Genomic DNA, 56160 nt, shown 5'->3' on the forward strand with positions numbered 1-56160 from the left:
ATATTTCTCGAGCTTAAGCGCAGTCTCGTTGCCGGCCAGCCGCTTCAGCCAACGCCGCAACGTGTTCTCGGTCAGACATTGTTGCTGGCAGCATTTGCGGATCCCGAGACCGCTTCGACGCCACGCTTCGATGTGCAGCGACCACCATTCGCGGCGCGCCTTGTTCTCGAAATGTTTGGATCCCACCGGAGATTCTCCACAGCAGCAGAGAACCCGAAATGGAACGACAACACACGGGGGGGAAGGGGTGCAGAGACCGGACGGTTACAAGCGACCGATTAAAGCTGCAAGATAAAAGCGGCTCGCCGGTTGAACAGCAAGCCATTGACGTGGCTTGCGTTCAACCGTGCCGGTCGGTCGGTCAGCGTGCCGCTATTGAGATATCTGCTAGCTAAGTCAAAGGCCAATTCAGCACCGATCGTAGTTTGGCGAACTCCAGCGAAAGGCTCGGATCAGTTCGGCGGCAAGCGCAAGAACGCAGATAAATCCCATTGCGGCCATCGTGGCTCAGAGCCTGCGCCGATGCCTGGCGCCGACGCCGGAGAGCATATCTTGGCCGGTTCCTCGGATCGCTCCTCAGGCAGTGTCGCCGCTGCCGCCCTCGGCCTGCTGTGCGGCCGCATTGACCTCGGATCCTTGTCGCTCCAGCCAGAAGCCGGGTGCTTGATACCAGACCCGTTCGGTCTCGGCGAATGACGGAATGCTACGGTGGAGTGCCTGGATCGGAACATTTAATGTGGTCGAGCTCTCGAGGGCGTTCTTCAGCCTGCGACTGGCGTCCTCGTCGCGGCCGTTTGTGCAGGGAAAGATGCTGACCCCACCGATCGACGAGGCCTCGAAGGAAGCACCGCGACGGATCACGCGCAGCAGGAAGCCGGACCAATCCTCGCTGGTCAGCGGGAGCAGCAGCCGGCCGTTTTCGGCGAGGCTATCGAGCCATTGCGGAGCGGGATGCGTGCAGCCTGCGAACACAATCACGACGTCATGTTCGCTCGCGTCGGCATGGAGATTTCGGCCATCGCCCGAGATCATCTGGACCTGCGGCCAGCTGTTGAGGTTGGTGTGGGCTCGAGCGGCGAGAGCCGGGTCGACTTCGACCGCCGTCACCCGCCCGGCGGGCCCGACGATTTCGGCGAGCACGGCTGAATAGTAACCGCTGCCCGCTCCGATCTGCAGCACCCGCTCACCCCGTGCGATATCGAGGTGCTCGAAGTTGCGGGCCCAAAAGCTCGGCATCCCATTGTTGAGCTTCCGGCTCGGGTCGATCGAGACCAGGACGTCGTGATAGAGCCAACTCGGATGCTCGTCCGGGGTAATGAACGGCTCCTGGTAGGGGTAGGGTATGATCCACCAGGGACCTGGCCCGACGAACGCCTCTCGCGGGACCGCGCCGAAGGCCTCGACAATGTGTGGGTTGCGCAGAACTGGCGTCTTGCAGCGTAGGTCCTCGGCATACCAGCGGCGTGCTTGGGCGATGTGATCCACGGTTCTCTCCTCTCAGCATGGAGAGGATGCGGATCTCGGATCGGTCGCGCGGACACAGCCGAAAATTCTTCCCGAGGCTGTCCGCAATGTATTTGCTCGGCCGCATAATAGGGGTCATGGAACGATCGATTGGCACCTCTGGAGTCGGTTCGAACACCGGTCGCACCGCCGCCGATGCAGCGGCGGCGATCGAGGCCTTGTCGGAGACCGATCTGGTACGGCTGAAGGCTCTGGCGCAATTGTGGGGCCGCGGGCTGCCCGGAGGGATCGGCTGGACCGACGTGCTGCATGAGGCCATTCTCCGCGTTCTCGACGGATCGCGGGTCTGGCCGCTGGGCGTGCCGATCCTGGCTTTCTTGTCCGGCGTCATGCGCAGCATCTGCGACGACTATTGGCGGCGTGTTCGGAGCGAGCAACGATTACTGGTCAGTCGCGATGATCCCGGCCAATACGGCGTTCCGAGCGATCCCGTTGACGAATTGTCCGATCCCGAACGCGTGGCTGTCGCGGTCGCAGGGCTCGCCGAGGTGTTTCGGCTGTTTGCAGGAGATCCGGTCGTGTTGCAGATCATCGACGGGCTGGCCAACGGCCTCACGGCCAGGGACATCTGCCGGGCGTATGGCATCTCGGATATCGATTACGATACTGCGCGGCGGCGAATGCGGCGCGCGCTGCTCCGCCACCAACGGAATTGGAGCACGCCATGACACGCTGGCACCCCCGCCTTGAACTCGCGCGCCTGCTCGAGGCGCTCAGTGATGATATCATCGCAGCGACTGACGAAGAGCTGCGGGAGATCCAGGGACGTGCCCTGGCTGGCACCGCACGGCAGGTCAGGCGTCTCATCAAGGCCGCGCAAGCCGCCGATGGAGCGGGAACCGCAATCGGGAACTCCAGTGACCTACGGCCTGGTCCGCAGCCTGCTCCGTCACATCACAACCGGCACTGATCGGGTAGGAGAAGGCCCCTAAAGGTGGGGAAGAGGGCGGTCTCTGCGAGGCTCGATCGGCTACGGATGCGGCGGCTGGTTGGGGCCTCCTCGCCATCTATGGCCAACCTCGCACCGGCAACGGTCAGCGCGGTGATGCTGTTCGTGTCCCTCGACCCCACGCGAACGGGTCTGATTGTATAGCGGCGTAGCACGGCGAAGACTCGGCGATATGCGAGCCCGGAGTTGCTATAGCACAATCGACCTATGCCGCCGTGCGGCCATTGCCAGAGTGAGTTGCGCACACCGACGAATGCGAGGTCCGGCAAGCTCCTGAACGAGGCGAATACTCGTGTGAGCCTCGCGCGCCATCCCAAAGGTAGGGTTGGATGCCGTCGGCCGGCTGAAGTTGGCAATCATGTGGATGGGGACGCTTGGACGGTTAGTCGCCAGTGACCATCGTCCGTCGCGAGCACAGGGCGCAGTTCACCATCGTCCCAAACGCTGTCTTCGCGGATCCCGCCTCTCTGTCGAGGCCAAGGGCGTCCTTGGCCATCTCTTGTCGCGTCCGCACAAGTGGCACGTCCGCCTCGATCATGTCGGCCGCACCCTCCTGGTCGGCCGCAAGAAGCTCCAGCGCATCTTCCGAGAGTTGATCGCCGCTGGCTACGTCACTCGCGAAGCGCAACGAATTGTCGACGGACATCGGTTCGGTGAGATTGATTACGTCGTCCGCGACGTGCCGGTGTCTGTGGATAAGTCGGCGCGTCCGCGGGGTCGAAAGGGACCCGCGGCTCCGCGGGTCCAAAAAGGACCTGCGTATAAAGACTCACCGCAGGGCCCTGAGGGACCTGCCTATAAAGAACTAGATAAAAACAGATCCTTTCTGCCAGGAGACCGCGCTCTTGATGGTCGGCCGGACGCCATTGGCGGGACGCACGATCAGATGGCCGAGCTCCAGGATGATGCTCGCCTTGATCCGGGAATTGTCGAGCTTTTCGGCGACGTCGCTGAAGGTTGGGAATTGGTTGCCGCGCTCCCGGACCAAGCACGGACTGAGTTGCGCCAACGCTACAAACGAGGTGAACTCGATCGGGTAGCGATCATAGAGCTACGGAATCGATATCGGCATTTGCTGGGTGCCAGTCGCCACAAAGGGAAGTGATCGGTACTGTTGGGGGAGCCCCCAGCTCGTGCTCGGAGCAGTGGCGGGAGGAAGCTCCGGGCGGATACAGAGCCGGCGACGCCGTGAAGGCGACGGAAGCCGAAGCTCTTCCGTGATGTCTCGTCCCAGCTCCCGATCCTGCGGAATGGCTGCAAGGCACAGAGCGGGCCCAGGAGGCAGAAGGGACCGGGGCGGCCCCATGCTCACCAGTTTCCTTTTAAGCACAGGGCGGCCCGTAAGGGCTGGAGAGAGATGGAACCGAGGATACGGCCAAGGCAGTATACCGAGGATAGAAAACTGGCAAACGCCTTGATCCGCTAGCATTTTCCCTCTTACCTAGCGAGAGCCGTTCCCGGCGCTCAACCGTTTAATCTCGAGCCTGTAAGCGCGGCTCCGTAGCCTCGCGGTCCGCGTGCGCGCTCCTTCGGCGCAAATTTAAAGGAAGGGCGCAGGAGGGCCGCGTGCAGGCGGCACCCATAGCCCGCCTGCAGTAAGATAAGGCGGCAGTAGTCACCACAGGATTGGCCGAGACATCCTGCCTTCCCTGAGAGATGGACTTAAGAGCAGCTCCGCGCTCCCTAGGGACCGGACTTGCTTGCTGCCCCGTCGTCGTCACCGACCATGACAACAGCGTCGGGACATCGGGACCACACGGCTTGATCGTCCGCAATGGCGTCGTAATTTCGCACGCGAAACGCGCACTGCGACCCGACGCTGCCCTGGCATCCCACGCTCCACGGTTCGTGACGATCGAGAAACGCCTTCAGAGAGCGCGAGGCGGCGAGGAGATTGGCCCGACAGTGCAAGCCGAAATCGTGCGGCAAACTGGCACGACGGGCGGTCTTGCCATGAGTGGGATACGGCGAGCGCCACTCTATGTGAGAAAAGTACTACAAAGTTTTCAGATATTCGATGATATCCCAGCGTTCCTCCTCGGGGAAGGCGCCGCCGATGATGCCGTTCGGGTAGTCCTTATTGGGCTTGGTCGGCCCCTCGAAGGAATGGCCGAGCGTGCTGTTGCCCTTGATCGGCTTGCCGTTCGTATCCTTGGCGGCGAACAGCGACTGGCCGACCTTGCACGACGTCTCGCCACCCTTCGGCACGTCGAAGCCGACATGCTTCGGATCATAGTCGCGGGCGCCCTGGCAGAACGATGTCGGCCGCTCCGCAGCTGGCGTCAGCATCCAGTACAGCGACGGCACTGAGCCGTTGTGCAGATAGGGCGCGGTGGCCCAGACGCCGTTCAGTGGGCGGGCACGATAGGATTTGCCGGCCGGGTTCGGGCAGTTCCTGCGATCGCCCCACAGCGTAGCCTGCTCAACTGGAGAGAGCTTGCGGTCCTCCATCCATTTGTCGCTTGCCTTCTGCACGACGGCCATCAGCGCTAGCGCGTAGGGCATCTCGGTAGTCGAGCCCTGCGGCAGGTTGCAGCCCTTTAAGTCCTTGGCCGGATCGAGCCCGAGAAAGCCTGGTACCTTGACCTTGCGGACCGCGAAAATGTTGGCCTGTCCGGGATCGGTCTGCATTGCCTCTACCGGCTTCTGTACCAAGTCAAGGATCGGCCCCGTCGCGTTCCAGCCCTTGCTCTCCCAGTCGTCGGCCGACTTTATCTTCCAGAAGCTCTTGTCCGGATAGGTCTTGTCGAACACGGGATCGGCGACCGGGCCGAGATGGCACTCGACGCAAACGGCCGCGTAGAGCTTGCGGCCGCGCTCGACGCGGGCCGGGTCTATCTTCCAGGCGTCGTCACCGGCGAACAGCTTCTCCGGCCATTTCGGCGAAGCCAGGCCGCCGAATGCCGGCGTCGTGGTCGCGAACGGGTCGGGGCCGCGCAGCATGTCCTCGATATGGACGAGGTTCTCGATCGCCATCGACGACCGCCACAGCTTGTCGCTCGCCGTCTCCGGCGAGAAAATGATCTGGGTCGAGACGCCGAGCACCTCGCCCGCGTCGCGGATCAATGGCTGCGAAATCGAGCCGTCATACTGCGCCCATGAGAACCACGGCACGGTCCAGATCGGCGGATAGGATACCGGCGCATCGATCGCTTCCTGATTGCCTAGCATGTTCGTCATGCCGCTGGCGGCCATGTCGAGATAGAACACCTGGTTGCCGATGCGGTTGAGCGCATCAAGTCGGCCGAAACCTTCCTCGGTCTCGGTCTGGCCCTTCGCCTCGATCGCAGTCTGGTAGTTCTTGGCCTGCATGTTGAGCGCAAAGTCGGTCGCCGCCTTCAGCCCCTTCTTCAGGGCATCACGGTCGGCATCCGTGGCGTTCGGCCCCAGCACCCGATCGGCAAAGCGCGAGAAGCGGCCGGGCACGTATTGCGTGAAGATCATCGCAAAGCCCATGGCCTCTTCCAGCTTGCGCAGGTCGACCATGCCGGGACCGCCGTCGAAGCGCACGCTGACGCCCTTGTAGTGGATGCTGCCGGTGTGACAGGCCGCGCAGGTCAGGCCGATCTTGTCGGACTGGGCGGCGCCCGTCGCTGGATCGGTAACGCCGCTGAGCCGGGCGAAGCCGACCGGCAGGCCGCCTTCATTGCCGGCCGGGGTTGGCTTCAGGCCGGCGGGTAGCATCGGCGCAATGTCGATCTTGGCAACGGTCGTCGCGGCATAGCCGAACGACCTGAGAGCGCGCGGGTCTCCGTCGACGCTCCTCGGACTTGGGATAAAGCCGAAGCGTTCGAGATAGGTGCTGTCAGAGATCAGGCCTGGCGTACCAAACAGCGAGAAGTTGGGTTGCTCCATCGCCATGAACCAGCTGTACGCAATGGGGAAGGTGGCAGCACCTAGCTGAGCGTGATGGAACCAGTGGCGTTCTTCATTCGACCAGTTTTGGTCCAGCCAGTAAGCTTCGCTAGTTGGCAGCGCCTCCGGCAACTGAGGAGTTAGAAGCGCTTCTGCCGTTTTTGGTAGAAGCGGACGGATTGATCCGACGAACGGCGTTACGATGACTATAAACGCAAGGATCAACAGTAGTGTGAAGGCCACGCCGGTCAATCGACGCGCGTTCGCTGCCACCTTTCTGGCCAATTGCTCATTTTTTCTGGCGTCATTAGCTCGTCGCCTTTCGACTTCTAGCTCGGCGTCCTTCAAGCGATTGAGTGTTGACAATTTGTCAGCATCTTCTCTCTCCTGCCGTTCGATGCTAGTGTCGACATATGACAACAATTCAGAGCCGAGATCGTCCCTTCGCGAGCTCAGCCATTGCTGCGCAGTAGTCAGGCGCAATCCCATCAGCAGCTGGGCCGGCTTCTGCTCGTCGGGTAGCTCGGCATAGATCTTCGCCTCCTGCTCGACCTCAGTGCGCCAGATTAGGAACTTGCGCTGCTCGTCGAGCCACTCCTTCAGGCGCGGCCAGCGCTGCAGCAGTTGCTCATGCGCGACCTCGACGACCGGCTCGCCACCGAGCGTTGGCGTCGAAATCGTCAGCAGGCGCTGATCTGGGCCCGAGAGTCTCTCGGCCAAAGACCACTCTTCCGGGCTGCATTCCGACTTACGGGCGCGCCGGCGTACGGCTTCGCCTGCCGGAAACACCTGCGCGAGGCGTAGAGTGAACAACCGCTGGATGGCGGTCTCATTGGTCCTTGCAACTGCGACAAAGGCATCGGCGCGGCGCTTGAGCGGCAGGCTGATGTCGATTATCCCAGGCTGATCGGACCAGCGCAGCACGCCATCGCCGCGGTCGAGCATGTTGAGCCACATTTCCTGCAGTAGGTCCGAAAGTAGCGGCAGCGTGCCAGCCTCGCGTTGCGTCGCTCCCGCGATGAGTGCAGGGATCTTTTGGTCCTCGAAACGCGCGCCCAGCGTCTCGGCCGGCTTGCGAATGACGTCGACCAGGACGTCGCGGCCAAGCGGCCGCACGTCGAACCTCTCCGACACATCGAACAGTGCGTCATTCTGGAAATCGCTGTAAAAATCGGAGCGCAGGCTCAGAAGCACCGTGAAGGAGTCGTCCTCCGCTGCGTCGATCAGCAGTTTTGAGAACAAGCGCGCCTCGTCAGCCGGGGCGCGGGTGTAGTTCTCTTCGCCCTGATCAACGTAGAGAACGAAGCGCTTCGGCTGGACGCCGCCATGCTCCTCCGCAATCCTGTCCCGTGTTAGTCGCAGCATGTCGCGGAGTTGCGAGCCGGTCTGGAACTGCTTGACCCATTCCTTGGCTTCCTTCTCGATTGCCGGCGCGCTGGTGCCGTAGAGCTTGACGAAGCTGGCGGCCAGTTCCTTGACCGGCTCTCGGCCAGGACGCATCGAGACGTGAAGGTAGGACCGGCTGTCCCTCAATGCTTCCGGCCAGCTTTTTTCCCCGAGCGGCGGCAGCTGCGATTTCAGCCGCGACAGCACGCCAGCCAAAACCAGCGATGATTTTCCGACGCCGGATTGTCCGATAAGAACTACGGCTCGCCTGCTCGCGCTCGACAGCAGGTCGAGGATGTCGGCCGTCTCCTTTTCTCGTCCGAAGAAGAAGTCTGCGTCCGTCTCAGTTAGGGCAGGTAGCCCCTTGTAAGGCTGGAACCGACGCCATGGCTCCCAATCGTCGGATGACGGCGCGGCATCGAGTGCGCTCTCGATCGCAGCGAATGCGGCGTCATCCGGCAGGTGCGGCGCGAAGATTTGATGCAGCGTCGATAGGAAGGCAAGGCCTGGCGCGGGTCGATCGGCGATGACGACGGGAATAATGCGCGGGCGTCCCTCTCGCTCCGTCTGCCGCGATAGCTGCAACGCCTCGTAATATTCGAGCTCTTGCCATTGCCCTATGCTTTGGCCCAACATAAGCAGCACGACGTCCGCCTCAGCCAGCTCCTTGGCGAGACTCGGCATCCAGTAGACACCGCCGGTCAAGCCACGCTCATCAAGAAAACATGAGATATCCGGCCTATGCAGTCGAAGTCGCGTGTCGAGCTGCCTGACGAGTTCTCGATCGCGCGACGCGAAGCTGATGAAGATGCGCACGTTCAGCCCCAGGATGAATCCGATTCCAAGGGGCATAGTTTCCTAGTGGTACCCACCCCTTTCACCCATCGATGTTAGGCGTACAGCCAAAGAATATCTATAAATCTATGTTGTTGGAAACCGCCACTCAACGGGATATGGTCAGTCCTGCCAGAGTTGGCGATGAGCTTCGAGCTGATGATGCTGGTTCGCGCGATAGTTTCGGGAGCAATTCAGCTCGTGTTGTGGCCTAGGCGGTCACTGTGTCAGGATGGGCGAGAATGTCGCGACGAGACGCCGCCGCTGGACGCTCTGCCGAACTTCTGCAACTATTAATTTCGAACGGTAACGCGCTGTTGCGCCCGGTAGGCCCTTGATCTCGCACTCGATCGTGAACAGCTGATCGACCGTCTCGGTCGCTTTGCTCGCGATCTCAGCTGAAAGTCTCTAATAACATACAACGTGGATGAGTGCAGCAGTCGATCTCGATGGTCCGGAACTACTTGCATGGTTATTCATAGTAGCGTTGTAGCCGACACACGCGCTAATTTGAAATATGGGAAAAGATGCGTCTCAGCAAGGGCGCCGGCGCGGTCGGGCGAGTAGAAGAGCATAGTTGCCGCCAGCGCGTGCTCGGTACGTGAACGATCGTCGAGTACATAGGTCCATACACACATGCCGTTGAGCGCGCTGCCGTTGCGAGGAGCGGGATAGTGCTGTCGTCGGTGTGGATGCAATCTCCGGCGAGCAAGTGCGCCTTTGATCGGCTCGACTTGCAGGATAGATGTCGCGGCCGCCGAGCGTCGAAACAGCCCGATCGAGATGGAGCTAAAAGCAGCTTAACCCTGTCTACTTTTTTGGGAGAAGACCACCTTCACAATATTGCCGTTTCTCCCCAAACGGATTGCTAGTCCGTTGAATTAGTTTTCTTTCCCTACTTCCCTAGCGACGGCGACCGACGAGCATCGCATCAGTTAATGCTAGAGAATAGCTCGCGAGCTCAATGATCGGTTTACGCTTGCTCGATTCAGTATTGGACCGGCGCGGCAACGACGATTGGGGCGCAATCTTCTGTCGTTGATCTCAAGTGCGCAACGGTACCCTTGCCACCTCACAGATTGCCTCAACGAGCAAGCGAACTGCTCGTCCTTCCCAGCTTATCTGGTCGATCGGATCTTCCCAGTACTCGGAAAGAACGTGGGCCAAGTGACGCGCTTTCACACTCAAGCCGGTAATAGTCTGTGCGGGGCTCTCCATAATCGCTCGTTCTATCGGATCTAGACGCGCGAGCAGCGCCTCCTCCTTCGTCGTTACGAAATCCTGGGAGGGAGCGGGCTCACCGACTTGGCCATCCAGCTCCGCCATCAGCGCAATAAATTGGCCCTCAAGTTTCAACAGATCAGCGTCCGGGCTTTGAGATCGGTCCGATCTGCAATCGTTTGCAAAATCCGCGCCCATATAAATCGAGCTCCGGTCATCGGAAATCGTTTTTTGTAAACGATTACCGTTAATAATCGCGGATGTCAACGCTTTTCGTGGCTGGTAGACGAAAAACAGTGTCCCATGAAATGGCGGTTGGATGACCCCCGATCAATCTCGGGCAGCTAGAGGGCTGCTGGACTGGTCTCAAGCTGAATTGGCGGCTCGCTCGAATCTGAGCGAGAGTACTATTCGCGATTTTGAGAAGGGGCGCAGGCTTCCTGCGATTAACAACTTGGCGGCGATCAGACGGGCCCTAGAGGCAGCCGGGGTCGAATTTATTGACGGCGATAAACCTGGAGTCCGCTTGAACCGCTAAGGAATGATTCCGGCATGGCGTCAGTTCCGGGGCCATCAACAATATCCGGCATTCCGACAAGAGAAACTTCAATCGAGGATTCAATGCAGGTCTGAAGACATAAGTGTCGGAATGGCGGTTGATCCTACTACAAAATCATAGGCCTCTTAATCAGCGGGTCCTAGGTTCGAGCCCTAGTGCGCCCACCAAGCCTTTCAAAGACTTATGCAGAAACACCGTCTGAGGTTGAAAAACTAACGGTTTTTCAGACGGTGTTTTTCGACAGTCTGCTCTCAATAGTTTGAAAGGCGAACCAGGGGACGTACGGCTAGCCAGCCGCGATCTTCGGTGGCGTCCAGCCTCAATGTCTTTGAACGTTGATTGGTGCCGTCGGGGTGCACCTCAGGCACCATGGCCGCGAGCGTTCGCTCCGACGTCCCAACTCTTGTCCTCTGGATCGGCGCCGACCAGCCGGTATGGGCGACACGGATCAGACGCCTGGGTGTCGGCACCTCGCGTCGTTTTCCGCAACGACGCAAGCGACCCTTCGCCGTGACCTGCGGACCGTTCTGGAGCCAGGATGCGCCACTCGCGCGCGCGAGGTGGCCAATCAGATGACGCCGCCGAGCCGAAGCCTGACAGCTACCGTAGCGCTTCTCGAAGAGCTGGCCGCCACGCGCGCGTGATTCGCCGCCGGCCTGCTGATTGGCCCCAATTGCCACATCCCAATCTGCTCCCAATTCCTCTAAAAACCATGGACGAGCCGCCCACGAACTCACGGCGCGGAAAACCTCGCCTGGAAGCCGCCCTGCGCTCCAGGCAAAGGGGATGTCAGGACAAGCTCGGCCCCGACTCCGGAGGCGATGGCTTTTGCAATGGCGAGGCCCAATCCCGAGCCGTCGGCATCGGTGCTGCCACGCTCGAACGGGCGAGACAAGCGTTCCAGCAACTCCGGCGGAACGGCTGTTCCCTCATTTGTAACGGTCAGCACGCCAGTGTTGGAAAGAGCTACAACGACGGGCGCGTGGGGCGCTCCGTGCTTGAGGCCGTTCTCGATGAGATTGCGCGCTAGAATGGCAAAGGCATCTGTATCGATATCGAAAAGGACCGGCGTAGCAGGAATGTTGACGGCGAGCCGACCGGCCGCAGCCGGATCGCGCATCATCTCCCCGACGACCAGTTTCAGAACCGATGCGATGTCGGTCGTCTCCTTGCCCTGAAGCCGTCCACCTTCCGCCTTCGCGAGTTGCATCAACTTTTCAGACAATTGCGAAAGCCGCCGCAGCGCCACCTCGATCTGCTGGGCCCGGGTTCGGGCCGCGGTGTCCCTGGTCTCGGCGATGAGCCGTTGCGTCTGCGCGAGCGCGGCAGCCACCGGTGTCCGTAGTTCGTGCGCGGAATTGGCCGTGAAACTTCGCTCAGCTTCCAGCGCGCGTCGAAGCTTCTCCAGGAGGCCGTTCACGGCACCGGCGATCGGTCCGATCTCGGAGGGCAGTCCCGCGGCTGGAACCGAGGACAGATCGCCGGTGCCGCGCGCTTCAATGTCGCTTCGTAGGCGCCTGACCGGGGTCATCGAAACGCGCACGACGCCCCATACGGCGAGAAGGCTGAGGGGAATGAGCAATCCCAACGGCCAGGCAAGCCCGAGGAGCGCCTGGTTCGCGACCTCGCGGCGATGTGTCAGCAGCTCCGCCACCGCGATCGTCATCGTGCCTCGCACTGCAGTGTCGAAGTAGATTCGATGGGTTGGGGTGTCGACAAACCCCATTTTGGAGAAAGGAGGAAAGATCGCGTCGTCGGCGCCGTGCGAGCGCAGCAGTACGGTGCCGCGCTCGTCGCGGACCACATAAGTGAAGTACTCGTCGTGCTGCCTCAGCGTAGCGATACGCTGAGACGTGCCGTCTGCCTCACGGCCGAGGATGTCGAGCACCGCAAGTGGAAGAATCCGCTGAGCCGTTTCCTCGAGCGCGCTATCGAATACTTCGTTCATTTCGTGACGCAGCCTTTGGCCGGTCACGACGGCTGCAACAATCCAAAGGAGTGCGACGCCGAGCCCGAGCCACAGCGAGATCTGCCACTGCAGACTACGCGGGCCTTTCATGAGGCGGTTCCCAGCCGATAGCCGAGACCTCGCACGGTCTCAATGACGGCGTGTCCGAGCTTCTTGCGAAGCCGGCTGACATGGACCTCGATGGTGTTGCTCTCGATCTCTTCGCCGAAGGAATAGAGCCGTTCCTCGAGCAGCGATTTGGACAAGACCTGCCGTGGACGCTGCAAGAAAGCCTCGAGCAGCACCCATTCCCGCGCTGTCAGGGCGATGCTCTTTCCTGCACGCGTCATCGACCGAGCGGCCAGGTCGATCTGAAGATCGCCAATTCGGATGAGCGGGTTCGGATTGCCGGCATAGCGGCGAGCGACGGCGTTCAGCCGCGCCGTAAGCTCCGAGAGATCGAAGGGCTTGATCATGTAATCGTCTGCGCCGGCGTTGAGCCCTTCGATCCGGTCGGACAATTGATCAAGCGCCGTTAGGATGATGACCGGCGTCACGTCTCCCTTGGCGCGTCGATCGCGCAGCAGTCCGATACCGCGGCCGTCCGGCAGCATGAGATCCAGGAGCAAGAGGTCATAGGCCGCGGTGCCAAGATATTCCCGTGCCGCATCCAAGCGGGTCACCCAGTCCACGGAATGGCCATCCGACACAATCTGGTCGCGTACTGCCGCCCCCAGAATCGTGTCGTCTTCGATCAGCAATATCCGCATCGGGTCATTCCGCGCACCCCGTCGACCTGTGAGGTTAGAGATAATCATAGAGGAGATTCTGACGTTGACCTGAAGCAAAAGTCGCGGCGTCTTCAGGTCAACGTCAGGAAACCGGCTCAAGAAGAAGGCAGGCAGGAGCCTTGAAGCGGGAGCAAGAGAACGTGAAGAGGACAGTGTTGATTGCCGCCATTCTGCTGGGGGCGCTGACCCCCGGCATGGCGCTGGCCGATGATGACGATTGCAGCGCGCCCATGGCGCAATGGCAGCCGCGCGAAGCGGTCGAACAAATGGCGAAAGCGCGCGGCTGGACGGTGCGCAGAATCAAGATCGACGATGGATGCTATGAGATCAGGGGACAGGACGAAGGCGGTCGCGCCATCGAGGCAAAGGTTGATCCTGCATCTCTGGCTGTGATCCGCGTGAAGCAAAAACGCGGAGAGCACGACAAGGATCATGATGAAGGTGACCGAGACCGGCGAGGCGATCAGTCGGGACCAGGACGAGCAGCCGCGCCTTCGGCGCCGCCCCCCAACGGACTTATTCAGGGCGGCACGGCCCCCAAGGTCCAAGTTCAATAGCGGTCCGGAAGCGACGAGCATCGTGGGACGCAAAAGGCTGGCCCGACCGACGGACATCGCCTGAATCGAGCGAACGCGACATCGCGTTCTAGCGCGCCCCGCGTCGTGCGGGGCGTTTGCTTTTGCAGAGAGCGCCAACCTGACGGCGACCTGAAGCAGAATCGGATCGGCCTTCAGGAGCACGTCAGCCGCGCCATTCAGTTATGGCGCGATAGAAACGCCACTGTCGGAGACAGAAATGAGATCGATGATTGCCGCCCTTGCCCTGACCACCGCGCTGACCGCCCCCGGGCTGGCCATGGCGCGACCCGTCACGTTGACCACGACGCTCAACAACTACGGCGGGAACGGCGCGTATTTGGCGCTCTACGTGACCGACGCGACCGGAGCTTACAAAGGCACGCTGTGGATGGCGGGCTCCAAGTCCAAATATTACAGCCATCTCAGCGGCTGGGAGCGCAGTTCTCGTGGAAACCTTGCCGATATCAACGGCATCACCGGCGCAAGCGTCGGAGCCGGCCGTACGCTGAAAATCACGCTCGATCTTGCGGATGCGCTCTTCGATGCGGGCTACAAGCTGCATATCGACGCCGCCGCCGAGGACATGCGCGACAGCCCGTCCGAGGTGGTCGTTCCGCTGACATCCGCGGGCGCGGGCCGGCCGCTGGCAGGGCGCACCTACATCCGCTCGTTCGCTTACGACATGTAGCCTTAGGATGGGTGTGATGCTGCGCTGGATTCATAGGGGCCTGGCCTTTGCCGTCATCCTGCCGCTGATGGTGCTTGTCCTGAGCGGAGCGGTGCTGTCGGTGATCCCGGCTTGGGAAAGAGCTGGTGCGATATCGCCAGACAGCATTAGCGTCGCCGACCTCGCCGGCCGGATCGCCCACAGATATCCTGGCGTCGAGCAGATCAAGCGACTGACCTCCGGCAAGGTCATCGCCTTCTACTCCGGAGCAGCGGGCCCGGCCGCGAGCGTGGTGGACCCTTCCAGCGGCAAGCCGGTTTCGGACTACGTGCGCTCCCCGTTCGAGCGCTGGATGACAAACCTGCACCGCTCGTTCTTTCTGAGCGATGGCGGACGCATGGCCGCAGGCGCGAGCGCATTCGCGATGCTTGTCCTGACGCTGTCAGGTCTGCAGATGACGGCCCGGCGCATGGGAGGGTGGCGGCACATTCTCGGCTGCTCCCGCGGCGGCGGCATGCAACGCCTGCATACCGATCTCGGTCGGCTGGTGGCCTTCGGGCTCGTGCTGTCGGCGATGACGGCGCTGTATCTGTCGCTCACGACGTTCGGACTGATCCCGGACGGCACGGCACAGGTGTCCGCATTTCCGAGCGTGACAAGCCGCGGCCAAGCTCTTCCGGTCGAGCAAATTCAGGCTTTGCGCGGCATCGATCTTTCCCAACTGCGTGAATTGACGTTTCCCAACCCCGCGAATCCGAACGATCTCTTCCAGCTAGCCACGGCTGCAGGCGAGGGCTACGTCGACTCGGTCAGTGGAGAGCTGCTGGGTTGGCAGGACAATTCGGTCGCCCGGCAGATCTACGAATTCATCTACATGCTGCACACCGGGCAAGGGCTCTGGTGGCTTGGATTGCTGCTCGGCGTCAGCGCCCTCGGCGTGCCGCTGCTCGGGTTAAGCGGAGCCGTGGTGTGGTCGAGCAGGAAGCACGCTCACGCTCCCATCACCGACAACGTTCCCGCCCAAGATGCCGACACCGTGATCCTGGTCGGCAGCGAGGGCGGCAGCACATGGGGCTTCGCCCGCACGCTGCATGCCGCGCTGACGGCCAACGGGCACAGGGTTCACGTCGCTCCGATGGACAGCTTGTTACGATCCTATCCGTTGACGCAGCGCATGTTCCTGCTGACGGCAACCTATGGCGACGGCGCAGCGCCGGCGACAGCCGGCGCGTTCCTCAAACGTCTCGACGCGATCACCGCGCCACTGCCTTTTCCGGTCGCGGTCCTCGGCTTCGGTGATCGGCAATTCCCGCAATTCTGTCAATTCGCCCGCGACGTCGAAGCGGCCCTGGCGCGTAAAGGTTCGAGATCGTTGATGCCGCTGGTCACGATCGACCGCCAGTCCGGGCAAGAGTTTGCGCGGTGGGGCGAGGCCCTGTCGGACGTCATGGGTGAAGACATTGCGCTGATACATTTGCCGGAGCGGCCGCGTACTCATACGCTGACGCTCATCGAACGCGTCGATTACGGCGCGGAGGTGCAGGCGCCAACCTGCGTGCTGCGCTTCGCGCTGCCAAGAAGCGGCATGTTCGCGCGCCTCACAGGGCATGCCTGGCCGCGCTTCGCCGCAGGCGACTTGATCGCGGTTCTGCCGCCGGACTGCAACTTGCCGCGCTACTATTCGTTGGCAAGTTCGACCCGTGATGGCTTCGTCGAAATCTGCGTCCGCAAGCGTCCGGGCGGACTTTGCTCCGGTCTGCTTCACGGCCTTCAGCCGGGCGACAGGGTCGAGGCCTTCTTGAAGGCAAACCCCGTTTTCCGTCCTTCACATGGACGAAAACCGGTGATCCTGATCGGCGCCGGCACCGGCATAGGTCCGCTGGCAGGATTTGTTCGTGCCAACGGCGGGCGCCGGCCGATGCATCTCTATTTCGGCGGGCGCGATCCAGCCTCGGACTTTCTTTATGAGCACGAAATCGATGGCTGGCTGGGTGAGAAACGACTGACGAGCCTCACCACTGCCTTCTCGCGCGTGAAAGGCGGCGGCTATGTGCAGGATCGCCTGCGCGATGACGCCGATCGCCTGCGCGCACTCGTCGCCAACGGAGCGCAGGTCATGGTCTGTGGCGGGCGCGACATGGCAGCGGACGTCATGCAGGCGGTGGCGGACGTATTGGCGCCCCTCGGTCTGGATCCTGTCGCACTCAAAGCCCAAGGGAGGTATGTTGAAGATGTCTACTGACCTGCTCCGTCATGTATTGAGCGGCGCCACCATGGGAACGCGCTGGTCGGCGCTGCTCTATGCACCGCCGTCGACCGATCTTGCCGCGCTGGAAGCCGCATTGGCTCACGCCGTCGATTGCGTCGACCATCAGATGTCCACATGGAAGCCGGACAGCGACCTGATGCGTCTCAATGCAGCGTCGCCGGGCACCTGGGAATCCTTGCCGATTGAACTCATGCGGGTTTTGGAGCGGGGAGTTGCAATCGGACGCGCCTCGGGCGGCGCCTTTGACGTCGGCCTCGGAAGTCTCGTCAATGCCTGGGGTTTCGGACCTCCCAGTTCGGCGCCAGACGCGCAAGCGCTTCGCGCGGCTCTTCGCGAGCGGATGCCACCAACCCACACTGTTCTTGAACTGGATGTGCCGGGACGAAGGGCGCGCAAACATAGCCACTTCGCCCTCGATCTTTCGGGCATCGCCAAGGGTTTTGCCGTGGACGAGATGATGCGTGTGGTTGAGATCTTCGGCGTCTCCAATGCGCTGGTCGGGCTTGATGGAGAGTTGAAAGCGCGGGGCGCCAAGGCAGACGGAGCCTCGTGGCGCGTAGCGGTGGAAGCGCCTGACTATGAACGGCGCGGTCCGCTCGGCGTGATCGAATTGCGTGATGCGGCGGTCGCGACGTCGGGCGACTATCGGCGCTGGGTCGATATCGGGCGAAAGCGCCTCTCTCATACGATGGACCGATCGCGCGGCGGTCCGGTAGAAAATGGAATTGCGTCAGTTTCAGTCGTTGCCGCTAGCTGCATGGACGCCGATGCCTGGGCCACTGCGCTCATGGTTCTCGGTCCGGAGCAAGGCAAGGCGCTGGCGCAGAAGCAAGGACTGGATGCACTGCTCATCCAGCGGCAAAACGAGACGTTCTTGGAGATTCCTGTCGGTCCCTTGTTCTATGAGCCTCGGGGCGCGCGGCAGGAAATGAGCCCGTAAACCGGCAGACTCTCAATCACAAGCATTCCCGCGTTCTGGTCCGTGGCGAGGGCGTCGGCCTTGGTGGCTCTCAGCAAGGAGCAGATCACACGCCGCTCAATCAGCGGGTTCTAGGTTCGCCCAGCTAACCTTCATCGGTTTCTCCAGGGATCGATGCTCGGCCGAGCTCTTCCAGGGCCTGTCGCACCGACTCGACGAGGTCCAGCGCCACCGGCGAGGGGCTGCGCTGCGGTGGGAACACCGCGGCGAATTCGAAATCGATGCGCGGCATGAATGGCCGCATCACCACGCCACGGCCGTCGAATTCGCGCGCGGTGAACGGATCGCAAATCGAGACGCCCAATCCCGACGACACCATCCCGCACATGATTTCCGACAGCGTCGTCTCGACCCGCAGCACGCGCCTGACATCCTCGCGATGGAAGATCTGATCGATCAGATGCCGGCTGGTGGAGCCTGACGAGAGCGAGATGAAGGTCTCCCCCTCGAAGTCGCGCGGCACCAAGATCGTCTTCGCGCAATGCGGATGGCCTGCGGGGAGAACGGCGACGCGCGGCAGCGCCGGCAGCTTGATGCTCGGCAGCCCGGCATGGGCGATCGGCACCTCGGCAAAGCCGACGTCGCATTGCGCGTTCAGCACCCAGTCGATCACGATCGGCGAGATCACGCCGAAGAAGGCGAGGTTGAGGTTCGGCCGTTCCTGCAGGAAGTGGCCTGCGAGCCGCGGCAGATAGCCATTGGCGAGCGCGGGGAGCGCGGCAATGCGCAGCGTCCCGGTGCGCCGGCCACGGATCTCCTCAGCGGCCGCGGTGATGCGATCGAGCCCGACGAAGGAGCGCTCGACCTCCATGTAGAGCGCCGTCGCTGCCGCGGTCGGCACCAGGCCGGTGCCGCGGCGCTCGAACAGCTCCATCTTGAGCAGCGCCTGCAGGTCGCGCAGCAGCCGGCTGACCGCCGGCTGGGTCACCGCCATCAGCTTGGCGGCTTCCGTCACACTGCCGCTCAGCATCATCGCCCGGAAGGCTTCGACCTGCCGCGAGTTGATTCGCGCCATGCGTCCTCACATCCATAACATTCGCGTATGAATACGGTGCCATTATTCATTGGACGATCAAAGCCTCTGCTGCGATCTTTTTTGGCAGGGTGAGGGAAGGCTCGTTTTTTAGGCTCTTCAGCTCCGGGTTTCCTGGATCAGCGGATGCCATTGGGCAAGCCGATCTCCCTGGGACGGTTTTTTAATACCGTCTCGTATCCAAGATGATGGAGATCGGTCCGATGAAGCACCCTAAACTCCTGATGGCGGTCGGTGTCGCCATCCTGGCTTCTGCCTCGCAGGTCTGGGCTCAGCAGAAGACGCTCTATGTCGCCGGCTATGGCGGCTCGTTCGAGAAGACGATCCGCGAGGAGGTGATCCCGCCGTTCGAGCAGGCCAACGGCGTCAAGGTCGAATACGTCGCCGGCAACTCCACCGACACCCTGGCCAAGCTGCAGGCGCAGAAGGGCAACCAGCAGATCGATGTCGCGATCGTCGATGACGGCCCGATGTATCAGGCGATCCAGCTCGGCTTCTGCGACAAGGTGACCGGACTGCCCGGCGATCTGCTGGAGGTCGCGCGCTTCAAGGACGACAAGGCGGTCGCCATCGGCCTCGTCGCCACCGGCCTGATGTACAACAAGAAGGTGTTCGCCGAGAAAGGCTGGGCCGCGCCGACCTCGTGGAGCGATCTCAAGGATCCGAAATACAAGCAGCTGCTCGTCATTCCGCCGATCAACAACACCTACGGCCTCAACGTGCTCCTGATGCTGGCGAAGATGAACGGCGGCAGCGAGAGCAATGTCGATGCCGGTTTCAAGATCTTCAAGAATGACATCAATCCCAACGTGCTGGCCTACGAGCCGTCGCCCGGCAAGATGACCGAGCTGTTCCAATCGGGGCAGGCGGTCATCGCGGTGTGGGGCAGCGGTCGCGTGCAGAGCTTTGCCAACACCGGCTTCCCGGTCGATTTCGTCTATCCGAAAGAAGGGGCCGTGAGCCTGCTGACGACGGCGTGTCCGATCGCCAAGCCGTCGGTCTCGCCGCTGGCCTCGAGCTTCATCAAGCTGCTGCTCGATCCGAAGATCCAGCTCACGATGCTGAAGGAATATGGCTATGGCCCGGTCGTGAAGTCCGTCGTGGTCCCCGAGGGCGTGGGCGCGATGGCGCCGATCGGCGAACGCGCCGCCAAGGTCTATGCGCCCGATTGGACCGTGGTCAACGAAAAGCGCGAGGAATGGACCAAGCGCTGGAATCGCGAAGTCGAACGCTGACTGGTTGTTTGTTGCGAGCCTCTCGTTGACGACGGTGTTCTCCCTTCCCCGCAAGGGGGAAGGGAAGTGCACCGTGCGCGGGGCGCCAGTATTCCTCGCCCATCTGGATCCAAAGCATGTCCTTCCTCGAGATCGATCGCGTCGGCAAATCTTTCGGCCCCAACGCGGCCGTCGAAGAGTTCAGCCTCGGCGTCGCCAAGGGCGAGTTCATCTCGTTCCTCGGCCCCTCGGGCTGCGGCAAGACCACCACGTTGCAGATGATCGCGGGCTTCCTCGATCCCTCACACGGCGCGATCCGCCTCGAGGGCAGGGATCTCGTCGCAGTGCCACCGGCGAAGCGCGGCCTCGGCATCGTGTTCCAGAGCTACGCGCTGTTTCCTCACATGACCGCCGCCGAGAACGTCGCGTTCGGCCTGGAGATGCGCAAAGTCGCGCGCAAGGAACGCGAGGAGCGCGTGCGATCGGCGCTCGCGCTGGTCGGCCTTGCCGGCTATGAGGACCGTCATCCCCGCCGCATGTCCGGCGGCCAGCAGCAGCGCGTTGCGCTCGCGCGCGCGCTGGTGATCCGGCCGAGCCTGCTGCTGCTCGATGAGCCCCTGTCCAACCTCGATGCGCGCCTGCGCGAGGACATGCAGATCGAGCTGCGCCAGATCCAGCGCGATCTCGGCACCACGACCATCCTCGTCACCCATGACCAGATCGAGGCGATGTCGCTGTCCGACCGCATCGTCGTGATGAGCAAAGGCAGGATCGAGCAGATCGGCACGCCGCAGCAGGTCTACGAGCAGCCGGCTTCCGCCTTCGTCGCGCAGTTTCTCGGCAAGACCAACGAGTTTGCTGCGACCGTGGACCACACCGGGGGGCAGGCCAGACTGGTCGCGGGATCGTGGAGTGCGCCGGCGCCGGCCGGCGTGGCCGGCTCCGTCGCCGTCAGCGTCCGGCCCGAGCGCATCAACTTCGGCGACGCCGGGCTTGCAGGGCGCATCACGAGCCGCATCTTCCAGGGCAATCACTGGCTGTTCCAATGCGACACCGAATGCGGGCCCGCCATCGTAATCCGGCAGAATGACGGCCAGCCGCAGCCGGAGCAGGGCGCAGCGGTGCATCTCGTCTGGCAGGTCTCGGACATGAGCCTGCGCGCTGCGAAGGCTGCAGCATGAGCGCGACCATCGCGTCCAACTCGTCGGAGACGCGCGCCGGCCTTTCGCTGGCGCTGCCGGCCTTGATGCTGTTCCTGGGCGTCGTCGTGATCCCGTTGGCGATGACCGTGATGCTGTCGTTCCACGATTGGGGCCAGTACAAGGGCATCGAGCCGGTCTTCATCCTGAAGAACTGGCGCGAGATCGTGGACGATCCCTACTACGCGGAGATGTTCTGGCGCACCTTCCGCGTCGCGGTGCTGGCGACCTTGATCACGGCGGTGTTCGGCGTACCGGAGGCCTATATCCTCAACCGCATGCAGGGGCCGTGGAAGGGTCTCTTCCTGCTGGTGATCATCGGCCCGCTGCTGATCTCGGTCGTTGCGCGCACCCTCGGCTGGGCGCTCCTGTTCGGCGGTAACAACGGGCTCGCCAACAAGCTCCTGATGACATCAGGCCTGATCGAGTCACCAATCAGGTTCATGTTCACCGAGACCGGCATGGTGATCGCGCTGGCGCACGCGATGATGCCGTTCATGGTGCTCGCGGTGTGGACCGCGCTGCAGCGGCTCGATCCGCAGGTCGAGAATGCGGCGCTGTCGCTGGGGGCAAGCTCGCTGACGGTGGTCCGCCGCATCGTGCTGCCGCAGATCATGCCGGGCGTGCTGTCGGGCGCCATCATCGTATTCTCGCTGTCCGCCAGCGCGTTCGCGACGCCGGCGATCATCGGCGGCCGCAGGCTCAAGGTCGCGGCGACGCTCGCCTATGACGAATTCCTCAATACGTTGAACTGGCCGCTCGGCGCCGCGGTCGCCGTGCTGCTGCTGATCGCGCTCGTCCTGATCGTCGTCGGATCCAACGCGCTGATCGAGCGCCGCTATCAGGAGGTGTTCCGATGAGCCGGAACGGCCCTCTGGCGCTGATCTTCCATGCCGTGTTCGTCGTCTTCATGGTGGCGCCGATCGTCGTCGTGTGCTGGGTCGCGTTCACGCCCGAAGGTTTTCTGTCGATCCCGATCACCAGCTTCTCGCTGCGCTGGTTCAGGGCGCTCGCCGACTATCCGGAATTCGTCCACGCCTTCGGCGTGAGCCTGTGGCTCGGCGCGCTGTCGTCGTGTGTGGCACTCTTGTTCGCGGTGCCGGCGGCGCTCGCGATCAGCCGCTATCGCTTCCGCGGCCGTGACGCGCTGTCGGCGCTGTTCCTGTCGCCCTTGATGATCCCGCACGTCGTGCTCGGCATCGCCTTCCTGCGCTTCTTCACGTCGGTCGGCGTCGGCGGCACCTTCGTGGCGCTGGTGATCGCCCATGTCGTCGTGGTGTTTCCGTTCGCGCTGCGGCTGACGCTTGCGGCCGCGACCGGCATGGACCGGTCGATCGAGATGGCCGCGGTCTCGCTCGGTGCCGACGGCTGGACCATGTTTCGCCGCGTCACCTTGCCCGCGATCCTGCCGGGCATCGTGAGCGGCTGGATGCTCGCCTTCATCCAGTCGTTCGACGATCTGACCATGACCGTGTTCCTGGCGACGCCCGGCACCGAGACCTTGCCGGTGCGCATGTTCCTCTACATCCAGGACAACATCGATCCGCTGGTGACGTCGGTGTCGGCCAGCGTCATCGCCATCACCATGACCGTTCTGATCGTGCTCGATCGCGTCTATGGCCTCGACCGCGTGCTCACCGCCAAAGGCGGCGACGCAGGACGATAGGAGATACTACGATGAGAGACTATGACGTCGCCGTCGTCGGCGGCGGCCTGCTCGGCTCTGCGATTGCCTGGGGGCTCGGCCGGCTCGGCCAGCGCGTCGCCGTGCTCGACGAGGGCGACATCGCCAAGCGTGCCTCGCGCGCCAACTTCGCGCTGGTGTGGGTGCAGAGCAAGGGCCTGGGCATGCCGGCCTACACCGGCTGGACGGTGCGCGGCTCCAAGGCGTGGCCGAAGCTCGCCGAGGAGCTGAAGGCGCAGACCGGTCTCGACGTGGTGCTGCAGCAGAACGGCGGCTTTCATCTCACCCTCGGCGAGGCCGAGTACGAGCAGCGCACCCAGCTCGTCGCGCGCATGCACAACCAGGTCGGCGCCGCCGACTATCAAATGGAGATGCTGCCGGCGTCCGAGGTGAAGAAGATGCTGCCGCTGATCGGCCCGGAGGTCTCGGGCGGCAGCTTCTGCCCCTATGACGGTCACGTGAATTCGCTGCGCACCTTCCGCGCCCTGCACGTCGGCATGAAGCAGTTCGGCGTCGATTATCTGCCGGAGCGTGCGGTCGGGGCGATCGCGCTGGACGGCAATGAGTTCAGGCTGACGACGGCGCAAGGCGAGATCCGCGCGGCGAAGGTCGTGCTCGCGGCGGGAAATGCCAACCAGACCCTGGCGCCGATGGTCGGGCTGTCGGCGCCGATGGGGCCGACGCGCGGCCAGATCGTCGTGACCGAGCGCACGATGCCGTTCCTGCCGCATCCGTTGACCACGATCCGCCAGACAGACGAGGGCACGGTGATGATCGGCGACAGCAAGGAGGACGAGCTCGACGACCGCGTGCAGAACCATCCGATCAACGCGGTCATGGCCGATCGCGCCCAGCGCACCTTCCCGCATCTGGCGCGGCTCAACGTCGTCAGGAGCTGGACCGGCATCCGCGTGATGCCGAAGGACGGCTTCCCGATCTACGAGCAGTCGGAGAGCCACCCGGGCGCCTTCGTCGCCTGCTGCCATTCCGGCGTGACGCTCGCGGCGAACCACGCTTTCGACATCGCGCGCATGGTCAAGGACGGCGCGCTCGAGCCGGAGCTGGTCGGTGCATTCACAGCCAGCCGCTTCGACAGCGAAGCGGGAGCGGGCGGCAGTGGCTACTACTGAGGGATGACGGCGCAAGGCGCCATGGAGACGATGATGTTCAAACGAACTGAGGGTGATGCGAGGGGATCGGTGACGATCCATGTCGGGGGCCAGCCGGTTGCCGCGCGCGAGGGTGACTCCGTGTCGGCGGCGCTGCTCGCCTCCGGCCTCGACGTCCGGCGCGCCACCGCGGTCAGCGGCGCAAGGCGCCTGCCTTATTGCATGATGGGCGTGTGCTTCGACTGCCTCGTCACCATCGATGGAGTCGGTAACCGGCAAGGCTGTCTCGTGCCTGTCGCCGAGGGCATGCAGATCGAAGTCCAGAAGGGCAAGCGGGAGATCGGCAAATGAGCGCCGCGCCGAAGCATGATGAATATGACGTCGTGGTGATCGGCGCCGGTCCTGCGGGCCTCGCTGCTGCAGAGATGACGGCTGGCGCCGCTCTGTCGACGCTGCTGATCGACGAGAACACCGGCCCCGGCGGCCAGGTCTGGCGTGCGATCGATGCGACGCCTCTGAAGCGCGAAGCGCTGCTCGGCGCGGACTATTGGTCCGGCAAGCAACTCGTGAAAGCCGCGCGCGACAGCGGTGCGGAGATCATTCATCGCGCCACGGTGTGGAGCCTCGACCGCAATCTCGAGATCGGCGTCTCGGTGGCCGGCGGCTCGGCCTTCATCAAGGCCAAGCGGGTCATCATCGCGACCGGAGCGCAGGAGCGTCCGTTCCCGATTCCCGGCTGGACCCTGCCCGGCGTGATGACCGCGGGCGCGGCGCAGACGATGTTGAAATCCTCCGGCCTCGTGCCTGACTGCCCGACGATTTTGGCCGGGCAGGGGCCGCTGCTGTGGCTGCTCGCGGCGCAGATCCTGCGCCTCGGCGGCCGCATCGATCGCATTCTCGACACCACCCCGCGCGCCAACTACATCGCGGCGCTGCCTCATGCCCTCGCGTTCCTGACCTCGCCCTATTTCGGCAAGGGGCTCGCGATGATGCGCGAGGTGCGCGCGAAGGTGCGCGTCACCAGCGGCGTGACCGAACTCGTGGCAGAGGGCGAGGGCAAGCTCTCGGCGGTCAGCTACGCCACAGCGGGCGGCAAGCGCGAGACACTGGCGGCCGAGTTGCTGCTGCTGCATCAGGGCGTGGTCCCCAATGTGAATCTCGCGATGGCCGCCGGTGTCGAGCATCGCTGGAACGAGCTGCAGCTGTGCTGGACTCCGGTGCTGGATGCCCTTGGTAACAGCTCCATTCCCGGCATCGCCATTGCCGGCGATGGCGCCGGCATTGGCGGTGCGCAGGCGGCCGTGGTGCGCGGCCGGCGGGCGGGCGGGGATGCGATCAAGGCGCTTCGCCCGCACGCAAAGGTCACCGATAGGTCTGCGGAGCTGGCCCGCGCCGAGCGCGGCAGGACCTTCCTCGACGTTCTGTTCCAACCGGCAAAGCAGTTCCGTATCCCGCAAGGCGACACCATCGTATGCCGCTGCGAGGAGATCACCGCCAAGGACGTGCTCGACTCCGTCGCGATCGGCGCCACCGGGCCGAACCAGCTCAAGGCCTATCGCCGCACCGGCATGGGGCCGTGCCAGGGGCGGCTGTGTGGCCTCACCGTCACCGAGCTGATGGCCGAGGCGCGCGGCAAGACCCCGCAGGAGATCGGCTACTACCGGCTGCGCGCGCCGGTGAAGCCGATCATGCTGTCGGAGCTCGCAGGCCTGCCGAAGACCGAAGAGGCCACCAAGGCCGTGGTGCGCGGATGACGGTGAAGACGGATGCCATCATCGTGGGTGGTGGCATTCACGGCTGCTCCACCGCGCTGCATCTGTGCTTGGCAGGGCTCAAGCCCGTGCTGATCGAGAAGGACTATGCCGGCCGCCACGCCTCCGGTGTCAACGCCGGCGGCGTGCGCCAGCTCGCGCGCGACGTCGCGGAGATTCCGCTGTCGATCCGCTCGATGGGCATCTGGGAGAACATCAGCGACCTGGTCGATGATGATTGCGGCTTCGAAAGCTTCGGCCAGGTGCTGATCGCCGAGAACGACGCGGAGCTCGACGCCTGTCGCGCCCGCGTCGCCGATCTCAACGCGCGCGGCTTCAGCCACGAGGAGCTGATCGACGGCACGGAATTGCGTCGCCTCGTGCCGGCGGTGGCGGAGAGCTGTCCGGGCGGCGTGGTGTCGCGGCGCGACGGCGCGGCGCAGCCCGCGCGCACCACGACGGCGTTCCGCCGCAAGGCGGAGCAGCTCGGCGCGCTCATTCGCGAGGGCGTGGCGGCGACGAACATCCGCAAGGACGGCAAGCTTTGGCATGTCGACGTCGGCTCCGAGAGCTTTGCCGCTCCGGTGCTGGTCAATGCCGCCGGCGCCTGGGCCGGCCGCATTGCGGAACAGTGCGGCGAGCCGGTGCCGGTCGAGACCATCGCGCCGATGCTGATGATCACGTCGCCCGTCGCGCACTTCATCGATCCCGTCGTCATCCTGCGCGGCCGCAAGCTGTCGTTCAAGCAGTTCCCCAACGGCACGGTGCTGATCGGCGGGGGCCATCTTGCAACGCCCGACCAGGACCGCAACGAGACCGTGCTCGACTGGCGCAAGCTGTCGGAGAGCGCGCGCACCGTCGCGGAACTGTTCGCGGTGATGCGCCGCGCGACCATCGTGCGCGCCTGGGCCGGCATCGAGGCGCGCATGCGCGACGACATTCCGGTGTTCGGGCCGAGCGCCGTTCACGACGGGCTGTATCACCAGTTCGGCTTCTCGGCGCACGGCTTCCAGCTCGGCCCCGGCGCCGGCGCGGTGATGGCCGAGCTCATCGCGCACGGCGGCACCCAGACGCGCATCGGCGATCTCAGCATCGCGCGCTTTCAGAACTCCATCCCTTCACCATCCACATGAGGACATGATGACCATCACCCGCAAGATCCGCTCCGCCATCCACCACCGCATCGTCGAGGCCAACGGCTTCGTCTTCATCGGCGGCACCATCGCCGACGATACCTCGGTGTCGATGGGCGACCAGACCCGCAACATCCTCGACAAGATCGACGGCTTCCTGAAGGAAGCTGGCACCGACAGGTCGCGCGTCGTCTCCGGCCAGATCTTCGTCACCGACCTGTCGAAGAAGAAGGAGATGGATGCGGCCTGGACTGCGTTCTTCGGCGACGACCTGCCGGTTCGCGCCACGGTCGGCGTCTCCGATCTCGGCGGCGGCGCGCTGATCGAGATCGTGGTCACGGCCGTCAAGGGTTGAGCATCGCGCCGCATCGAGCGGTCAATCGATCACGTGCGGGGCTCGCTCCGCGCGTGATTTGCTTTTCGGTCCAATTCGATCGAACATGAGCCTGTCCGTCCACCGCACGCGCCGAAAGCCGACATCATGAATGAAGAGCGTAGCCTGCCGCGTCCATCTGCTGGCCTGAAGGCAGTGTTCGCTCACATCGAGAATCAAAAGCAGGATTTCCTGGCCCGCGTGATGGACTATGTCCGGCATCCCTCGATCAGCGCTCATAACATCGGCATCACCGAGGTCGCCGCACTGCTGGTCGCCATGCTGCGGGAGATCGGCCTCGACGCCGAGACGATCGCGACCGCCGGGCATCCGATGGTGCTCGGACGCTGGCAGAAGAAGCCGGGCGCACCTACCGTGCTGCTCTACGGGCACTACGACGTGCAGCCGCCGGATCCGTTGGAGCTGTGGCTGAGCCCGCCGTTCGAGCCGACCATCCGCGATGGGCGCATCTATGCCCGCGGCATTGGCGACAACAAGGGGCAGCATTTCGCGCAGCTCATGGCGATCGAATCCCATCTCCGAGTGCATGGCGAGCTGCCCTGCAATGTGATCTTTCTGCTCGAAGGCGAGGAGGAGATCGGCAGCCCGCGCATCGCCGATTTCGTCGCTGAGCATCGCGACGGGCTGAAGGCCGATTTCGTCGTCACCGCGGACGGGCCGATGCACCCCTCGGGGCGGCCGACCATGACCTATGGCGTGCGCGGCATGTGCTCGTTCGAGCTGCGCGCGAAGCACGCCAGCCGCGACGTGCATTCTGGCAACCTCGGCGGCATCGTGCCGAATCCGATCTGGACGTTGGTCCACCTGCTCGGGACGATGAAGAATGCCGCGGGCGAGATCACTATCGACGGTCTGCATGACGCAGTCGTGCCGCCGAGCGAGCTGGACATTGCTGCCGTGAAGCGCCTGCCGCTGGACCTCGATGCCGCCAAGGCGAGCCTCGGTCTCAGCCATCTCGATGCGCCGCCCGATCGCGGCTACTACGAACGTCTGATGTTCCATCCGACGCTGACCATCAACGGCTTGCACGGCGGTTATGGCGGACCGGGCAGCAAGACCGTGCTGCCCTGCGAGGCCTTCGCCAAATGCGACATCCGCCTGGTCGAGGCGATGACGCCGGACGACGTGTTGGCGAAGGTGGAGGCGCATGTGAAGCGCCATGCGCCGGAGGTGGAGTTCATCCGGCGCGGCGGCATGCTGCCGTCGCGCGTGCCGCTCGATTCGCCCTTTGGCGCGATCGTGCGCGATGCCATCGCGCTCGCGCAGGGCCTCACGCCGCTCGAATTCCCGTGCACCGGCGGCAGTCTGCCGGACTACGTCTTCACCAAGCTCCTCGGCATTCCCGCCTTCGTCGTTCCCTATGCGAATGCCGACGAGGCCAATCACGCGCCCAACGAGAACATGACGATCGACTGCTTCTACAATGGCATCCGCACCGGTGCGGCACTGCTCGACCGCGTCGGCGCGCGCGTGCGCTGATGCCGGCGGAACGGCCATCACGATTCCGCGTGCAGTGCGGGAGGCGTCATCGAGCAGCCACGAACGGATGGCAAGCACACGGTCGTCCGCCGCCTTGCGGGTGAATCGGCCGCACGCGGCGAGATCGCGCATGGATTAACGCAGTTGATATCGCCTAGTCTCGGAAGGGATTAGTAATCGCCGCTTCAGGGCTCGGAGCTGCCACATGCACGACCCCGTTGACCAGCCGAGTGATTCGGCAAGTTCCGCTTTCCCTTGCGCGCGCGATCAGCGCAGCGCTCCGGAACACCCCGCCGCGGTTCCTGTGATCCAGCTCGACCACGCGCCAGCAATCGAGCCTGCGCCCAATGTCGATGAGGCTGCACAAAGCCCTGGCGCTCTCGGTCGGAAACGAACCGATGACGCGCATCTTGTCACACCAACCATGTGGCGCTGAGAAGGTCCCGCTCTTGGCGGCGATCGAACATGCGATGTTCGGCGACGAGTTCCTGAAGAACACCTTCGCCAACAACATTCGAGACTTTTGAGATCGCCACCTACAAGTCGCGGCTCGCATTGTGCCGTGCCGCCGGTGTCGAGGAGGGTTCGCGCGCCCCGCGAGCAGTCGTTGCAGGAGGAGGACCGATGGCAGGGTGGGTCGACTCCAATGCCGAGAAGGTCACGGAATTTGCTGGGTATGAGGAGCGTCAGGCGGCGTAACCTGGCGGTATCTCGGTCGGGATATGGAACCCGTCAGCGCGATGACAACCTCCGGTATCATCCGGATACCCACGACTCTCCTGATCTAGTAAGTAAAAACTAGCCCTTCTTGGGGCGTTTCCTCCCTGGACTTGGGCCGCCTGCACTTCGTGTGTCGGCGGCCTCTTTCTTTCAGGGGGGTGGGGTGGTGCTCTGGCCCCCGCAATCGGCCCCATGGGCGTTCGGTCCAGTCGCGCTCCTCCAAGCCGGTGATATCTCCGCGACAGTGTGAGATCGAGATCGCCCCACGCCGCGTCGCCGACCGGGCGCGTGCGACCGGAGCCTCAGCGCCGCGCGTGCTGCCAGCGCAGCAGCCGGCTCTCGGCCGCGCCCATCGCGAGCGCGGTCGTGTAGCCGATGATTCCGAGCAGCATCACGCCGGCAAACAGATCCGCCGAGCGGAACGAGCGCGCCGACAGCAGCACCCATTGGCCGAGGCCGTCGAGACCGGCGAGCATCTCGCAGACGACGGCGAGGATCAGCGCGACCGTGAGGCTCAGCCGCATGCCGGCGAGGATGTCGGGTGCCGCCGATGGCAGCGCGATCTTGAAGATCACGGCGAGCCGCGACATGTGCAGCACCCGCGCGACTTCGTAGAGTCGTGGTTCGACCGCGGCGAAGCCGTGGATCGTCCCGAGCAGCAGCGGCCACAGCGAGCCGAACGCGATCACGAACAGCGCCATGCCCTGGCTCAGTCCAAGAACGGCGATGGCGACAGGAATGATCGCTGAGACCGGCAGCGGCCGCAGCAGCTCCAGGGTCGGTGCGACGTAGATGCGCATCGCCTTCGAGGAGCCGATCATGGCGCCGAGCGCGATGCCGGCGGCGGAGGCGAGCAGCCAGCCATAGGCCATATGCGTGAGGGTGCCCGTGAGCTTGGTCAGGAGATCGCCGCTCGTGAAGCCGCGCAGCAGCGCCGCCCAGGCGCGGTCGGGGCTGGGAAGAAACACCGGTGATATCAGCCGCTGATCGGCGGCGCACTGCCACAGCACGATGATGCCGGCGGCGACGGCGAAGCTGGCGAGGCGCCAGGCGGCGACCGACCACTTCATGCGGGGTCTCCCATCGCGGCCGCGCGCTCGAACAAGCTTTGTTGTGCAGCCATCAGCGCGGTATTGAGCGCAAACCCGGTCACGCCGATCCATACCAGATAGGCCAGCATCAGATCGGGCCGCAACGCCTGCTGCGCGGTCATGATGGCGGCGCCGAGGCCGAGCGGGTTGATCGCGATCTCCACCGTGACCGCGACGATCAGCGCGATGCCGGCGGCGAGCCGGAACGCCAGAAAGATGCGGGGCAGGGCGGCGGGGATGACGATCTTCCTGATGCGATCGCGCTGCGTCAGCCGCAGCACGCGCGCCACCTCGATCAGCCGCGGCTCGATGCCGCCCACCGCGGCACGCGTCACGATCAGCACCGGCCAGACGCAGGCAAAGGCGACGATCGCGATCTCCATGCGATAGCCGAAGCCGAGCGCGATCAGCGCGATCGGCAGCAGCGCCACTGAAGGAATGGGCCTGATCGCCTCGATCGTGACCTCCATCAGCCGGTTGAAGATAGGCGACAGGCCGAGCGCGATGCCCAGCACGAGGCCGATGGTGCCGCCGAGCGCGAGGCCGGCGAACACCGAGGCGAGCGTGTCGCGCGTCGCCGCCAGCAGCGAGCCGTCGGTCAGCGCGCCCAGCAAGGCGAGCGCGATCGCGCTCGGCGGCGCCAGCGAGTCGCTCTGCACGCCGGCGAGCCGCATCCAGGCTTCGAACACGAGCAGTGCCGCGAACGGCAGCAGCGCGGGCTTGATGCGATCCGGCATCGTCATTCGCTCGCCTTGATGAAGTCGAACAACTCGCGCCGCAGCCGCAGGAACTCCGGATGCTCGCGCGTCGCCAACTGGTCGCGCGGCCGCGGCAGGCCGATCTTCAATTCCAGGCCGACGCGGCCGGGATGCGGCAGCAGGCCGACCACGCGGTCGCCGAGATAGATCGCCTCCTCGAGATCATGCGTGACGAACACGACGGTGGCGCCGGTCGCCGCCACCAGCGCCAGCATCTCGTCCTGCAGTCCCTGGCGCGTCATCGCGTCCAGCGCGCCGAACGGCTCATCCATCAGCAGCACCTTCGGATCCTGCGCGAGGCAGCGCGCGATCTGCAGCCGCTGCTGCATGCCGCCCGACATCTCGGTCGGATATTTGGCCGCATGGCCGGCGAGCCCGACCTTGGCGAGCAACTCGGCGATGCGCGCCTCGCGCTGTGCGGAGGGCATTCCGATCGTCTCCAAGGCCAGCGAGATGTTGCCGGCGGCGGTGCGCCACGGCAGCAGCGCCTTGCCATAGTCCTGGAACACGACGGCGATCTCGCGCCGCGGCGCGCGCATCGCCTCGCCCTCGAAGCGCACGCTGCCGCCGGTCGGCTGGTACAGCCCGGCCGCCAGCCGCAGCGCCGTGGTCTTGCCGCAGCCGGAGGCGCCGACCACGCACAGGATCTCGCCAGATGCGACCTCCAGGCTGATCGTGTCGATGATCGTCTTGCCGCCGAGCACCAGCGCGACATCGTCGAAGGCGATCTGCGCGCGCGCAGGCGAGGGAGATGATTGCACCAATGCGAGGGCAGGCTCTGCCATCTCAGGCTCCCTTCGGATGCGGATAGACGATATCGACGGTCGAGCACAGATGTGCCTCAAGCCGCGCCTGGGCCGCGGCGGCATTGCGCGCGAGCACGAGGTCGGCGAGCGTCTCGTGCTCCTTGATGAATCCGCTGCCATCCTCGAAGCTGCGCATCATCACGCGGCGGTAGCGATAGGCCTGGTCGTAGAGATCCGAATGAGCGGCAAGCAGGCGCCGTGATCCGCAGGCCGCCAGCAGCGCGGTGTGAAACGCCTTGTGCAAGCGATCGAACTCCGGCGCGCCTTCGCGGAACTCGCTCTGCATGCGCTGGATGTAGCGGCGCATCTGATGGAGCGCGGCGATGATGCCGGCCTCCCATTGGTCGTCGCCGCTCTGCATCGCCAGCCGCAGCGCCTCTTTCTCCACGACAGTGCGCATGCGCGTGATGTCGACGAGATCGTCGCGGCTGACCTCGGCGACGCGAAAACCGCGCTGGCCGATGCCGACGATCAGGCCGCGCGACACCAGCCGCGACAGCCCCTCGCGCAGCGGCGTCGGCCCGATCTCGTAGCGCCTGGCGAGCTCGACGATCCCCAGACGCGAGCCGGGGGCCAGAATGCCGGCGACGATGTCGCGCTCGATCAGGGCGGCGGCGCGCTCGCTGAGCGTGTCGCCGCTCGTCGGCTCAGTCTGCAGGATCGGGTTCGTTGCCGTCATCAGTCGAGGATCAGCTTCTTGAGGTCGAGCTTGGTCTGCAGCATCTTCTGCGCCGACATCACGTCGATCCACCAGGCCAGCTGCTCGGGTTTCAGGACAGGCTCTGAATAGTTGGGCGTCGTGAGCTTGACCAGCTCCAGCGGCTGCTTGGTGAATTTGGCGATGGCGGCCGAGGCCTTCTCACGATCATTGTTCACGATCGGGGCGGCCTCCGCGATGGCGGCGCGGAATTTCTTCACCGTCTCCGGGTTCTTCTCGGCCCATTCGCGCGAGGCCGCATAGAAGATGATCGGCTCGGTGCGGGCGAGTTCGGCGGCGTAGCGCGCGCCGACCGTGCCGAGGCTGGCATTGGTCATGCGCGTCACGAACGGTTCGGCCGTCAGCACCGCATCGACGCCGCCCGACTTGATGGTGTCGGCCATGGTCGGAAACGTCACCTCGACGAAGTTGACGCTTCGTGGATCGACGCCCTTCTCGACCAGCCATTTCACGAACAGCACGTGCAGGAAGGCGCCGATGCCGGGGGCGCCGACCTTCTTGCCCTTGAAGTCCTGCGGCCCAGTGATGGTGATGCCGTTGCGCACGAAGGCGGCGACCGCATCGTTCGAGGTCTTGTTCATGATCGAGGCGCCGGAGACCGCGACGAGGTCGAGCCCACCGTCGGCGGCCTGGAGGAACACGGTCGAGGTCGGCCCGCCGATCTGGATCGAGTTGGAGAGGATGGCGGCGGGGATGTTCGAGTTGATCCCGATCAGCACCATCTCTGCGTCGAGCCCGTGCTTCTTGAAGAGACCCTCATCGACCGCGACCATCGCCGAGGCGCAGTCCGAGGTGGCGGTGCAGCCGATCTGGATCTTCTCCGCGCGTGTCGCAGATGTGAGCACAAGCGTGGCCAGCACCGATCCGAGCGCAGCACTGATGATCCGATGACGCATCCTTGACTCCTCCCCGGGCGCCCGTCTCTCGGACGCCTCTTGTTTATCGATATTTTATATGTTTGTATATTTTTAGACAGAACACAAGGGGAGGCCAGCGTGAAACTTGCGACATTTCGGGCGGAAGGCGGGGAGCGGATCGGCGTCGTCCATGGCGGCGATTCCAAGCTTTTCGACCTCACCGCGGCCGCCGATCGTGCTGGCAAGAGCAATCCGGCGTTCGGCTCGATGCTGTCGTTGATCGATGCCGGCGAAGCCGCGCTCGACGCAGCACGCGCGCTGGTCGAGCGCCATGGCAGCGACGAAAGCCTCTCGCGCGACGTCGGCGGCACCGAGCTGCTGGCCCCGGTGCCGGAGCCGCGGCAGATGCGCGACGGCATGTCGTTTCCGCTGCACATCCTGCAGGCGCCGCGCGGCCAGCGAAAGCTCGCGGCGCGGCAGCGCGGCGACGCGCAGGAGCTCGCGCGCATCGATGCCGAGCCGCTCGGCGAATTGCCCGAGGTCTATCGCAAGGTCCCGATCTTCTACATCACCAACCGCTTCAGCGTGCGTGGCCCGAACACGACGGTGAAATGGCCGCGCTACAGCAAGGTGATGGACTATGAGCTGGAGTTCGGCATCATCACCAGGGGCAAAGGCAAGGATATTCCGGCCGCGAAGGCGCGCGATCACATCTTCGGCTTCACGATCTTCAACGACTTCTCCGCGCGCGACACGCAGCGCATCGAGATGGACGGCCGGCTCGGCCCCTCCAAAGGCAAGAGCTTTGACGGCGGCAACGTGATGGGGCCGTGGATCGTGACCCCCGACGAGATCGGCGATCCCTATCGCCTGAAGATGGAGGCGCGGGTCAACGGCGAGGTCCGCTCGCGTGGCGTCAGCGAGGGCATGCTATTTTCGTTCGAGGAGCTGATCGCCTATATCAGCAAGGACGAGACCCTGATGCCCGGCGAGTTCATCGGCTCGGGCACCGTCGGCAACGGCTGCGGTCTCGAGCTCGGCTGGTATCTCGAACATGGCGACGTGATCGAGCTCGAGGTCGAGAAGATCGGCATCCTGAAGAACAAGGTCGAGCGGCAGGACGTCTGATCCTGCTGCCGACGACAACAACCAATAACGACAAAGCGAGAGGACCGCCCATGGCCCGCAGACTGATCGACATCTCCGTGCCCTTGCAGAACGACGTGCCCGCCGATCCGCCCGGCAATCATCCGACCATCACCTATATCGACCATCAGCAGGGCCTGCCGCGCATGCTGCAGTTCTTCGACGGGCTGAAAGCCGAGGATCTGCCGGACGGGCAGGGCTGGGCGGTCGAGCAGGTGAATCTTTCGACCCACAACGGCACGCATCTCGATGCGCCCTGGCATTTTCATCCGACGATGAATCGCGGCGAGCGCGCCTGGACCATCGACGAGGTGCCGCTGGAGTGGTGTCTGCAGCCGGGCGTGAAGCTCGACTTCCGTCGTTTCCCGGACGGCTATGTGGTGACCGCGAGGGATGTCGAGGATGAGCTCAAGCGCATCGGCCACACGCTGTCGCCGCTCGAGATCGTCGTCGTCAATACCTCGGCCGGCGCGCGCTTCGGCCAGGCCAACTACGTCAATTCGGGCTGCGGCATGGGCTATGAGGCGACGATGTATCTGCTCGAGCGCGGCGTGCGCCTGACCGGCACCGACGGCTGGAGCTGGGACGCGCCGTTCGTGTTCACCGCGCAGAGATACGCCGAGACCCACGATGCCGCGCTGATCTGGGAAGGCCACAAGGCCGGACGCCACATCGGCTATTGCCATCTTGAGAAGCTGCACAATCTGGAGCAACTGCCGTCGACGGGGTTCATGGTGTCGTGTTTCCCGGTCAAGATCGAGCGCGCCTCGGCCGGATGGACGCGGGCGGTGGCGATCATCGAGGGGTGAGGCGGCTAATCTCCGATTGAAGTCACGACATGGGTTTTGGCGCGTTTGATCTCGCGTCATTCCGGGGCGGCGCGCGCCAGCGCGACGAGCCCGGAATCCATCGAGCCGCGCGACGTGCTGAAGGATGGATTCCGGGTTCGCGCTGCGCGCGCCCCGGAATGACCGAGGAGAGCACTCGGCAAAGCCAAAGAGGGAGCTCGTCGCGCGCCGTGGTGACAGTTGCGAGCCGACCTTGACTGCAAAATCAGGCCGCTCTCTCTCAGCTCGCTTTAGCAACTACACGCCAGCATGACCTCGTTCCGCCGCAGCACCGGCAGGGTCCAGGGCGGATTGTAGAACGCGAGCAGCGGCGATCCGGCGACGGTCAGCCCCTTGCGCTGCGCGTAGTCGCGCAGTGCGCGGGTCTTTTCGGCGACGATGCCGTCGGAGGTGGAGCCTGAGAAGGTGAGTGCGACCGTGCGCTGAGCCGGGACGGCCGTCAGCTTGATCCGCGCGTCTTCCGGTGGAGGCAGCTTCTGCAGCGTCCAGCTCGACGGCATCACGAAGCTGACGCTCCAGCGATCGCTGGCGGTCTCGTCGCCCGCCGTCGGCAGCGCGGTCGCCTGCTGCTGCACCGGTGCCGTCATCGCAATCTTGGCTTTCGCACGGTTGGCGCCGAAAATGTAGCCGGCGATGATGCGAAAGCCTTCCTCGATCGCCGGCTTGCGCGCGCCCTGCACCTCGGCCTGCGCGATGATCATCGGTGCATAGGCGCGGATTTCGAAGTCGCCATCGCGCGAAACGACGTCGTATCTGGGATGTTCGACCCGGCTCATGAGCGGCCCTGCGGCAATGACGGCGCCGGCGAGGACAAGCACGGTGGCGCCTGCGAGCCAGATCAGCATGCGGCGTCTCCTCGGTGGTGTCGGCTCGGTCATGGCGGTTGCGCCGTCAGGTTTGAATAACGAGGAAACGCGAGCGAAGGTCCGGCAGATCACGTGCCGGCTGCCCGCCTGCGGTCGTCCTTCGACGCCCGACTGTAGCGTCGCCCGGATGAGCGCAGCGATATCCGGGATCGCACGAGGCGTAGGGGACCCGCGGATGTCGCTGCGCTCATCCGGACTACGCGCGTGCCGATGGCGGTGCATGCCCGTCGGGCGACTCGGGCTCGGGCGCGACAAGATCCACCGCCCTGCAACCCCTCTCATGATCCAGATCGTGCCTGCGCCGAAAACGAAAATTCCGCAGCGCGCTCAGCGCGATCGCCTCTGTCCAGATCTCGGCGTAAAAATTTCCAACTTTCGTTTTATCGGAAGATATGCTCTCCTCCCTCCATCCCGCCTCATGCAGAGGGGCGTACGCGTCGTCACGATACGTTGAGGCGGGGAGCGGTGGCCGCGGGTCTGTCAGGCGCTTTTGCGCAAGACGACTGTCAGCACGCGGACGTTCAAGCCGTGTGGTCCTGGCGCCCCGATGCTGGCGCCAAGCCTGATGCCGACCTGACGGGTTGCGCAGGTGACGGGGGCAAACAAGCCGGTCCCCGGGGAGAGCTCGGAGCAGACGTTCACCCATCGCGCAGGGAAGGCCGGGTCTGTCCGGCTGAACCTGTGGTTCCTGCCGCCTGCATTTTTTCCGCAGGCGGGCCACGGGCCTCAGTCGAGGTCCGGCCTTCCCTGCGCCCTCGCGTTTCCGGCGAGGGTCTCGAGCATCGCTTCGGGCGCGTGTTGCGCTGCGAGGGCGACGGCGCGTGCGCGCATGGTGGCGCTGGCATACTGGATATGCTTATCAGTTGAGCGGGGCGCCGATGCTGGCGCGCCACCACCAACAAATCAGCCGGCCGCAACGGCTGATCCAGGAGGAAACCCATGGCAGATACCTCACGCCGCGATCTCCTCGTCGCCGGCAGCGCCGCGGCAGCGGCTGCGATCATGACGGACACCTACCCTGCCGCGGCACAGGCCGGGCCGGAGCCGATCTTCGCCGTGCCGGCGACCACCATTCCGATCGCCGGCGAGCAGGGCGTCTTCCCCGTCCGCCGCATCTACTGCATCGGCCGCAACTACGCGGCGCATGCCATCGAGCGCGGCTCCGATCCGAACCGCGAGCCGCCGTTCTTCTTCCAGAAGCCGACCGACGCGATCCAGAACGTCGCGATCGGCGAGGTCGCCGATCATCCTTATCCGTCGCTGACCAAGAACTATCATCACGAGGTCGAACTGGTCGCGGCGCTGAAATCCGGCGGCACCAACATTCCCGCCGAGTCCGCGCTCGATCATGTCTATGGCTACGCGCTCGGCCTCGACATGACCCGCCGTGACCTGCAGAACGGCATGGCCGCCGAGAAGAAGCCATGGGAGATCGGCAAGAGTTTTGATCATGCCGCCGTGCTCGGCCCGATCCATCCGGTGGCGAAGGTCGGCCACTTCACCAAGGGCGCGATCTCACTCGCGGTCAACGGCACGGTCCGGCAGAACTCCGACCTCACGAAGATGATCTGGAGCGTCGCCGAGCAGATCGCGAAACTGTCCGAGGCGTTCGAGCTGAAGGCCGGCGACATCATCTATTCCGGCACGCCGGAGAATGTCGGCCCGGTCGTCAAGGGCGACGTGCTCTTGTGCAAGCTCGAGGGCCTGCCGGACATGTCGATCAAGATCGTTTGAGAGAGGGGCTGGACCACACGTCGTGTGCAGCACGTTGACGCTGCCGATCGGACCGGACGTCGCCGCCGCAATGCCGGTACGCGCCTTCTCTCCGCACGCGGGGGAGGGGCGAGCAGCGAGCGTCGCTACGCGCGCTATCCAACAAGTGCCGCAGCCGCAGCCATCCCTCCGGATGCTGCGACTGACGCCGTGGCGCTCGCGGCGCCGCGCCTCTCATCGCCTGTCGGACGGGAACTATCGTTGTTCCCGCGCAAACAGGCGCTGCCAGCCGTTCGCAAGTTTGTGGCCCGACAAAGAGCCGCCGGGCACCGCCGCCTATCGTTGCCCTGCATCAGCCGAGCGAACGAGGGCAGCCGTGGCCATCACCATCGAGATCGATCACGCCAAGACGCGGCGCATGGCGCAGGGCCAGGGCCAAAGCAGGGGCCAGGGTCAGGCCCGCGGCCCGGCACGGTCGTTGCGCAGCGCAGGCGGCCCGGTGGTTCCGCAAGGCGTCAAGGGGCCAATCCGGCGGCTGAAATGGCTGATTCTCGTTCTGACGCTCGCCGTCTACTACATCACGCCGTTCGTCCGCTGGAACCGCGGGCCGAATGCGCCAGGCCAAGCCGTGCTGCTCGATTTCGCCCACGGAAAGCTCTATCTTGGCCCCGCCGAGATCTGGCCGCAGGATCTCTATCTCATCACCGCGGCGATGCTGCTGGCGACGTTCATCCTCGTCCTGGTCAACGCGCTGGCCGGCCGCCTGTGGTGCGGCTTCGCCTGTCCGCAGACGGTGTGGACCGACCTGTTCCTGCTGGTCGAGCGCCTCGTCGAGGGCGACCGCCGGCAGCGGCTGAAGAACGTCGGCGCGCCGCTGACGGCGCGGCGCATCGCACAGATCGCCACCAAGCACGCGCTGTGGATGGCGATCGCGCTCGGCACCGGCGGCACCTTGATCTTCTACTTCACCGACGCGCCGGGGCTGGTGCGCGATGTCCTGCATGGCGAGATGTCGGCGACCGCGCTGACCTGGACCTTGGCGTTCGCCGGCACGACCTATGGCCTCGCCGGTTTCGCGCGCGAGCAGGTCTGCACCTTCATGTGCCCGTGGCCGCGTCTTCAAGGCGCGATCTGGGATCCGGAAGCCTTCACGGTGAACTATCGCGATTATCGCGGCGAGACCCGGATGTCGGCGAAGAAGGCCGCCGAGGCGCGGTCGCAGGGGCTGCCGGCCGGCGATTGCGTCGATTGTGGCGCCTGCGTCGCCGTCTGCCCGATCGGCATCGACATCCGCCAGGGGCCGAGCTTCGCCTGCATCAATTGCGGCCTCTGCGTCGATGCCTGCGACGGCGTGATGGCCAAGCTCGACCGTCCGCGCGGCCTGATCGACTACGAGAGCTGGCGCAACATCGAGCGTGGCCGTGTCGGCGAGCCGCGTGTCTCACGGCTGGTGCGGCCGAAGACGATCGGCCTCGCGCTCGCCTGCGTCGCTGTGGCCGGCGTGATCGCGGTTTCGTTCGTCACGAAGACCACCGCCGTGCTGTCGGTGCAGCACGATCGCGATCCGATGTCGGTGCGGCTGTCGGATGGCTCGGTGCGCAACGGCTACACGGTGAAGCTGCTCAACAAGTCGTCCGCCGTGCAGAGCTTCAGGCTCGGCATCAGCGGCATCGATGCGGCGCTCGCCATCGTCGGCCATGCGGCGGCGGATGCGATCGAGGTCGAGCCGGACGGCTCGGAGGCGCTGCGGGTGACGCTGACCATGCCCGAGTCTGTGGATGCCGATGTCACCTTCCAGGCGGTCGATGCCAACGGCCAGGTCGTGCTGACCGCGCGCGACCGCTTCGTGAACCGGTAGAGGACGGCCTACAGATAGGATTTCGGCAGCAGCATGTGGATGCCCTTGTTGCCGTCGACCAGCTGGGTGACGCGCAGATTGCCGGCCAGCGAGCACAGCATGTAGGCCTGGTTGCGCGACAGGTTGGTGCGGGCGCAGACGTGCTTGACCATCTCGCGCACCGCCTGCTTGGCGGCGTCATCGAGATCCTCGCCGAGGCCGATCGACATCAGGTGGGTGGCGTTCTCGGCGAACGGCCAGGTGATGTCCATGTCCTTGCGCACGGTGAGGCGGAAGGTGCCGGTGACGCCGGTCTCGAGCGCGGTGATGCAAACCTCGCCGTTCGCCGTGATCGGCCGCTATGCCTCGGTGCGTTACGGGCGCTGACTGATCCTGCTTCTTCTGGCGTGATCATCGGCCGGATCGCTCCGGCCGATGATCTGGTGATTGCTGCAAGCTCACGTCGCGAGCTGATTGCCGATCGGCAATGCGCGCAGGCGCTTGCCCGTTGCGGCAAAGATCGCGTTGGCGAGCGCCGGCGCGAATGGCGGCACGCCCGGCTCTCCGACGCCGCTCGGCGGCGTGTCGGCATCAACGGGCACGATGTGCACGTTGGTGACCAGCGGCGCCTCGTCGATTCGGACCACCGGATGGTCGTCGAAGTTGCGCTGCTGCACCCGGCCATTCTTGAAGCTGATCTCGCCATATTTGGCGAGGCTCAGCCCCATGATCGCGGCGCCTTCGAGCTGCGAGGCGATGCGCTCGGGGTTGACGAAGGTGCCGCAGTCGATCGCGGTGTCGACCTGATGCACCACGAGCTTGCCCTTGTCGTCGACCGACACCTCCACGATGGTGGCGATGTAGCTGACGAAGCTGCGATGCGCGGCGATGCCGAGGCCGTGGCCCTTGGGCACCGAGCGGCCCCAATTGCCCTTCTCGGCCACGAACTCGACGACGCGGCGCAGCCGGCCGGTGTCGATCGGATAGCTCTCGTAGGGCTCGCCGTAGTTCCAGAGATCCTTCACCGAGGCGAGCTTCAGGACGCGCGGAGTGCCGATCAGATCGAGCAGCGTGTCCTTCTGGTCGCGGCCGGTGGAATGGGCAATCTCGCCGACCATCGATTGCACGGCGAAGGCGCGCGGGATGTTGGAGACCGAGCGGAACCAGCCGATGCGGGTCATCGCCTTGGCGGCGGGATTCTCACATTGGATGTTGGCGATCTCGAGCGGCAAGTCGACGAGGCCCATGCCGAGCTCGAACGGCGCGGCATGATCGGCGCCCGCCGCGAAGGTCGACAGGATGGTCGGCGCGACGCTGCGGTGGCGCCAGGCCACCACCTTGCCGCTCTTGTCGAGCCCGGCTTCGATGCGCTCCACCGACACGGTGTGCAGGAAATCGTGATGGAGGTCGTCATCGCGTGTCCACTGCACCTTGACCGGTGCGCCCAGCGTCTTCGACAGCAGGGCAGCCTCGAGCGCGAAGTCGCATTTTGACTTCCGCCCGAACCCGCCGCCGAGCAGGGTGACGTTGACGGTGACGTTCTCCGGCGGGATCTGCAGCGTCTTGGCGACATCCTCGTGCGTGCCGCCGGGGCTCTGCACAGGCGCCCAGATCTCGGCCTTGTCGCCCTTGACGTCGGCGACCGCGACCGGCGGCTCCATGCTGGCATGGGCGAAATGCGGCAGGTAGTACTCGCCGGTGATCACCTTGTCGGCCGACTTCAGCGCGGCCTCGACGTCGCCTTCCTCGCGTACGACGAGGCCCGGCTGGCGCGCGGCGGCCTCGAGCTCGGCCCGATAGGCGACAGAGTCGTAGCTCGCATTGGCGCCGTCGTCCCACTCGACCTTGAGCACGTCGCGGCCCTTGATCGCGGCGCCGGTGTTGCGCGCGATCACCGCGACGCCGCCAAGCGGCTGGAACTTCGATGGCCAGGGCCAGCCCTTGACCTCGATCACCTGCTCGACGCCGGGCACCTTCAGTGCCTCGGCCGGATCGAACGACTTGACCTTGCCGCCGGTCACCGGCGGCCGGGCGATGACCGCGTATTTCATGCCGGGCAGGCGGACATCGGCGCCGTAGCGCGCCTTGCCGACGGTGATGTCGTGCAGATCGACGATGCTGACCTGACCCTTGCCGAGATAGCGGAAGTCCTTCGGCGACTTCAGTTGCACGGTGTCAACCGCAGGCACCGGCAGACTGGCGGCATCGGCCGCGAGCTCGCCGAAGCCGAGGCGGCGGCCGCTGGCGCTGTGCACGACCTCATGATTGACGGCTTTCACCTCGCTCGGCGGCACGCCGAGGCGCTTGGCCGCCGCGGCTTCGAGCATCGCCCGCGCCATGGCGCCGATCTGTCGCATCGGCAGCAGATAGTGCCGCGTGCTGCGCGAACCGTCGGTATCCTGGTTGCCGAACTTCACCTCGTCGCCGGGGGCCTGCACGACGCGCACGCGCGACCAGTCGGCTTCCATCTCCTCCGCCACGATCAGCGGCAGGCTGGTACGCACGCCCGTGCCCATCTCGGAGCGGTGGGCGAGGATCGACACGATGCCGTCGGGGGCGATCGAAACGAAAACCTTGGGATCGACCACGGTGCCGTGCGGCATCTTGCCGGCGCCGGTTTCATAGGCGGCAAACGCCGGGCGCGACAGCAAGGGAGCCGCGAGCACGAACCCGCCGGCGAGGCCCAGCGTCTGCAGGATGGTACGGCGCGAGACGTTCTCGACCTTGAGATGCCGCTCGAAGCCGCGGCGAGAAGCGGACTTTGCGATGTCGGGATTTGCGATGATGTTCATGATCACACCCCCGTCGAGGCCAGATGGATCGCATTCTCGATGCGCTGATAGCAGCCGCAGCGGCAGATGTTGCCGGCCATCGCATCCCTGATCTGGTCATGCGACGGTTTGGGATTCTCGTTCAAGAGTGCGGCCGCTTGCATGATCTGCCCGGCCTGGCAGAAGCCGCATTGCGGCACGTTGACCTGCCGCCATGCCTTCTGCACCGGATGATCTCCGGTCGGATGCAGACCTTCGATGGTGGTGACCTCCCGTCCCGCGACATCCGATACTGCGGTGATGCAGGCGCGCGCCGCTTCCTTGTCGACCATCACGGTGCAGGCGCCGCACAGCGCTGCGCCGCACCCGTATTTCGTTCCGGTCAAACCCAGCTCGTCGCGCAGATACCACAGCAGCGGCAGGCTCGGATCGCCATCCCAGCTCTGCTCCTGTCCGTTGATTTTCACCTTGATCATGTTCGCCCTCGCTCTGTCGGACCAATGGTCGCTGGTTCTGATCGTTGGTGGACGCGCGCGGGACCACATGTCCTTACGTGCACGCGCCGGATCAATTGAGAGTTGTCGGAAGACTACTGATGATAGCAGACCGGGACAGGCATCGGTCTACACAGGCGCGTGTGGTGTCAGAGCAGACGAGCGCTGCGCGTGCAGCCCGCTGCAATGCAAATACGGAACAATGGGCGATGCGCCGACGACAATGGCGGCCGCCTGACCAAAGCGGCGACAAAAAAAGAATGCCTCGCCGGCGTGGGGCAGGCGAGGCACCAAGTCTTCAGGAAGGAACGCTTCAGTTGTACGCTTGGTCCGTGGCGGCCGTCAGGCCGCCTTTGCTTTCGCCACGTGGGTGGCAATCGCATCCATCAGGGCCGGCGACAGGCAGTCATAGGGCTCGAGCCCCAGCTCCTTCAATCGCGCCCGAATCTCGCCCATCTGTTCCGGCTTCACGCCCGACTCGATCACCGAGGAGACGAAGGCCGCAAAGCCCGGCGCGGCCGAACCCTGCTCCTGGAACAGCTCGGGGTGAATGAAGTCGAGGCCGTAGAACGGGTGGCCCGTGTTCTCGATGCGGCCATACATATGCGTGCCGCAGCCGGTGCAGGCATAGCGCTGGATGACGGCGGAGGGATCGACGATCTTGAGCTTGTCGCCGTTCTCCAGCACCGTGACGTTCTGCCGCGGCACCACGGCAACGACCGAGAAGGTCGCGCCGGAGGGCTTCCAGCATTTGGTGCAGCCGCACGCGTGGTTATGCGCGACATCGCCCTTGATGCCGACCTTGACCGGCCGGTCGTGGCATTTGCAGACCAGCGTGCCGCCGGCGAAATGGCCGCTTCCCTGTTTGACGCCGTTATCGACGGACGGATGGATGTGGACAGTCATGGCGCAATCCTCCTCAGTTTTGCGTGCTTGGGGTCAGAACACGACGACGGAACGGATCGATTTGCCCTCATGCATCAGGTCGAAGCCCTTGTTGATGTCTTCGAGCTTGAGCGTGTGGGTGATCATCGGGTCGATTTCGATCTTCCCGTTCATGTACCAGTCGACGATCTTGGGAACGTCGGTGCGCCCGCGCGCGCCGCCGAACGCCGTGCCCTTCCAGACGCGTCCGGTGACGAGCTGGAATGGGCGGGTCGCGATCTCCTTGCCGGCCTCGGCGACACCGATGATGATCGATTCGCCCCAGCCGCGATGGCAGGCTTCCAGCGCCTGGCGCATCACCGTGGTATTGCCGGTGCAGTCGAAGGTGTAGTCGGCACCGCCGTCGGTCAGCGCGACCAGGTGCTGGACGATGTCGCCGGTCACCTTCTTCGGGTTGACGAAATGGGTCATGCCGAAGCGGCGGCCCCATTCCTCCTTGCTGTCATTGACGTCGACGCCGACGATCTTGTCGGCGCCCGCCATCCGCGCGCCCTGGAGCACGTTGAGGCCGATGCCGCCGAGGCCGAAGACGATGACGTTCGAGCCGGGCGTGACCTTGGCCGTGTTGACGACCGCGCCGACGCCGGTGGTGACGCCGCAGCCGATATAGCAGCTCTTGTCGAAGGGCGCGTCCTCGCGAATCTTCGCGACCGCGATCTCCGGCAGCACGGTGAAGTTGGAGAAGGTCGAGCAGCCCATGTAGTGGTAGATGGCCTGGCCCTTGTAGCTGAAGCGCGACGTGCCGTCGGGCATCAGGCCCTTGCCCTGCGTGGCGCGGATCGCGGTGCAGAGATTGGTCTTGCGGCTGAGGCAGCTCTTGCACTGGCGGCATTCCGGTGTGTAGAGCGGAATGACGTGGTCGCCGGGCTTGACCGAGGTCACGCCCGGGCCGACCTCGCGCACGATGCCGGCGCCCTCATGGCCGAGGATCGAGGGGAAGATGCCCTCGCTGTCGAAACCGTCGAGCGTGTAGGCATCGGTGTGGCAGATGCCGGTAGCCTTGATTTCTACCAGCACCTCGCCGGCCTTCGGCCCTTCGAGGTCAACCTCGACGATCTCCAGCGGCTTCTTGGCTTCGAAAGCGACCGCGGCGCGCGTCTTCATGTCTCAAACTCCTCTTTCATTCTCTTGAGCCCGCGACGCTGCCCAGGGAAACTGTTCAGGCGCGGTCCCCGTCGTCAGTCATTTCTTGCCCATGCAGGAGTTCTCCGCTTCCGTATAGGCTGGCGGTTTGTCCTCGTGCTTGGCCGGGCGAACGCGTCCTACCGCGTCATTGCCGCGGGCGCGCAGGTAGATGTAGAGGTCGTCCATGTAGCAGGCCACGTTCGGATTGTCGCCGAAAGCCGGCATGACGTTCTCCTGGGACGTGCTGACATTCTTGCGGCCGCTGGCGATGACACCGATGAAATCGCCGTAGCTCATGGTCTTGACCGAGTCCTTCAGCGCAGGCGCATAAGTCGATCCCATGCCGTCGGGCCCGTGGCAGACGTGGCATTCGGAATGATAGCGGCGGTATCCCGAGTAGGTGTACCAGTCGACCGATCCGTCGGCGCCCACCTTGTAGGTCGGATTGCCATCCTTATCGAAGTACTTCCCGTCCTCGGACTTGACGGCCGCAGGATCTCCCGGACTTTCCGCCCAGGCATTTTCGGCGACAGTCATCCCGCCGGTTGCCAGGAACAGAGCCGTGGCGACCGCAAAACAGATTCTACGCAAGGGCGTCTTCCCTTAATTTTCTGGGGCAGGCGAACCGGCGCATGGACGAGATCCATGCGCCGGAAGCAGGTGCCTAGCTCACTGCTGCGGGAGCGAGAACACGGTGAGCGCGCCGCCCAGGGCGGTGTAGTTGCTCAGCGCTGCGTAGCCGCCGACCGCACCGAGACCGGCGGTCGGATCCGTCAGGCCCGCCGCGAGACCGATGCCGGCCCAGCCACCGACACCCGAGAGCACGGCGACATACTGCTTGCCGCCTGCCTCGTAGGTCGTGACGTTGCCGATGATGCCGGACGGGGTCTTGAACTTGTAGAGCTCCTTGCCCGTCTTGGCATCGACCGCCTTGAGGTAGCCTTCGAGCGTTCCGTAGAACACCACGCCGCCAGCCGTCGCGAGCGCACCAGACCACACCGAGAACGGCTCCTTGTTCGACCAGGCGATCTTGCCGGTCTTGCCGTCCCAGGCGATGAAGTTGCCCATATGGGTCTCACCCGCCGGCGGATACATCGACAGGGTTGCGCCGACATAGGGCTGACCTGCGGTGTAGCTCACCTTGAAGGGCTCGTAGTCCATGCAGACATGGTTGGTGGGCACGTAGAACAGTTGCGTATCCGGCGAGTAGGCCGCCGGCTGCTCGTCCTTGGTGCCCAGCGCCGCCGGGCAGATGCCCTTGGTGTTGACGTCCTCACCCTGCTTGTCGGTCGAGTACTGATCGACGACCTTGGGACGGCCGTAGGTTGCAGAGTTCTTGTCCATGTCGACGCCGGTGGTCCAGTTCACCTTCGGGTCGAACTTCTCGGCAACGAGCAGCTCGCCCGTGGCACGGTCGAGCGTATAGCCGAGGCCGTTACGATCGAAGTGCGTGAGCAGCTTGCGCGGCTGGCCGTTGATGGACTGGTCGGACAGGATCATCTCGTTGACGCCGTCATAGTCCCACTCGTCGTGGGGCGTCATCTGATAGACCCACTTCGCGACGCCGGTGTCGGCATGGCGGGCGAAGATCGTCATCGACCACTTGTTGTCGCCGGGACGCTGCTTCGGATTCCAAGTCGAGGGATTGCCCGACCCGTAATAGACCATGTCGAGCTGCGGATCGTAGGAGATCCAGCCCCAGGTGCAGCCGCCGCCGGTCTTCCACTGATCGCCTTGCCAGGTCTTCAGGCTCGAGTCCTTGCCGACCGGCTTGCCGAGCGCCGTGGTGTTGGCGTCGAACAGGATCTGGTCATCCGGACCTTCGGAGTACGCCTTCCAGACCTGCTTGCCGCTCTTGATATCGTAAGCGGTCATGCTGCACTGGACGCCGAACTCGCCGCCGGACGTGCCGACCAACACCTTGTCCTTCACCACGAGCGGAGCCGAGGTTCCGGTCTGTCCCTTGCTCGGATCGCCATTGACGGCGGTCCAGACGTGCTGGCCGGTCTTGGCGTCGATCGCCACCAGCTTGTCGTCGGCCTGATGCAGGAAGATCTTGCCGTCCCCATAGGCGACGCCGCGGTTGACGGTGTCGCAGCACATCACCGGAATGACGTTCGGATCCTGCTTGGGCTCGTACTTCCAGACGATCTTGTTGTCCTGCGCGAGATCGAGCGCATACACCTTGTTCGGGAACGGCGTATGCACATACATCAAGTTGCCGATGATGAGCGGTCCGCCTTCGTGGCCGCGCAGCACGCCGGTGGAGAAGGTCCACGCGACCTGCAGCTTGCCGACGTTCTGAGCGTTGATCTGATTGAGCTTGGAGTAACGCGTATTGGCGTAGTCTCCCGCCGGCATCACCCAGTCCTTCGGGTTGGCCGACATCTTGACCAGCTCTTCACTGGCCCACGCGCCACCCGCGGCAAGCGCCGCGACTGACGTCAGACATGTTGCGAGTAGCACTCTTCGCATCGTCTTTCCTCCCGGGTTCAACTGAGGTTCCGCAGCACGCGGCCCAGTATTCGTTTTCGGCATCATTGATTATCCACTTCCTGACCGGGAAACTTGCCCAAAAGAGAAAAGAGCTTGCTCAAGAGTGAAGCGAATAGAAGTTTTTGAAGGAGATTTTGCTTTGCTGGTCCGCAACATGAGCGCCATTCTTGCTGCGGAGCATCAATTTACAGCACCGCGGTTCCACCGAAGGTTGACGTTTCCCTTGACCTTACAGAGACGAAGGCGGAGGATCATGCGAGGGAAGTTATGGAACGAACTGCGCCGCGAAAGTCGCGGCCTTAAAATGGGAGCAATCTTGCTACAGTCTCGTTCGCCGTCCGGCGGCGGACCCGTTGCGTTTCGATCATGAATCGGTGGATGAAACATGTCCGACACGATCCGCTCGCTTAATACTTCGGGATTCTCACCGAAGAGCCAGATCCAGCGTTGGTCAGATGCACTGACCGACCTGTGCGGACGTTTCGATGTCGATCCGCTGGAGGGGGCCTCGTTCGAGGGGCGCATCAATTTCACGACGGTGTCGCGCCTGAAGCTCTGCCAGATCGAGGCCAGCCAGCACCGTATTGCGCATACCTATGCGCGTGCGCAAAAGGCCGCACATCCCTACATCAAGATCTTGTTCCAGACCTATGGAACGTCCTATTTCGAGCAGGATGGCCGCCAGATCGAGATCGGCCCGGGCGATTGTCTCGCCTATGACGTCTCGTTACCGCACACCATCATCAGCCCCGCGCTGACCCGCCATGACGTCGTGATCGTGCCGAAGGAGCTATTGCAGGAGCGCGGCTTCCGGTCGGAAAAGATGCCTGCATACAAGCTGTCTGCGCGGAGCGGGACCGGTCGGATTGCGCATGATGTCACCCATGCCGCGTTCGATGAGGCGACCCGGCTTTCGCCCAACTCGGCCGTCAGCGTCGCCGAATCGCTCATCGATCTGTTGCTCTTGCCGCTGCGTGAAGCCGATCGAATGCTGGATCGGGCGGGACCTGAGGCGGTCTATATCCGCGCTCAAGCCTTCATCCGCGAGCATCTGCGCGATCCCGATCTGTGCATCGATCAGATTTCGGCGGCTCTGGGGTGCACCAAGCGCTACCTTCACATGGTGTTCAGCGACCGTGGCATGACGGTCAGCGACTACATCTGGCGGGCCCGGCTTCAGCATTGCCGGCAGGAACTGGAGACGCAGAGCGGCAAGACCATCACTGATGTCGCGTTCTCGTGGGGTTTTTCGAGTTCGTCGCACTTCAGCCGTGTCTTCCGCAAATATTTCGGCGTCGTGCCGTCGTCGGTTCATAAGACTGCGGCCCGCTGAGCGGTCGTGAGGTAGCCGCGCTAGCGTGCGCCGCTCCGGATGATCCTCTGGAATGCATCACCGAGAATCACCGGCTCGCGCGGTGGAAGGTAGGTCAGTCCGGCGGACCGACCGAGATTCGCCAGGGCCCCGGAAGCGTCGAGTTCCGTCAAGGCCTTGTCGACCGATGCGATGAGTTCGGCCGAACTGGTCAGCCCGACATAACCGCGGTTCACGCCGATCGGATAGCTGTAGCCCGACCCGCCGAGCCTGGTGTCGGGATGAGCCGCCCGATACGCATCGAAACGTCTGCCATCGAGCAGGGTCGCATCGAACTTGCCCTGTTCGAGCGCCCCGAGCAGATCATCCCGCGTGGGAATCAAATGCGTGATGTCGTCGATCAGCCGTCCCTTGTCGAACGTCATCAGGATTGCATCCGCCAACGTGCCGCTCTCGATTGCCAGCCGCAGCCCTGCCAGGTCGCCGATGTCGGTAATCGGGCGCTGTTTCGCGGAAGGTCCGAGAACGACGGTCAGTGTTGAGAACATGTATGGCTTGCTCGGCATCAGCGTGCCGAGCGGAACGCGGCGGCGGCGGTCGTCGCGGGTGGCGCCATCGAAGTCCGGCAGCTTGGCTGTCTTGACGCCGGGCGCGACCAATCCGTCCTGGGTGAACGCATAGCTGCCGAGCAGCGAGCAGCGTCCGTCCGAGAGCAGTGCGTTCGCCTCCAGCGCTGGACTGGAATCTTCGTCCAATTTGCTTTCGTACCACTGGATCTCGAGCTTTCTGCCAAGGCGGTCGGCGATTGCCTGACCGAGCAGGACGTCGAAACCGTTGCCGGGCTTGCCACGATGATGGACCGAGAGCGGCGGAAGATTTTCGTCAAGGCAGATGCGCAGCACGTCGTCAGCGGCTAAGGCGGCTGACGACACTGTCGAGATCATCAAGGCAGTCAGCCAACGGCAGAGATGGCGCATCACTGCGCTCTCCGGCTCGAGACATAGGCCCACAGCGCGGTGATCTCGTCATCGCTGAGAATGTCGCCCCAGGGCGGCATGCGACCGTTCTTGCCCTGCTTCACCGTGGTGACGAAACGAGGCTGGTCATCGGGAAACCGACGCAGGTCGGGCGTCACCGTGCCGGAGTTCACCATGTTGGGGCCGTGGCAGTGCGAGCACTTCTGAGCGAACGTCGTCTTGCCGATGTCCACCTGGCTATGTGCGGCGCTGCCATCTTGTTGTTGGGCGAGGGCAGTCGTCGACAGGACGGCCGACATCGCCACGACGGCGGCGAAGGCCGCCGCCGCTTTCATGAACATGTTCTGTCTCACGGGCAATCCGCACTCAGTTCTTGACCGCGAAGACCCACAGCGAGCCGCCTGCCGGAACGTTGGCGAGGCGCTCGTCACCGGAGAACAGTGAGTAGACGCCGCCGTAGCCTGAGGTGACGGCGACATACTGCACGCCATCCTGCTGCCAGGTGACGGGCTGGCCTTCGATGCCGGAGCCGGTCTGGAACTGCCACAGCTTCTTGCCGCTGTCGGCGTCGAAAGCCTCGAATTCGCCGGTCAGCTTGCCCGAGAACACCACGCCGCCTGCCGTGGACAGCACGCCGGAGAAGCGCGGGATGTCGCTCGGCTGCTCCCACTTGGTCTTGCCGGTCATCGGATCGATGGCCTTGAGCTGACCGCGCGGCCCTTCCGGCCAATCCCACAGATCCGTCAGGTCCATGCCCAGGTACCACTCGCCGGCCTTGTAGGTCGCAGGCTCGGTCTTGTAGTGGCCGCCGAACACGAGCGTGTTGGCGTAGGCCAACCCGGTTTGCGGATTGAACGACATCGGCTCCCAGTTCTTGCCGCCGAGAATCGACGGATAGACCGTGACCTTCTTGCCCTCGCGGGCATCGCGCGTCACATCGGTCTCGACCGGCTTGCCCGTCTTCAGGTCGATGCTGGAGGCCCAGTTCACCTTCACATAGGGGTTGGCCGCGAGCAGCTTCCCATTGGTGCGATCGAGCACATAGAAGAAGCCATTGCGGTTGGCGTTCATCAGCACCTTGGTCTGCTTACCCTCGACGTTCATGTCGGCGAGCACCATCTCCGCGACCGCGTCGTAGTCGAACGGATTGTTCGGCGAGAACTGGAAGTGCCACTTCATCTTGCCGGTCTTCGGATCGAGCGCGAGCACCGAGCAGGTGTAGAGGTTGTCGCCCGGGCGCACCGCCGCGTTGAACGGTCCGGGATTACCGACGCCCCAGAACACGGTGTTCTGCTCGGGATCGTAGGAGCCGGTGATCCAGGTCGAGCCGCCGCCCAGCTTCCAGGTGTCGCCCTTCCAAGTGTCGCCGCCGGGTTCATCCGGGCTTGGGACCGTGTGTGTGCGCCACAAATGCTTGCCCGTCGCCGGATCCCAACCATCGATGAAGCCGCGGGTGCCGAACTCGGCGCCGGAGATGCCAGTCAGTACGACGCCGTCGGCGACCAGCGGCGCGACGGTCATCGAGTAGCCTTCCTTGATGTCAGCGGCCTTCTGACGCCACAGCTCCTTGCCGGTCTTGGCATCGAGCGCAATCACGTTGGCATCGAGCGTGGTCCGGAACACCTTGCCGTCGTACAGCGCGGCGCCGCGATTGATGATGCCGCAACAGACCACGCGCGGCGTCTCGGCGGGATAGTCGATCTTGCTTTTCCAGATCTGCTTGCCGGTCTTGGCGTCGACGGCCATCGTCGCATTGTGGGTCGTGACGTAGAGCACGCCCTGGTACACCAGCGGCTGCGACTCCTCACTGCGGTCATCGGCGAAACTGTAGTTCCAGACCGGCACCAGGTTCTTGGCGTTGTCCTTGTTGATCTGGGTGAGCGGGCTGAACCGCTGCAGATTGTAGCCCATGCCGTAGTTGAGAACGTTCGCCGTATCAGTTGCACCCTTGACCAACTGATCGGCGCTCTGCGCGCTTGCACCATGTGATGCAAAAATAGCGAGGCCTGCGGCCAGCGCGATCCGCTTCATTCATTTCCTCCGAGATTTTTATGCGCGCCTATCCTGACGCTGCGGGCACAACACTCCGCTCGAAATCGGGAACCGTCAATACGAAAAGGTGGCAACCGCCCTCTGCGCATCGGGAAGCCGTCCTCGTTCGATCGGGACAGAGCAGCCGATCCCCGTTGTCTCTGCTCGCGGATCTGGGTCGGCATGATCGCACCGCTCCGATGTTGCGTTGCGGCACAAACATTGCTTCGCCGCATCATGCCGGGATAACAGAGGAGTAGGCGGATGAGACGAACCATCCTTTGGCTCGGCATGCTTTGTTGCCTTTGGGTGAGTGCGAGTGCGCGTGATCTCGGTCAGTGGGGAGCGGTCGATCCTGCATTGCGTCAATGGTACGAGGCGCTGATGCAGCCTGACGTGCCGACGGCATCGTGCTGCGGTGAGGCCGACGCCTACTTTGCCGATGAGATCCATGTCCGCGACGGCAAGACCTATGTCATCATTACCGATGACCGTCCCGATGAGCCGCGTGGCCGCCCGCATATCGATGTCGGTACCGAGATCGAGGTCCCCGATCACAAGCTGAAGTGGGACAGGGGAAATCCGACGGGGCACGGCATCATCTTCCTGAGCCGCAATCGGTATGTGTTCTGCTACGTGCAGCCGGGCGGTGCGTGAGCGAAGATACCGTCCCGCTCAGGGGCAACGTCCTACGAGGATTGAGGCGGAACGGCGTCCAGCCAGGCGGCTGGATTTTTGTTTCGTTCAATCGATCGACAACCGCTGGGGAAATGCTCCACGGTTGTGGAGCCTTGCGTTCCCCCTGATGCGGTCCTAGCTTCGATGTTGGCGCGAGCAATGCGTCAGTCAATGATAGTCGAACTTGGGAGCTTGAAATGGCCTGGAAGACACCGAAGATCGTCGAAGTGCCGGTTGGCATGGAAATCAACATGTACGCCTGTGCTGCGCGCAAGTAACGCGTAGCGATCTGCCAAGCCACGAGGGGCGCAATTCGCTTCTGACTGGCTTGGCGGATCCATTCGATGGACGGTCCGCGAGATCGTCCCGGCGACCGGCCTCTCGGCCGATCGGGTATGACGGGCACACCGCCGAACGTTGGTGACGATCAAACGTCCTGCGTGTCGAAGATATACAGGTCGACGCCGCCATCGGCGAAGTTGGGCAGATCGCCCGCCGCCGCCTTGCCTTCGGCAGAGCCCATTCCCGCCTGCAGCGCCTGCATCGAATCGAATATCAGGGTGGCAACGAGGTGGATGTTGGTGGCTCCCGCCGGCCCATTCACCGGGCCCCGGCTGATATCGTAGCTCTTCAGACCGGGAATCTTCTTCGCCAGCGGCACATGGACGTTCATATAGTGTTTGTCGAACGCCTCGGCGCTCTTGGGGGTCTTGTAGAGTACGAGAACCTTGGGCATCTGCTTCCTCCGCATTCGCTCTTTTGAGGTCGATCGACCGCTTCCATTGCAGCCGATCTGCCGGTTCGGATCAAGCGTCAGGGGCGGATTCGCCCAGGGATAGTCGTTCCAGCCTTGGTTCCGCTGCATAATTTGTTGCGCGAGGAGAAACTGATGCAGCCGGATGTCGTAGTTTCAGTTAAGCTGTTTCAGGCTTATCGAAGGACAACGAGCCATGAGCTCCATCGATCTCGTCATCACCGTCTGCGCAGTCCTGTCTCCGGCCACCTGCGAGGAGCAGCATCTCGTTTTCGCGGATGGCGGTGCCTCGCTGCAGCAATGCGCGATGAAGGCGCCGCCCTACATCGCCCAGTGGATCGGCGAGCACCCGAAATGGACTGCAGTGCGATGGCGCTGCGAATATCCCCACAGCAACGACAAGGCCTGAGGCCGGCTTGGCCGTCGGCACGCTGGCTGCTTACTTCGTGCACTCCTTGAGGTCCTTGTCGGCGACCGAAACCACGGCGTCGGCCTTGATCTCGAGGCCGCGAACAATGCACTGCCGCTCGCCGGCATAGCTCACCTTGGCGTCGTAGCGCCCAGGCTCGACTCCGGTGAGCTTCAGCCGTTCGTCGTGATCGAGCTCCTTGTCCTTGTCGTTCAGCGTCTGATTCGGTCCCCAATTGTTCTGGCCGGCCGGCGAGAGCTGAAAGCCGGTCATCGTTGCGGTCGTCAGATTCCAGAGCCGGATGCCCTTGCTTTGTGCGGCGGCCGCGAGCGGGATGCCGAACAGAATGATCGCCGTCACGGCGGATGCGCGTCTCATGGCGTTTTCCCTGGGGTCCGATGTCCTTTGCCATGACTATGACACGGAAAAATCCAGTCGCGCCACATCGGCCTTGATTACCGCGACCACGTCGTTGTTGCGCTGCGCGCGCGGCAGGTCGATCGGGACTGAATGAAGCAGACGGGCAGGGCGTGAGGACAGCAGGAAGATCCGGTCGCCGAGCCGTGCCGCGTCGTCCATGCTGTGCGTGACCAGCAGCGTGATCATGGGGCGCGAGGCCACGAGCGTCGCGATCTCCTCGCGCAGCCGCGCGGCGAGCGCGTCGTCGAGCGAAGCCAGCGGCTCGTCGAGAATCAGGAAATCCGGCTCGACCGCAAAGGCGCGCGCCAGCGCGACACGGCGGGCGAGGCCGAGCGACAACTCGCCTGGAAAATGGCTGCGATGTCCCTCGAGCTCGAGCACGCCGAAGATGGCGGCCAGCCTGTCCTCCGCGACACCGGGCGCTGCCAGCCGGACGTTGGCCTCGACGGATCGCCACGGCAGCAGCCGCGGCTCCTGGAACACCATTGCCAGCCGGGCTCCCTCGGGCCGCGATACATGGCCCTGATAGTCGTTGTCCAGACCGGCGAGGATCCGCAGCATCGTGCTCTTGCCGCAGCCGGAGGGGCCGACGACGACGCCGACCTCGCCCCGCTCCAGCGAAAAGGCAATGCCAGCAATCACCTCCTGGCGCTTGCCATTGGCGGCGCTGGTGTAGCTCTTGGACCTGATATCGACCTCAAGCCGCACGGAGCCGCCACCTCGATGCACGCTGCTCGAACGGCTGGACGATAACGGCCTCGATCACCAGCACCACGGCAGCAAAGCTGAGCGAGTAGGCGAGCAGCAACGGAATGTCGAACAGCTGGAAGGCGACGCCGATCTCGAAGCCGATGCCGTTGGGCCTCCCGAGCAACTCGGCGACCAGCACGATCTTCCACACCAATGACAGGCCGGAGCGCGCGGCCGCCGCAATATAGGGCGCAAGCTGCGGCAGCAGGACGTGGCGGAGGATGCGTCCGCGCGAAAAGGCAAACACCTTGGCCATCTCGTCGAGCGATGGATCGAGCGCGCGGGCGCCTTCGCGCAAGGTGACGACGGCGGTCGGCAGCTTGTTGATCGCGATCGCCGCGATCGCAGCGACCTCGGTGAGACCAGCCCAGATATAGGCGAGCACGATCACCACCAGCGCGGGCAGATTGAGCAGCAGGATCAGCCAGGGATCGCCGAGGCGGTTGGCGAGCTGGCTGCGCCCCATCAGAAAGCCGATCGCCGAGCCGAGTGCCATTGACAGAGTGAAAGCGAGGGCGACGCGGGCGAGCGTTGCGCCGAGATGCAGAAACAGCGCGCCGGACCGCGCTTCCGCCACCGCAACCGCGAGCACGGCCGATGGCAATGGCAGCTTGGCGCTGCCGGCGACAGCCGCGGCAATCCACCAGGTGGCGAGCAGAAGCGCAAAGGACAACAGCCGCAGCACTAATCCCTCGCATCCGCCCTGTAGTAGGTGCCGGGACTGAGCTCAGCCGCGGGGCCGACCAGATCGCGGCCGCCGATCGAGGCGAGCACGCCGTAGAGAACGCGGGCGTCGGCCTCTTCCTCGGCCACCGGCCGGCGCGGAATACCTTCGCGATAGCGGTCGCGATAGACGCGCAAGGTGGCGTCGTCCTGTGCGCCGGTCAGCGGGGCGATCGTTTGCCAGTCGGCGTCGGAAGTCGCCAGGATCTCCTTGGCCTTGGCCGTGACGGTTAGGAAGCGTGCGACGAGATCGCGATGCTTGGCGGCCCAGTCCTCGTCGAAGACATAGCCGATCATCGCGGTGCGGCCCTTGGCGCCGAACGGCGGCAGCAGGTCCTCGACGCCGGCAAGCCGGCGGA

Annotated in this window: 54 protein-coding genes and 1 pseudogene (1 of these 55 only partly in view); 25 read left to right on the top strand and 30 right to left on the bottom strand. The window is 64.0% G+C overall.

Going from position 1 to position 56160, the window contains the following annotated elements; translation table 11 throughout:
* The coding region (gene tnpA, locus QX073_RS08070; RefSeq protein WP_410052362.1) for an IS66 family insertion sequence element accessory protein TnpA at positions 1-186 on the bottom strand (186 nt) is incomplete at its 3' end.
* 390 nt (positions 187-576) lie between these two features.
* Positions 577-1485: a protein-L-isoaspartate O-methyltransferase family protein gene (locus tag QX073_RS08075; protein WP_316225597.1), complete on the bottom strand. Its 909-nt coding sequence runs from the start codon at positions 1483-1485 to the stop codon at positions 577-579.
* An 86-nt stretch (positions 1486-1571) separates the two neighbouring features.
* Between QX073_RS08075 and QX073_RS08080 the strand changes: the two genes are divergently transcribed.
* Entirely contained in the window at positions 1572-2192 is a 621-nt protein-coding gene (locus QX073_RS08080) for a sigma-70 family RNA polymerase sigma factor (RefSeq protein ID WP_316225598.1), read from the top strand.
* Between the two features lie 663 nt (positions 2193-2855).
* Here the strand turns inward: QX073_RS08080 and QX073_RS08085 are convergent.
* The 4 genes from QX073_RS08085 to QX073_RS08100 all read right to left on the bottom strand — a co-directional run bounded on the left by QX073_RS08085 (position 2856) and on the right by QX073_RS08100 (position 10036).
* Complete coding sequence (locus QX073_RS08085) at positions 2856-3119, bottom strand: hypothetical protein (RefSeq protein WP_316225599.1); 264 nt, start codon at positions 3117-3119, stop codon at positions 2856-2858.
* Positions 3120-3278: 159 nt separating this feature from the next.
* Positions 3279-3461, bottom strand: coding sequence for a hypothetical protein (locus tag QX073_RS08090; RefSeq protein WP_316225600.1), 183 nt, complete (start codon positions 3459-3461; stop codon positions 3279-3281).
* Between the two features lie 1007 nt (positions 3462-4468).
* Positions 4469-8530 carry a toll/interleukin-1 receptor domain-containing protein gene (locus QX073_RS08095; protein WP_316225601.1) on the bottom strand — a complete coding sequence of 1354 codons (4062 nt, stop codon included), beginning with the start codon at positions 8528-8530 and terminating at the stop codon, positions 4469-4471.
* 1062 nt (positions 8531-9592) lie between these two features.
* Positions 9593-10036, bottom strand: a complete 444-nt coding sequence (locus QX073_RS08100; RefSeq protein ID WP_316225602.1) for a hypothetical protein — start codon at positions 10034-10036, stop codon at positions 9593-9595.
* A 52-nt stretch (positions 10037-10088) separates the two neighbouring features.
* Here QX073_RS08100 and QX073_RS08105 point away from each other — a divergent pair, with 52 nt between their 5' ends.
* On the top strand, positions 10089-10307 hold the full coding sequence (locus tag QX073_RS08105) for a multiprotein-bridging factor 1 family protein (protein ID WP_172179802.1): 219 nt from the start codon (positions 10089-10091) through the stop codon (positions 10305-10307).
* 754 nt (positions 10308-11061) lie between these two features.
* Here QX073_RS08105 and QX073_RS08110 read toward each other — a convergent pair.
* The gene (locus QX073_RS08110) at positions 11062-12387 is read right to left on the bottom strand and encodes an ATP-binding protein (protein ID WP_316225603.1); all 1326 of its coding nucleotides are present in this window, start codon (positions 12385-12387) and stop codon (positions 11062-11064) included.
* Positions 12384-13046: a response regulator transcription factor gene (locus QX073_RS08115; protein ID WP_315713274.1), complete on the bottom strand. Its 663-nt coding sequence runs from the start codon at positions 13044-13046 to the stop codon at positions 12384-12386. Before QX073_RS08115 ends, QX073_RS08110 begins: the two co-directional genes overlap by 4 nt.
* 161 nt (positions 13047-13207) lie before the next feature.
* Between QX073_RS08115 and QX073_RS08120 the strand changes: the two genes are divergently transcribed.
* The 4 genes from QX073_RS08120 to QX073_RS08135 all read left to right on the top strand — a co-directional run bounded on the left by QX073_RS08120 (position 13208) and on the right by QX073_RS08135 (position 17521).
* Positions 13208-13624 carry a PepSY domain-containing protein gene (locus QX073_RS08120; protein WP_316189452.1) on the top strand — a complete coding sequence of 139 codons (417 nt, stop codon included), beginning with the start codon at positions 13208-13210 and terminating at the stop codon, positions 13622-13624.
* Between the two features lie 238 nt (positions 13625-13862).
* On the top strand, positions 13863-14333 hold the full coding sequence (locus tag QX073_RS08125) for a DUF2271 domain-containing protein (RefSeq protein ID WP_315752777.1): 471 nt from the start codon (positions 13863-13865) through the stop codon (positions 14331-14333).
* A gap of 16 nt (positions 14334-14349) precedes the next feature.
* Positions 14350-16554, top strand: coding sequence for a PepSY domain-containing protein (locus tag QX073_RS08130; protein ID WP_316225604.1), 2205 nt, complete (start codon positions 14350-14352; stop codon positions 16552-16554).
* Positions 16535-17521 (top strand): FAD:protein FMN transferase, encoded by a 987-nt coding sequence (locus QX073_RS08135; protein WP_316166020.1) that lies wholly within the window; start codon positions 16535-16537, stop codon positions 17519-17521. The genes QX073_RS08130 and QX073_RS08135 overlap by 20 nt, the downstream gene beginning before the upstream one ends.
* A gap of 124 nt (positions 17522-17645) precedes the next feature.
* Here the strand turns inward: QX073_RS08135 and QX073_RS08140 are convergent, their stop codons facing one another.
* Positions 17646-18575: a LysR substrate-binding domain-containing protein gene (locus tag QX073_RS08140; protein ID WP_315752780.1), complete on the bottom strand. Its 930-nt coding sequence runs from the start codon at positions 18573-18575 to the stop codon at positions 17646-17648.
* Between the two features lie 221 nt (positions 18576-18796).
* On the opposite strand from QX073_RS08140, the gene QX073_RS08145 reads away from it, so the two are divergent.
* From QX073_RS08145 to QX073_RS08195, 11 genes are all read left to right on the top strand, one after another.
* Positions 18797-19828 (top strand): ABC transporter substrate-binding protein, encoded by a 1032-nt coding sequence (locus QX073_RS08145; protein ID WP_316225605.1) that lies wholly within the window; start codon positions 18797-18799, stop codon positions 19826-19828.
* Between the two features lie 116 nt (positions 19829-19944).
* Positions 19945-20988, top strand: a complete 1044-nt coding sequence (locus tag QX073_RS08150) for an ABC transporter ATP-binding protein (RefSeq protein WP_316166023.1) — start codon at positions 19945-19947, stop codon at positions 20986-20988.
* A complete protein-coding gene (locus tag QX073_RS08155; RefSeq protein ID WP_315713263.1) occupies positions 20985-21866 on the top strand; it encodes an ABC transporter permease in 882 nt (293 codons plus the stop codon). The genes QX073_RS08150 and QX073_RS08155 overlap by 4 nt, the downstream gene beginning before the upstream one ends.
* Entirely contained in the window at positions 21863-22672 is an 810-nt protein-coding gene (locus tag QX073_RS08160) for an ABC transporter permease (RefSeq protein ID WP_316166024.1), read from the top strand. Before QX073_RS08155 ends, QX073_RS08160 begins: the two co-directional genes overlap by 4 nt.
* Before the next feature lie 11 nt (positions 22673-22683).
* Positions 22684-23820 (top strand): FAD-dependent oxidoreductase, encoded by a 1137-nt coding sequence (locus QX073_RS08165; protein WP_316166026.1) that lies wholly within the window; start codon positions 22684-22686, stop codon positions 23818-23820.
* 33 nt (positions 23821-23853) lie between these two features.
* On the top strand, positions 23854-24150 hold the full coding sequence (locus QX073_RS08170) for a (2Fe-2S)-binding protein (protein ID WP_315713257.1): 297 nt from the start codon (positions 23854-23856) through the stop codon (positions 24148-24150).
* On the top strand, positions 24147-25553 hold the full coding sequence (locus QX073_RS08175; protein WP_316225606.1) for an FAD-dependent oxidoreductase: 1407 nt from the start codon (positions 24147-24149) through the stop codon (positions 25551-25553). The genes QX073_RS08170 and QX073_RS08175 overlap by 4 nt, the downstream gene beginning before the upstream one ends.
* Positions 25550-26683 (top strand): FAD-dependent oxidoreductase, encoded by a 1134-nt coding sequence (locus QX073_RS08180; RefSeq protein WP_316225607.1) that lies wholly within the window; start codon positions 25550-25552, stop codon positions 26681-26683. The genes QX073_RS08175 and QX073_RS08180 overlap by 4 nt, the downstream gene beginning before the upstream one ends.
* A 7-nt stretch (positions 26684-26690) precedes the next feature.
* Positions 26691-27038 (top strand): RidA family protein, encoded by a 348-nt coding sequence (locus tag QX073_RS08185; RefSeq protein ID WP_316192870.1) that lies wholly within the window; start codon positions 26691-26693, stop codon positions 27036-27038.
* Between the two features lie 126 nt (positions 27039-27164).
* Positions 27165-28556, top strand: a complete 1392-nt coding sequence (locus QX073_RS08190) for a M20/M25/M40 family metallo-hydrolase (RefSeq protein ID WP_316174187.1) — start codon at positions 27165-27167, stop codon at positions 28554-28556.
* Between the two features lie 347 nt (positions 28557-28903).
* Positions 28904-29083 (top strand): hypothetical protein, encoded by a 180-nt coding sequence (locus QX073_RS08195; protein WP_316174186.1) that lies wholly within the window; start codon positions 28904-28906, stop codon positions 29081-29083.
* Between the two features lie 495 nt (positions 29084-29578).
* Here the strand turns inward: QX073_RS08195 and QX073_RS08200 are convergent, their stop codons facing one another.
* Genes QX073_RS08200 through QX073_RS08220 form a run of 5 tightly spaced genes read right to left on the bottom strand, consistent with a single transcriptional unit; the run spans position 29579 to position 33545 of the window.
* Entirely contained in the window at positions 29579-30346 is a 768-nt protein-coding gene (locus QX073_RS08200; protein ID WP_315752795.1) for an ABC transporter permease, read from the bottom strand.
* Positions 30343-31110, bottom strand: coding sequence for an ABC transporter permease (locus tag QX073_RS08205; RefSeq protein ID WP_315752796.1), 768 nt, complete (start codon positions 31108-31110; stop codon positions 30343-30345). Before QX073_RS08205 ends, QX073_RS08200 begins: the two co-directional genes overlap by 4 nt.
* Positions 31107-31910, bottom strand: coding sequence for an ABC transporter ATP-binding protein (locus QX073_RS08210; protein WP_315752797.1), 804 nt, complete (start codon positions 31908-31910; stop codon positions 31107-31109). Before QX073_RS08210 ends, QX073_RS08205 begins: the two co-directional genes overlap by 4 nt.
* Position 31911: 1 nt before the next feature.
* A complete protein-coding gene (locus QX073_RS08215; protein ID WP_315825202.1) occupies positions 31912-32610 on the bottom strand; it encodes a GntR family transcriptional regulator in 699 nt (232 codons plus the stop codon).
* A complete protein-coding gene (locus QX073_RS08220; RefSeq protein ID WP_316225608.1) occupies positions 32610-33545 on the bottom strand; it encodes an ABC transporter substrate-binding protein in 936 nt (311 codons plus the stop codon). The genes QX073_RS08215 and QX073_RS08220 overlap by 1 nt, the downstream gene beginning before the upstream one ends.
* 99 nt (positions 33546-33644) lie before the next feature.
* Here QX073_RS08220 and QX073_RS08225 point away from each other — a divergent pair, with 99 nt between their 5' ends.
* Positions 33645-34634 (top strand): fumarylacetoacetate hydrolase family protein, encoded by a 990-nt coding sequence (locus tag QX073_RS08225; RefSeq protein WP_315752800.1) that lies wholly within the window; start codon positions 33645-33647, stop codon positions 34632-34634.
* A 50-nt stretch (positions 34635-34684) separates the two neighbouring features.
* Positions 34685-35461: a cyclase family protein gene (locus tag QX073_RS08230; RefSeq protein WP_315713232.1), complete on the top strand. Its 777-nt coding sequence runs from the start codon at positions 34685-34687 to the stop codon at positions 35459-35461.
* 269 nt (positions 35462-35730) lie between these two features.
* Here QX073_RS08230 and QX073_RS08235 read toward each other — a convergent pair whose 3' ends face one another.
* Positions 35731-36345, bottom strand: coding sequence for a heme-binding protein (locus QX073_RS08235; protein WP_316225609.1), 615 nt, complete (start codon positions 36343-36345; stop codon positions 35731-35733).
* Positions 36346-37305: 960 nt separating this feature from the next.
* On the opposite strand from QX073_RS08235, the gene QX073_RS08240 reads away from it, so the two are divergent.
* Positions 37306-38100 (top strand): fumarylacetoacetate hydrolase family protein, encoded by a 795-nt coding sequence (locus tag QX073_RS08240; protein ID WP_316166041.1) that lies wholly within the window; start codon positions 37306-37308, stop codon positions 38098-38100.
* Between the two features lie 355 nt (positions 38101-38455).
* Positions 38456-39937 carry a cytochrome c oxidase accessory protein CcoG gene (ccoG, locus tag QX073_RS08245; RefSeq protein WP_316225610.1) on the top strand — a complete coding sequence of 494 codons (1482 nt, stop codon included), beginning with the start codon at positions 38456-38458 and terminating at the stop codon, positions 39935-39937.
* Positions 39938-39945: 8 nt separating this feature from the next.
* Here ccoG and QX073_RS08250 read toward each other — a convergent pair.
* From QX073_RS08250 to xoxF5, 7 genes and pseudogenes are all read right to left on the bottom strand, one after another.
* Positions 39946-40269: pseudogene (locus QX073_RS08250) on the bottom strand (amidase); the annotation flags it as partial.
* A 105-nt stretch (positions 40270-40374) separates the two neighbouring features.
* A complete protein-coding gene (locus QX073_RS08255; RefSeq protein WP_316225611.1) occupies positions 40375-42708 on the bottom strand; it encodes a xanthine dehydrogenase family protein molybdopterin-binding subunit in 2334 nt (777 codons plus the stop codon).
* Positions 42709-42710: 2 nt separating this feature from the next.
* A complete protein-coding gene (locus QX073_RS08260) occupies positions 42711-43163 on the bottom strand; it encodes a (2Fe-2S)-binding protein (RefSeq protein ID WP_315713224.1) in 453 nt (150 codons plus the stop codon).
* A 360-nt stretch (positions 43164-43523) separates the two neighbouring features.
* Positions 43524-44087, bottom strand: a complete 564-nt coding sequence (gene gfa, locus QX073_RS08265) for an S-(hydroxymethyl)glutathione synthase (RefSeq protein ID WP_315713222.1) — start codon at positions 44085-44087, stop codon at positions 43524-43526.
* Between the two features lie 33 nt (positions 44088-44120).
* Entirely contained in the window at positions 44121-45230 is a 1110-nt protein-coding gene (locus QX073_RS08270) for an S-(hydroxymethyl)glutathione dehydrogenase/class III alcohol dehydrogenase (protein ID WP_315756267.1), read from the bottom strand.
* A 78-nt stretch (positions 45231-45308) separates the two neighbouring features.
* Positions 45309-45788, bottom strand: a complete 480-nt coding sequence (locus tag QX073_RS08275; protein ID WP_315713645.1) for a c-type cytochrome, methanol metabolism-related — start codon at positions 45786-45788, stop codon at positions 45309-45311.
* 132 nt (positions 45789-45920) lie between these two features.
* The gene (gene xoxF5, locus QX073_RS08280; RefSeq protein WP_315713218.1) at positions 45921-47726 is read right to left on the bottom strand and encodes a lanthanide-dependent methanol dehydrogenase XoxF5; all 1806 of its coding nucleotides are present in this window, start codon (positions 47724-47726) and stop codon (positions 45921-45923) included.
* Positions 47727-48132: 406 nt separating this feature from the next.
* On the opposite strand from xoxF5, the gene QX073_RS08285 reads away from it, so the two are divergent.
* Positions 48133-49080 (top strand): helix-turn-helix domain-containing protein, encoded by a 948-nt coding sequence (locus tag QX073_RS08285; protein ID WP_315713217.1) that lies wholly within the window; start codon positions 48133-48135, stop codon positions 49078-49080.
* Positions 49081-49100: 20 nt separating this feature from the next.
* On the opposite strand, the gene QX073_RS08290 is transcribed toward QX073_RS08285, so the two are convergent.
* The 3 genes from QX073_RS08290 to QX073_RS08300 are packed head-to-tail and all read right to left on the bottom strand — an operon-like array spanning position 49101 to position 52067.
* Positions 49101-50036 carry a transporter substrate-binding domain-containing protein gene (locus QX073_RS08290; RefSeq protein WP_315825463.1) on the bottom strand — a complete coding sequence of 312 codons (936 nt, stop codon included), beginning with the start codon at positions 50034-50036 and terminating at the stop codon, positions 49101-49103.
* On the bottom strand, positions 50036-50377 hold the full coding sequence (locus tag QX073_RS08295; protein ID WP_315825195.1) for a cytochrome c: 342 nt from the start codon (positions 50375-50377) through the stop codon (positions 50036-50038). The genes QX073_RS08290 and QX073_RS08295 overlap by 1 nt, the downstream gene beginning before the upstream one ends.
* A 25-nt stretch (positions 50378-50402) precedes the next feature.
* Positions 50403-52067 carry a methanol/ethanol family PQQ-dependent dehydrogenase gene (locus QX073_RS08300; protein ID WP_315752807.1) on the bottom strand — a complete coding sequence of 555 codons (1665 nt, stop codon included), beginning with the start codon at positions 52065-52067 and terminating at the stop codon, positions 50403-50405.
* Between the two features lie 384 nt (positions 52068-52451).
* On the opposite strand from QX073_RS08300, the gene QX073_RS08305 reads away from it, so the two are divergent.
* Positions 52452-52724 (top strand): hypothetical protein, encoded by a 273-nt coding sequence (locus QX073_RS08305; protein ID WP_315752808.1) that lies wholly within the window; start codon positions 52452-52454, stop codon positions 52722-52724.
* 218 nt (positions 52725-52942) lie between these two features.
* Complete coding sequence (gene pqqA, locus QX073_RS08310) at positions 52943-53023, top strand: pyrroloquinoline quinone precursor peptide PqqA (protein WP_009031067.1); 81 nt, start codon at positions 52943-52945, stop codon at positions 53021-53023.
* A 149-nt stretch (positions 53024-53172) separates the two neighbouring features.
* On the opposite strand, the gene QX073_RS08315 is transcribed toward pqqA, so the two are convergent.
* On the bottom strand, positions 53173-53481 hold the full coding sequence (locus QX073_RS08315; protein WP_315713209.1) for an EthD family reductase: 309 nt from the start codon (positions 53479-53481) through the stop codon (positions 53173-53175).
* Between the two features lie 214 nt (positions 53482-53695).
* On the opposite strand from QX073_RS08315, the gene QX073_RS08320 reads away from it, so the two are divergent.
* A complete protein-coding gene (locus tag QX073_RS08320) occupies positions 53696-53908 on the top strand; it encodes a hypothetical protein (RefSeq protein ID WP_315713207.1) in 213 nt (70 codons plus the stop codon).
* Positions 53909-53938: 30 nt separating this feature from the next.
* Here QX073_RS08320 and QX073_RS08325 read toward each other — a convergent pair whose 3' ends face one another.
* The 4 genes in view from QX073_RS08325 to QX073_RS08340 are tightly spaced (at most 36 nt apart) and all read right to left on the bottom strand, a layout consistent with a single transcriptional unit that may run on beyond the window.
* A complete protein-coding gene (locus tag QX073_RS08325; protein ID WP_315752809.1) occupies positions 53939-54286 on the bottom strand; it encodes a hypothetical protein in 348 nt (115 codons plus the stop codon).
* A 36-nt stretch (positions 54287-54322) separates the two neighbouring features.
* Positions 54323-55036, bottom strand: coding sequence for an ABC transporter ATP-binding protein (locus tag QX073_RS08330; protein ID WP_315713203.1), 714 nt, complete (start codon positions 55034-55036; stop codon positions 54323-54325).
* A complete protein-coding gene (locus tag QX073_RS08335; protein WP_315741273.1) occupies positions 55026-55763 on the bottom strand; it encodes an ABC transporter permease in 738 nt (245 codons plus the stop codon). Before QX073_RS08335 ends, QX073_RS08330 begins: the two co-directional genes overlap by 11 nt.
* Positions 55763-56160: the 3' portion of an ABC transporter substrate-binding protein gene (locus tag QX073_RS08340; protein ID WP_315752810.1), read on the bottom strand. The gene runs 583 nt beyond the window's last position; the window shows 398 of its 981 coding nt (coding positions 584-981); the start codon falls outside the window, past its right edge; its stop codon occupies positions 55763-55765. The genes QX073_RS08335 and QX073_RS08340 overlap by 1 nt, the downstream gene beginning before the upstream one ends.

This window comes from Bradyrhizobium sp. SZCCHNS3052, from assembly GCF_032484495.1.
GTDB lineage: Bacteria > Pseudomonadota > Alphaproteobacteria > Rhizobiales > Xanthobacteraceae > Bradyrhizobium.

Excerpts from the sequence above, each read along its gene's own strand:
- QX073_RS08080 (WP_316225598.1), top strand. The coding sequence starts at position 1,572 with ATGTATTTGCTCGGCCGCATAATAGGGGTCATGGAACGATCGATTGGC.
- QX073_RS08085 (WP_316225599.1), bottom strand. The coding sequence starts at position 3,119 with ATGTCCGTCGACAATTCGTTGCGCTTCGCGAGTGACGTAGCCAGCGGC.
- QX073_RS08105 (WP_172179802.1), top strand. The coding sequence starts at position 10,089 with ATGACCCCCGATCAATCTCGGGCAGCTAGAGGGCTGCTGGACTGGTCT.
- QX073_RS08110 (WP_316225603.1), bottom strand. The coding sequence starts at position 12,387 with ATGAAAGGCCCGCGTAGTCTGCAGTGGCAGATCTCGCTGTGGCTCGGG.
- QX073_RS08115 (WP_315713274.1), bottom strand. The coding sequence starts at position 13,046 with ATGCGGATATTGCTGATCGAAGACGACACGATTCTGGGGGCGGCAGTA.
- QX073_RS08125 (WP_315752777.1), top strand. The coding sequence starts at position 13,863 with ATGAGATCGATGATTGCCGCCCTTGCCCTGACCACCGCGCTGACCGCC.
- QX073_RS08130 (WP_316225604.1), top strand. The coding sequence starts at position 14,350 with ATGCTGCGCTGGATTCATAGGGGCCTGGCCTTTGCCGTCATCCTGCCG.
- QX073_RS08135 (WP_316166020.1), top strand. The coding sequence starts at position 16,535 with ATGTTGAAGATGTCTACTGACCTGCTCCGTCATGTATTGAGCGGCGCC.
- QX073_RS08140 (WP_315752780.1), bottom strand. The coding sequence starts at position 18,575 with ATGGCGCGAATCAACTCGCGGCAGGTCGAAGCCTTCCGGGCGATGATG.
- QX073_RS08145 (WP_316225605.1), top strand. The coding sequence starts at position 18,797 with ATGAAGCACCCTAAACTCCTGATGGCGGTCGGTGTCGCCATCCTGGCT.
- QX073_RS08150 (WP_316166023.1), top strand. The coding sequence starts at position 19,945 with ATGTCCTTCCTCGAGATCGATCGCGTCGGCAAATCTTTCGGCCCCAAC.
- QX073_RS08155 (WP_315713263.1), top strand. The coding sequence starts at position 20,985 with ATGAGCGCGACCATCGCGTCCAACTCGTCGGAGACGCGCGCCGGCCTT.
- QX073_RS08160 (WP_316166024.1), top strand. The coding sequence starts at position 21,863 with ATGAGCCGGAACGGCCCTCTGGCGCTGATCTTCCATGCCGTGTTCGTC.
- QX073_RS08165 (WP_316166026.1), top strand. The coding sequence starts at position 22,684 with ATGAGAGACTATGACGTCGCCGTCGTCGGCGGCGGCCTGCTCGGCTCT.
- QX073_RS08170 (WP_315713257.1), top strand. The coding sequence starts at position 23,854 with ATGTTCAAACGAACTGAGGGTGATGCGAGGGGATCGGTGACGATCCAT.
- QX073_RS08175 (WP_316225606.1), top strand. The coding sequence starts at position 24,147 with ATGAGCGCCGCGCCGAAGCATGATGAATATGACGTCGTGGTGATCGGC.
- QX073_RS08180 (WP_316225607.1), top strand. The coding sequence starts at position 25,550 with ATGACGGTGAAGACGGATGCCATCATCGTGGGTGGTGGCATTCACGGC.
- QX073_RS08185 (WP_316192870.1), top strand. The coding sequence starts at position 26,691 with ATGACCATCACCCGCAAGATCCGCTCCGCCATCCACCACCGCATCGTC.
- QX073_RS08190 (WP_316174187.1), top strand. The coding sequence starts at position 27,165 with ATGAATGAAGAGCGTAGCCTGCCGCGTCCATCTGCTGGCCTGAAGGCA.
- QX073_RS08195 (WP_316174186.1), top strand. The coding sequence starts at position 28,904 with ATGTCGATGAGGCTGCACAAAGCCCTGGCGCTCTCGGTCGGAAACGAA.
- QX073_RS08200 (WP_315752795.1), bottom strand. The coding sequence starts at position 30,346 with ATGAAGTGGTCGGTCGCCGCCTGGCGCCTCGCCAGCTTCGCCGTCGCC.
- QX073_RS08205 (WP_315752796.1), bottom strand. The coding sequence starts at position 31,110 with ATGACGATGCCGGATCGCATCAAGCCCGCGCTGCTGCCGTTCGCGGCA.
- QX073_RS08210 (WP_315752797.1), bottom strand. The coding sequence starts at position 31,910 with ATGGCAGAGCCTGCCCTCGCATTGGTGCAATCATCTCCCTCGCCTGCG.
- QX073_RS08215 (WP_315825202.1), bottom strand. The coding sequence starts at position 32,610 with ATGACGGCAACGAACCCGATCCTGCAGACTGAGCCGACGAGCGGCGAC.
- QX073_RS08220 (WP_316225608.1), bottom strand. The coding sequence starts at position 33,545 with ATGCGTCATCGGATCATCAGTGCTGCGCTCGGATCGGTGCTGGCCACG.
- QX073_RS08230 (WP_315713232.1), top strand. The coding sequence starts at position 34,685 with ATGGCCCGCAGACTGATCGACATCTCCGTGCCCTTGCAGAACGACGTG.
- QX073_RS08235 (WP_316225609.1), bottom strand. The coding sequence starts at position 36,345 with ATGCTGATCTGGCTCGCAGGCGCCACCGTGCTTGTCCTCGCCGGCGCC.
- QX073_RS08240 (WP_316166041.1), top strand. The coding sequence starts at position 37,306 with ATGGCAGATACCTCACGCCGCGATCTCCTCGTCGCCGGCAGCGCCGCG.
- QX073_RS08255 (WP_316225611.1), bottom strand. The coding sequence starts at position 42,708 with ATGAACATCATCGCAAATCCCGACATCGCAAAGTCCGCTTCTCGCCGC.
- QX073_RS08260 (WP_315713224.1), bottom strand. The coding sequence starts at position 43,163 with ATGATCAAGGTGAAAATCAACGGACAGGAGCAGAGCTGGGATGGCGAT.
- gfa (WP_315713222.1), bottom strand. The coding sequence starts at position 44,087 with ATGACTGTCCACATCCATCCGTCCGTCGATAACGGCGTCAAACAGGGA.
- QX073_RS08270 (WP_315756267.1), bottom strand. The coding sequence starts at position 45,230 with ATGAAGACGCGCGCCGCGGTCGCTTTCGAAGCCAAGAAGCCGCTGGAG.
- QX073_RS08275 (WP_315713645.1), bottom strand. The coding sequence starts at position 45,788 with ATGACTGTCGCCGAAAATGCCTGGGCGGAAAGTCCGGGAGATCCTGCG.
- xoxF5 (WP_315713218.1), bottom strand. The coding sequence starts at position 47,726 with ATGCGAAGAGTGCTACTCGCAACATGTCTGACGTCAGTCGCGGCGCTT.
- QX073_RS08285 (WP_315713217.1), top strand. The coding sequence starts at position 48,133 with ATGTCCGACACGATCCGCTCGCTTAATACTTCGGGATTCTCACCGAAG.
- QX073_RS08290 (WP_315825463.1), bottom strand. The coding sequence starts at position 50,036 with ATGCGCCATCTCTGCCGTTGGCTGACTGCCTTGATGATCTCGACAGTG.
- QX073_RS08295 (WP_315825195.1), bottom strand. The coding sequence starts at position 50,377 with ATGTTCATGAAAGCGGCGGCGGCCTTCGCCGCCGTCGTGGCGATGTCG.
- QX073_RS08300 (WP_315752807.1), bottom strand. The coding sequence starts at position 52,067 with ATGAAGCGGATCGCGCTGGCCGCAGGCCTCGCTATTTTTGCATCACAT.
- QX073_RS08305 (WP_315752808.1), top strand. The coding sequence starts at position 52,452 with ATGCAGCCTGACGTGCCGACGGCATCGTGCTGCGGTGAGGCCGACGCC.
- pqqA (WP_009031067.1), top strand. The coding sequence starts at position 52,943 with ATGGCCTGGAAGACACCGAAGATCGTCGAAGTGCCGGTTGGCATGGAA.
- QX073_RS08315 (WP_315713209.1), bottom strand. The coding sequence starts at position 53,481 with ATGCCCAAGGTTCTCGTACTCTACAAGACCCCCAAGAGCGCCGAGGCG.
- QX073_RS08320 (WP_315713207.1), top strand. The coding sequence starts at position 53,696 with ATGAGCTCCATCGATCTCGTCATCACCGTCTGCGCAGTCCTGTCTCCG.
- QX073_RS08325 (WP_315752809.1), bottom strand. The coding sequence starts at position 54,286 with ATGAGACGCGCATCCGCCGTGACGGCGATCATTCTGTTCGGCATCCCG.